Origin of the sequence: Phenylobacterium sp., from assembly GCF_041691455.1 — a bacterium.
Classification (GTDB): Bacteria; Pseudomonadota; Alphaproteobacteria; order Caulobacterales; family Caulobacteraceae; genus Phenylobacterium.
On the sequence record NZ_JBEPUO010000004.1, the window covers coordinates 1 to 55234 of the forward strand.

General features: G+C 68.8%; 50 protein-coding genes (1 of these 50 cut by a window edge). 24 read left to right on the plus strand and 26 right to left on the minus strand.

Going from position 1 to position 55234, the window contains the following annotated elements; translation table 11 throughout:
* Window positions 1-120: 120 nt before the first annotated feature.
* Window positions 121-1302: a DUF3089 domain-containing protein gene (locus tag ACESMY_RS08135; protein WP_372784065.1), complete on the minus strand. Its 1182-nt coding sequence runs from the start codon at window positions 1300-1302 to the stop codon at window positions 121-123.
* A 203-nt stretch (window positions 1303-1505) separates the two neighbouring features.
* On the minus strand, window positions 1506-2507 hold the full coding sequence (cobS, locus tag ACESMY_RS08140; protein ID WP_372784066.1) for a cobaltochelatase subunit CobS: 1002 nt from the start codon (window positions 2505-2507) through the stop codon (window positions 1506-1508).
* 88 nt (window positions 2508-2595) lie between these two features.
* On the opposite strand from cobS, the gene ACESMY_RS08145 reads away from it, so the two are divergent.
* On the plus strand, window positions 2596-3468 hold the full coding sequence (locus ACESMY_RS08145) for a TauD/TfdA dioxygenase family protein (RefSeq protein ID WP_372784067.1): 873 nt from the start codon (window positions 2596-2598) through the stop codon (window positions 3466-3468).
* Here the strand turns inward: ACESMY_RS08145 and ACESMY_RS08150 are convergent.
* Window positions 3465-4721 carry an amidohydrolase family protein gene (locus ACESMY_RS08150; RefSeq protein ID WP_372784068.1) on the minus strand — a complete coding sequence of 419 codons (1257 nt, stop codon included), beginning with the start codon at window positions 4719-4721 and terminating at the stop codon, window positions 3465-3467. The genes ACESMY_RS08145 and ACESMY_RS08150 overlap by 4 nt on opposite strands.
* Window positions 4722-4811: 90 nt before the next feature.
* Between ACESMY_RS08150 and ACESMY_RS08155 the strand changes: the two genes are divergently transcribed.
* Complete coding sequence (locus tag ACESMY_RS08155) at window positions 4812-5222, plus strand: helix-turn-helix domain-containing protein (protein ID WP_372784069.1); 411 nt, start codon at window positions 4812-4814, stop codon at window positions 5220-5222.
* 2 nt (window positions 5223-5224) lie between these two features.
* Window positions 5225-5584 (plus strand): DUF4180 domain-containing protein, encoded by a 360-nt coding sequence (locus ACESMY_RS08160; RefSeq protein ID WP_372784070.1) that lies wholly within the window; start codon window positions 5225-5227, stop codon window positions 5582-5584.
* On the opposite strand, the gene ACESMY_RS08165 is transcribed toward ACESMY_RS08160, so the two are convergent.
* Window positions 5581-7494, minus strand: coding sequence for a pyrroloquinoline quinone-dependent dehydrogenase (locus tag ACESMY_RS08165; protein WP_372784071.1), 1914 nt, complete (start codon window positions 7492-7494; stop codon window positions 5581-5583). The two genes, ACESMY_RS08160 and ACESMY_RS08165, sit on opposite strands and share 4 nt — an antisense overlap.
* Window positions 7495-7707: 213 nt before the next feature.
* Between ACESMY_RS08165 and ACESMY_RS08170 the strand changes: the two genes are divergently transcribed.
* The gene (locus tag ACESMY_RS08170; RefSeq protein ID WP_372784072.1) at window positions 7708-8709 is read left to right on the plus strand and encodes an aldo/keto reductase; all 1002 of its coding nucleotides are present in this window, start codon (window positions 7708-7710) and stop codon (window positions 8707-8709) included.
* Between the two features lie 13 nt (window positions 8710-8722).
* The gene (locus ACESMY_RS08175; RefSeq protein WP_372784073.1) at window positions 8723-9166 is read left to right on the plus strand and encodes a DUF805 domain-containing protein; all 444 of its coding nucleotides are present in this window, start codon (window positions 8723-8725) and stop codon (window positions 9164-9166) included.
* A 90-nt stretch (window positions 9167-9256) separates the two neighbouring features.
* On the opposite strand, the gene ACESMY_RS08180 is transcribed toward ACESMY_RS08175, so the two are convergent.
* Both ACESMY_RS08180 and ACESMY_RS08185 read right to left on the minus strand, forming a co-directional pair.
* Window positions 9257-9616 (minus strand): YciI family protein, encoded by a 360-nt coding sequence (locus ACESMY_RS08180; RefSeq protein WP_372784074.1) that lies wholly within the window; start codon window positions 9614-9616, stop codon window positions 9257-9259.
* 168 nt (window positions 9617-9784) lie between these two features.
* Complete coding sequence (locus ACESMY_RS08185; protein ID WP_372784075.1) at window positions 9785-10435, minus strand: J domain-containing protein; 651 nt, start codon at window positions 10433-10435, stop codon at window positions 9785-9787.
* 52 nt (window positions 10436-10487) lie between these two features.
* Between ACESMY_RS08185 and ACESMY_RS08190 the strand changes: the two genes are divergently transcribed.
* The 4 genes from ACESMY_RS08190 to ACESMY_RS08205 all read left to right on the plus strand — a co-directional run bounded on the left by ACESMY_RS08190 (window position 10488) and on the right by ACESMY_RS08205 (window position 14554).
* Window positions 10488-10760: a BolA family protein gene (locus ACESMY_RS08190; protein WP_372784076.1), complete on the plus strand. Its 273-nt coding sequence runs from the start codon at window positions 10488-10490 to the stop codon at window positions 10758-10760.
* 73 nt (window positions 10761-10833) lie between these two features.
* A complete protein-coding gene (locus ACESMY_RS08195) occupies window positions 10834-11340 on the plus strand; it encodes a 2Fe-2S iron-sulfur cluster-binding protein (RefSeq protein WP_372784077.1) in 507 nt (168 codons plus the stop codon).
* Complete coding sequence (locus tag ACESMY_RS08200) at window positions 11337-12293, plus strand: xanthine dehydrogenase family protein subunit M (protein ID WP_372784078.1); 957 nt, start codon at window positions 11337-11339, stop codon at window positions 12291-12293. The genes ACESMY_RS08195 and ACESMY_RS08200 overlap by 4 nt, the downstream gene beginning before the upstream one ends.
* Entirely contained in the window at window positions 12290-14554 is a 2265-nt protein-coding gene (locus tag ACESMY_RS08205; RefSeq protein ID WP_372784079.1) for a molybdopterin cofactor-binding domain-containing protein, read from the plus strand. Before ACESMY_RS08200 ends, ACESMY_RS08205 begins: the two co-directional genes overlap by 4 nt.
* A gap of 238 nt (window positions 14555-14792) precedes the next feature.
* Here ACESMY_RS08205 and ACESMY_RS08210 read toward each other — a convergent pair whose 3' ends face one another.
* The 4 genes from ACESMY_RS08210 to ACESMY_RS08225 form a co-directional block, all read right to left on the minus strand.
* Window positions 14793-15170: a response regulator gene (locus ACESMY_RS08210; RefSeq protein ID WP_372784080.1), complete on the minus strand. Its 378-nt coding sequence runs from the start codon at window positions 15168-15170 to the stop codon at window positions 14793-14795.
* 207 nt (window positions 15171-15377) lie between these two features.
* Entirely contained in the window at window positions 15378-16658 is a 1281-nt protein-coding gene (locus ACESMY_RS08215) for an HlyC/CorC family transporter (protein WP_372784081.1), read from the minus strand.
* Window positions 16658-17767: a 3-dehydroquinate synthase gene (gene aroB, locus ACESMY_RS08220; RefSeq protein ID WP_372784082.1), complete on the minus strand. Its 1110-nt coding sequence runs from the start codon at window positions 17765-17767 to the stop codon at window positions 16658-16660. Before aroB ends, ACESMY_RS08215 begins: the two co-directional genes overlap by 1 nt.
* On the minus strand, window positions 17764-18312 hold the full coding sequence (locus ACESMY_RS08225) for a shikimate kinase (protein WP_372784083.1): 549 nt from the start codon (window positions 18310-18312) through the stop codon (window positions 17764-17766). Before ACESMY_RS08225 ends, aroB begins: the two co-directional genes overlap by 4 nt.
* A gap of 66 nt (window positions 18313-18378) precedes the next feature.
* Here ACESMY_RS08225 and ACESMY_RS08230 point away from each other — a divergent pair, with 66 nt between their 5' ends.
* Together ACESMY_RS08230 and ACESMY_RS08235 are read left to right on the plus strand one after the other, a co-directional pair.
* Window positions 18379-19599 carry a hypothetical protein gene (locus ACESMY_RS08230; RefSeq protein ID WP_372784084.1) on the plus strand — a complete coding sequence of 407 codons (1221 nt, stop codon included), beginning with the start codon at window positions 18379-18381 and terminating at the stop codon, window positions 19597-19599.
* Complete coding sequence (locus ACESMY_RS08235) at window positions 19596-20513, plus strand: site-specific tyrosine recombinase XerD (RefSeq protein ID WP_372784085.1); 918 nt, start codon at window positions 19596-19598, stop codon at window positions 20511-20513. Before ACESMY_RS08230 ends, ACESMY_RS08235 begins: the two co-directional genes overlap by 4 nt.
* Before the next feature lie 65 nt (window positions 20514-20578).
* Here ACESMY_RS08235 and ACESMY_RS08240 read toward each other — a convergent pair whose 3' ends face one another.
* Complete coding sequence (locus tag ACESMY_RS08240) at window positions 20579-21424, minus strand: glycine zipper domain-containing protein (protein WP_372784086.1); 846 nt, start codon at window positions 21422-21424, stop codon at window positions 20579-20581.
* A 190-nt stretch (window positions 21425-21614) separates the two neighbouring features.
* On the opposite strand from ACESMY_RS08240, the gene ACESMY_RS08245 reads away from it, so the two are divergent.
* A complete protein-coding gene (locus tag ACESMY_RS08245) occupies window positions 21615-22577 on the plus strand; it encodes an acetyl-CoA carboxylase carboxyltransferase subunit alpha (protein ID WP_372784087.1) in 963 nt (320 codons plus the stop codon).
* Window positions 22578-22646: 69 nt separating this feature from the next.
* Window positions 22647-23642, plus strand: a complete 996-nt coding sequence (locus ACESMY_RS08250; RefSeq protein ID WP_372784088.1) for an NAD(P)H-dependent flavin oxidoreductase — start codon at window positions 22647-22649, stop codon at window positions 23640-23642.
* Window positions 23643-23735: 93 nt separating this feature from the next.
* Here ACESMY_RS08250 and ACESMY_RS08255 read toward each other — a convergent pair whose 3' ends face one another.
* From ACESMY_RS08255 to ACESMY_RS08275, 5 genes are all read right to left on the minus strand, one after another.
* Entirely contained in the window at window positions 23736-26837 is a 3102-nt protein-coding gene (locus ACESMY_RS08255; RefSeq protein ID WP_372784089.1) for a TonB-dependent receptor domain-containing protein, read from the minus strand.
* A gap of 407 nt (window positions 26838-27244) precedes the next feature.
* Window positions 27245-28252, minus strand: a complete 1008-nt coding sequence (locus tag ACESMY_RS08260) for a low specificity L-threonine aldolase (protein WP_372784090.1) — start codon at window positions 28250-28252, stop codon at window positions 27245-27247.
* 7 nt (window positions 28253-28259) lie between these two features.
* Window positions 28260-29237, minus strand: a complete 978-nt coding sequence (locus ACESMY_RS08265) for a threonine/serine dehydratase (RefSeq protein ID WP_372784091.1) — start codon at window positions 29235-29237, stop codon at window positions 28260-28262.
* 102 nt (window positions 29238-29339) lie between these two features.
* On the minus strand, window positions 29340-30488 hold the full coding sequence (locus tag ACESMY_RS08270; protein ID WP_372784092.1) for an epoxide hydrolase family protein: 1149 nt from the start codon (window positions 30486-30488) through the stop codon (window positions 29340-29342).
* Window positions 30489-30547: 59 nt separating this feature from the next.
* Complete coding sequence (locus ACESMY_RS08275) at window positions 30548-31147, minus strand: TetR/AcrR family transcriptional regulator (protein ID WP_372784093.1); 600 nt, start codon at window positions 31145-31147, stop codon at window positions 30548-30550.
* 86 nt (window positions 31148-31233) lie between these two features.
* Here ACESMY_RS08275 and ACESMY_RS08280 point away from each other — a divergent pair, with 86 nt between their 5' ends.
* The 3 genes from ACESMY_RS08280 to ACESMY_RS08290 are packed head-to-tail and all read left to right on the plus strand — an operon-like array spanning window position 31234 to window position 35621.
* Window positions 31234-32619: a carotenoid oxygenase family protein gene (locus tag ACESMY_RS08280; RefSeq protein WP_372784094.1), complete on the plus strand. Its 1386-nt coding sequence runs from the start codon at window positions 31234-31236 to the stop codon at window positions 32617-32619.
* A gap of 54 nt (window positions 32620-32673) precedes the next feature.
* Window positions 32674-34074, plus strand: coding sequence for a DUF4139 domain-containing protein (locus ACESMY_RS08285; RefSeq protein ID WP_372784095.1), 1401 nt, complete (start codon window positions 32674-32676; stop codon window positions 34072-34074).
* Window positions 34068-35621: a DUF4139 domain-containing protein gene (locus ACESMY_RS08290; RefSeq protein WP_372784096.1), complete on the plus strand. Its 1554-nt coding sequence runs from the start codon at window positions 34068-34070 to the stop codon at window positions 35619-35621. Before ACESMY_RS08285 ends, ACESMY_RS08290 begins: the two co-directional genes overlap by 7 nt.
* Here the strand turns inward: ACESMY_RS08290 and ACESMY_RS08295 are convergent.
* Together ACESMY_RS08295 and secA are read right to left on the minus strand one after the other, a co-directional pair.
* Window positions 35618-35803: a hypothetical protein gene (locus ACESMY_RS08295; protein WP_372784097.1), complete on the minus strand. Its 186-nt coding sequence runs from the start codon at window positions 35801-35803 to the stop codon at window positions 35618-35620. The genes ACESMY_RS08290 and ACESMY_RS08295 overlap by 4 nt on opposite strands.
* A gap of 170 nt (window positions 35804-35973) precedes the next feature.
* Entirely contained in the window at window positions 35974-38676 is a 2703-nt protein-coding gene (gene secA, locus ACESMY_RS08300) for a preprotein translocase subunit SecA (RefSeq protein WP_372784345.1), read from the minus strand.
* Window positions 38677-39108: 432 nt separating this feature from the next.
* On the opposite strand from secA, the gene ACESMY_RS08305 reads away from it, so the two are divergent.
* Window positions 39109-39822 (plus strand): hypothetical protein, encoded by a 714-nt coding sequence (locus ACESMY_RS08305; protein WP_372784098.1) that lies wholly within the window; start codon window positions 39109-39111, stop codon window positions 39820-39822.
* Window positions 39823-39857: 35 nt separating this feature from the next.
* Here the strand turns inward: ACESMY_RS08305 and ACESMY_RS08310 are convergent, their stop codons facing one another.
* Window positions 39858-40466, minus strand: coding sequence for a hypothetical protein (locus ACESMY_RS08310; RefSeq protein WP_372784099.1), 609 nt, complete (start codon window positions 40464-40466; stop codon window positions 39858-39860).
* 645 nt (window positions 40467-41111) lie between these two features.
* On the opposite strand from ACESMY_RS08310, the gene ACESMY_RS08315 reads away from it, so the two are divergent.
* Window positions 41112-41669, plus strand: a complete 558-nt coding sequence (locus ACESMY_RS08315; RefSeq protein WP_372784100.1) for a hypothetical protein — start codon at window positions 41112-41114, stop codon at window positions 41667-41669.
* A gap of 29 nt (window positions 41670-41698) precedes the next feature.
* On the opposite strand, the gene ACESMY_RS08320 is transcribed toward ACESMY_RS08315, so the two are convergent.
* Both ACESMY_RS08320 and ACESMY_RS08325 read right to left on the minus strand, forming a co-directional pair.
* A complete protein-coding gene (locus ACESMY_RS08320; protein ID WP_372784101.1) occupies window positions 41699-42271 on the minus strand; it encodes a hypothetical protein in 573 nt (190 codons plus the stop codon).
* Between the two features lie 183 nt (window positions 42272-42454).
* Window positions 42455-43624: an acetyl-CoA C-acyltransferase gene (locus tag ACESMY_RS08325; protein ID WP_372784102.1), complete on the minus strand. Its 1170-nt coding sequence runs from the start codon at window positions 43622-43624 to the stop codon at window positions 42455-42457.
* 156 nt (window positions 43625-43780) lie between these two features.
* Here ACESMY_RS08325 and ACESMY_RS08330 point away from each other — a divergent pair, with 156 nt between their 5' ends.
* Window positions 43781-44731 carry a peptidylprolyl isomerase gene (locus ACESMY_RS08330; RefSeq protein ID WP_372784103.1) on the plus strand — a complete coding sequence of 317 codons (951 nt, stop codon included), beginning with the start codon at window positions 43781-43783 and terminating at the stop codon, window positions 44729-44731.
* 245 nt (window positions 44732-44976) lie between these two features.
* Window positions 44977-46188, plus strand: a complete 1212-nt coding sequence (argJ, locus tag ACESMY_RS08335; protein WP_372784346.1) for a bifunctional glutamate N-acetyltransferase/amino-acid acetyltransferase ArgJ — start codon at window positions 44977-44979, stop codon at window positions 46186-46188.
* A gap of 16 nt (window positions 46189-46204) precedes the next feature.
* Here the strand turns inward: argJ and ACESMY_RS08340 are convergent, their stop codons facing one another.
* Complete coding sequence (locus tag ACESMY_RS08340; protein ID WP_372784104.1) at window positions 46205-47281, minus strand: hypothetical protein; 1077 nt, start codon at window positions 47279-47281, stop codon at window positions 46205-46207.
* A gap of 401 nt (window positions 47282-47682) precedes the next feature.
* Between ACESMY_RS08340 and ACESMY_RS08345 the strand changes: the two genes are divergently transcribed.
* A complete protein-coding gene (locus ACESMY_RS08345) occupies window positions 47683-49566 on the plus strand; it encodes a hypothetical protein (protein WP_372784105.1) in 1884 nt (627 codons plus the stop codon).
* Between the two features lie 11 nt (window positions 49567-49577).
* Here ACESMY_RS08345 and ACESMY_RS08350 read toward each other — a convergent pair whose 3' ends face one another.
* Entirely contained in the window at window positions 49578-50993 is a 1416-nt protein-coding gene (locus ACESMY_RS08350; RefSeq protein WP_372784106.1) for a DEAD/DEAH box helicase, read from the minus strand.
* 276 nt (window positions 50994-51269) lie between these two features.
* Here ACESMY_RS08350 and ACESMY_RS08355 point away from each other — a divergent pair, with 276 nt between their 5' ends.
* The 3 genes from ACESMY_RS08355 (at window position 51270) to mutT (ending at window position 53660) form a co-directional block, all read left to right on the plus strand.
* A complete protein-coding gene (locus tag ACESMY_RS08355) occupies window positions 51270-51965 on the plus strand; it encodes an ankyrin repeat domain-containing protein (RefSeq protein WP_372784107.1) in 696 nt (231 codons plus the stop codon).
* A gap of 64 nt (window positions 51966-52029) precedes the next feature.
* Complete coding sequence (locus tag ACESMY_RS08360; RefSeq protein WP_372784108.1) at window positions 52030-53259, plus strand: serine hydrolase domain-containing protein; 1230 nt, start codon at window positions 52030-52032, stop codon at window positions 53257-53259.
* The gene (gene mutT, locus ACESMY_RS08365) at window positions 53256-53660 is read left to right on the plus strand and encodes an 8-oxo-dGTP diphosphatase MutT (RefSeq protein WP_372784109.1); all 405 of its coding nucleotides are present in this window, start codon (window positions 53256-53258) and stop codon (window positions 53658-53660) included. Before ACESMY_RS08360 ends, mutT begins: the two co-directional genes overlap by 4 nt.
* Window positions 53661-53670: 10 nt before the next feature.
* Here mutT and ACESMY_RS08370 read toward each other — a convergent pair whose 3' ends face one another.
* The 3 genes from ACESMY_RS08370 to ACESMY_RS08380 all read right to left on the minus strand — a co-directional run.
* Window positions 53671-53838 (minus strand): hypothetical protein, encoded by a 168-nt coding sequence (locus ACESMY_RS08370; protein ID WP_372784110.1) that lies wholly within the window; start codon window positions 53836-53838, stop codon window positions 53671-53673.
* Between the two features lie 55 nt (window positions 53839-53893).
* Complete coding sequence (locus ACESMY_RS08375; RefSeq protein WP_372784111.1) at window positions 53894-54859, minus strand: hypothetical protein; 966 nt, start codon at window positions 54857-54859, stop codon at window positions 53894-53896.
* Between the two features lie 126 nt (window positions 54860-54985).
* Window positions 54986-55234 carry the end of a methyltransferase domain-containing protein gene (locus tag ACESMY_RS08380; RefSeq protein ID WP_372784112.1) on the minus strand. The gene runs 660 nt beyond the window's last position, so 249 of the gene's 909 nt are visible here — the last part of the coding sequence; its start codon lies off the right edge, out of view; its stop codon occupies window positions 54986-54988.

Here is a 55234-nt window from a genome sequence, read left to right on the forward strand (position 1 = left end):
GTGTTTTCTGTCGGGGGGGGGGGGGTTGGGGGGGGGGCGCACCTTCCCCTAAAAGGCGGGGCGGGGGCCGGGGGGGGGGCGGGGGGCGGGGCGGGCCCCCGCCCCACGTCAGTTCGCGGGCTATTTCTTCTTCGCCAGATAGGCCTTGGACTCGGCGCCGACGATGTCGACCAGGTTCCCCATGGCGAGGTTGGCGTCGATCAGGTGCAGGCCCCAGGAGGCGTTGACCTGGCCGCCGGCCACCACGTCGCCGTTGATGTCGTCGGTGCGCGGGTCCGCCGGATTGCCGGCCACATGGACCTCCAGATAGCTGAAGCCGTTCTTCTCGACGCACTGGCCGCTCAGCAGGCCGGGCACGCTGACGAAGGGCGTCTTCGGATTGGGCTTGCCCTTCACCCAGGTCACGGTCGGCGCGCTGGAACTGGCGATCTGGGCGCCGTTCGAGAGGTAGGCGTGGAACTCGCCCTTGCCGCCGGGGGCGAGGTTGGCCGGATTGGCGCAGGCCGCGATCTGGTTCTCGCCCGCCTTGCCGAACAGGCTGTTGGCCGGCGGCGGGATGGTGTCGCGGAAGCTCGCATAGGCGATCACGCAACCGGTCTGGCTGGCCGACTTGCACAGCGGGATCGACTTGAAGAGGCCGGTGTCCTTGCCCTTGTCGAGCGGCAGGCGGGTGCCCATCAGGATCGCCGAGACCACCTTGGCCTGCACCGGCTTGCCGTCGATCTCCTTGGCGATCAACTGGGTCAGCAGGCCCGAGCCCTGGGAGTGGCCGATCAGCACCACGCCGCGGCCCTTGTTCTCGTGGGCCAGGTAGTAGTTCCAGGCGTCGAGCACGTCGTCATAGGTGGTCTCGGCGCGCACCCCGGTCATGTCCATCGGCTTGCCGGTCATCCGGGCCCGAAGCGCCGTCAGGGTGAACTGGCGATAGAGCGGGGCGTAGATCCGGCACTTCGAGCCGAACCGCGCGAGCTGGGCCTTCACCACCCCCAGCTCCTCGGCGTCGGCGTGCATGTCGGAGAGCACGCCCGGATCGTTCGAGACCGTCGGATAGACGTAGAAACAGTCGATCGGCGCCTTGGGGTCGGCCTTGAACGCCTCGACGCTCTCCGAGCCGTCGGCCTTGACCACGGTGGTCGTCATGTCGATGGCGCAGGCGTCCCCCGGCTTGCCGGTCCAGCACAGCCAGGTCTCGGGCTTCGAATAGTCGTTCTTCGCCGACGCCGGGCCTTGCGCCTGCGCCCCGCCCGCCGCCATCGCCAACGCCGCGCTCACGGCGAGCGCCCTCAGCATCGTCCTGGACATGGATTCCCCCATCTTATTGTTGGTCAGCCTTGCTCGCAGGATGGAGCGCCAACCTCCTCCTGTCATCCCGGTTTCGCGAAGCGAAGACCGGGACCCATACGCGCCGATAGTCCGGCGGGGGTCGGAGAACGTCGTGTTCATGGGTCCCGGACAAGCGCCGCGCGCTTTCCGGGATGACAACGGCGGCAGGGGCGTCCTTGTGGCTAGGCCACCCGCACCCGAGCCGTGCTCTCCGGCAGGTCCTGGCCGAAGGCGCGCTGGAAGAACTCGGCCACCGTGCCGCGCTCCAGCTCGTCGCACTTGTTCAGGAAGGTCATCCGGAACGCCAGCGCGATGTCGCCGTCGAAGATCTCGGCGTTCTGGGCCCAGGTGATCACCGTCCGCGGGCTCATCACCGTGGAGATATCGCCGTTCATGAAGGCGTTGCGGGTCATGTCGGCGACCCGGACCATGGCGTTGATCGTCCGCTTGCCGTCCGTGGTCGCGTAGCTCGGCGCCTTGGCCAGCACGATCTCGGCCTCCACGTCGTGGGCCAGGTAGTTGAGCGTGGTGACGATCGACCAGCGGTCCATCTGGCCTTGGTTGATCTGCTGGGTGCCGTGATAGAGGCCCGTCGTGTCGCCGAGCCCGATGGTGTTGGTGGTGGCGAAGAGCCGGAACCAGGGGTTCGGCCGGATCACTCGGTTCTGGTCGAGCAGGGTGAGCTTGCCGGCGGCTTCCAGCACCCGCTGGATCACGAACATCACGTCCGGGCGGCCGGCGTCGTATTCGTCGAACACCAGGGCGATCGGCCGCTGGATCGCCCAGGGCAGCATGCCTTCGCGGAATTCGGTGACCTGCTTGCCGTCCTTCAGGACGATGGCGTCCTTGCCGACCAAGTCGATGCGGGAGACGTGGCTGTCGAGGTTCACCCGGATCAGCGGCCAGTGCAGCCGCGCAGCCACCTGCTCGATGTGCGTCGACTTGCCGGTGCCGTGGTAGCCCTGGACCATCACGCGGCGGTTGTGGGCGAAGCCGGCGACCAGCGCCCGCGTCGTCTCCGGGTCGAACTTATAGGCCTCGTCCAGGTCCGGCACGTGCGGGTCGCGCGTGGTGAAGGCCGGCGCCTTGGCGTCGAAATCCACGTCGAACAGCTCGCGCGTGTTGACCTCGTGGTCGGGGACCAGGGTGAGCAGCTTGTCTTCTTGGGTGTCGAAAGCAGTCATGGCGCGGATCGATTACAGGCTTGCCGGGACGGAAGCAAACAGGTGTTTCATAGGTAGTGCGCCGTCAGCGGCGCCGGGAGGCACGACCATGCTCAAGGAAGCCGACAGCGCCTATGGCGTCATCCGGGTGGCGCCGCAGCCCTCCGGCTTCGGCGCGGAGATCACCGGCGTCGATCTTTCCCGTCCGCTGCCGGCGCCGGTCCTCGACGAGGTGAAGGCCGCCTGGGCCCGCCACGGGGTGGTGGCCTTCCCCGACCAGCCGCTCAGCCTCGACGCGCTGGAGGCCTTCACCCTGGAGATGGGCGGCTTCGGCCACGACCCCTTCATCAAGCCGATGCCCGGCCGCCCCAATGTGCTGGAGCTGCGCCGCGAGCCCGACGAGAAGGCCACCAACTTCGGGGCCGGCTGGCACTCCGACTGGAGCTTCCAGGACCAGCCGCCGGCCGCCACCCTGCTGCGCTCCGAGGTGACGCCCCCGGTCGGCGGCGACACCCTCTTCTGCGACTGCGCGCGGGCCTATGCGGCGCTCTCGCCGACCATGCAGACCATGCTGGCGCCCCTGAAGGCGATCCACTCGGCGGCCCGGCCCTATGGGACGCAAGGCTCCTTCGCCAAGGAGACCGCCCAGCGCACTATGCAGATCATCACCTCCACAGAGGCCGAGAAGACCCGCACCCACCCGCTGGTCCGCACCCATCCGGTGACGGGCAGGAAGGCGCTCTTCATCAGCCCGGTCTACACGGTCGGCGTCGAGGGCCTGACCGAGCCTGAGTCCGAAGCCCTGCTCGGTTTCCTCTTCAAGCACATGGTCCAGGATCAGTTCATCTACCGCCACCAGTGGAAGGCGGGGATGCTGCTGATGTGGGACAACCGCTGCACCATGCACCTGGCCGAGGGCGGCTACGACGGCCACCTGCGCCTGATGCATCGCACAACGGTGGCGGGCGACGCGCCGGTCTAGGGCCGCCGATAGACCACGCCGCCCTTCATCACGAAGCGCACGTCCTTGAGCACGGCGATGTCCTTGGTCGGATCGCCCGCCACCGACGCCAGGTCGGCGAGGTAACCGGCCTTTATCTGCCCGAGGCTCGCCTCGCGGCCGAGGATCTTCGCGTTGGTCGCGGTGGCGGCGGTCAGCGCCTGGGCGGGCGTCATGCCGTCCTTCACCATCCAGGCGAGCTCGCGCCAGCTTTCGCCGTGCGGGAAGACGCCCACGTCGGAGCCCGCCCCGATGGTGACCCCGAGGCTCAGCGCCAGCCGGAAGGCCCGCTCGGCGGCCACCATCGCCGGGGTCGGCGGCGTCGTTCCCGGGACATAGTGCTGGAAGTAGATCGAGGTCGCCTCCGGCGCGGTCAGGGTGGGGATGTAGGCGACGCCCTTGGCCTTCATCAGCTTGAAGGTGGCTTCCGAGGCGCCGTAGCCGTGCTCGATGGTGTCGACGCCGGCGGTCACCGCGTTGTGGATGCCCTCGTCGCTCGCCGCGTGGACCGCCACCGGCCGCCCGGAGGCGTGGGCGACCTGCACGGCGGCCTCCATTTCCTTCTCGGTAAGCGTCGGCCGCGTCGAGCCGTCGGGACCGGTGCGGTAGTCGGCGTAGAGCTTGATCCAGTCGGCGCCCATGGCCGCCTGTTCGCGCACGGCGGCCACCATCTGCGCCTCGCCGCTCACCTCCTGCGCGCCTTGCGGCAGGTCGAGGTCGGCGCGGAAACCCTTCTTCGGCCCGTAGGAGCCGGTGGCCACGATCGCCCGGGTCGCCACGAAGAGGCGGGGGCCCGCCACGATCCCCTCGTCGATCGCCCGCTTCAACTGCACGTCGGCGTCGCCGGCCCCCTCGGTCCCCAGGTCCCGCTCGGTGGTGAAGCCGCTCATCAGGGTGCGGGTGGCGTCGCGCCCGGCGCGCAGCACGCGATAGGTCGGCGCCTCCTTCAGCACCTGGTCGTCCCAGAGCACCTCGTTGTAGGCGTGTAGCAGCAGGTGCGAGTGGAGCTCGATCAGTCCAGGGATCAGGGTCTGGCCGGGGAGCGCGATGACCTGGGCTCCCGCGCCGGCCCGCACCGCGTCCTTCGGGCCGACGCCGACGATCCGGTCCCCCTCGACCGCCACCACCCAGCCGGCGTGCGGCGCGCCGTCGCCCGCGCTCCACACCGCGGCCGGCTCCAGCAGATAGCGCGCCGGCTCCGCGGTCCGCGCCGCGCCCGCTAGGGCCAGCGCCACGATCGTTCCCAATAAGGCCGTTTTCAACGCAATTGACTCCTGAACAGGGAGTGATAGGTAACAATAAGGAACCCGGAGTCCCGACTCCCCATGTCGGAAGAAGTCTACACCGTCGAGCAGTTCGCCGAACGGCTGAAGCTGCACCCCAAGACCGTGCTGCGGTTCATCCGCGACGGCCGCCTTCGCGCGGTCAAGGTCGGCAAGTCCTATCGGATCCTGCGCACCGAAATGGAGGCCATGACCGGGGCCAGGCCCCGCGAACGGCCGAGCGCGGCGCGGGTCACCAGCATCGTCGACCTGCCCGACGTCGACCCGGAGCTGGCGCAGCGCTTCGCCAAGACCCTGCCCAGCGCGCGGATGGGCCAGGAGGCGCATCCCGACCCGATGTCGATCGACGTCGCCTACGACACCGCGCGCCGCCACCTGAAGGTGGTCATCGTCGGCTCGCCCGCTGACACCGCGGCCATGCTGAAGATGGTCCAGGTGCTGTCGGAGGCCTGACCATGGCGCTCCGCGAACTCGCCGGCCAGCCGGTGCATGTCTGTCCGGAGGCCGGGCCGTCGCTGGCCGAGGACCGCAACCTCTCCGACCTGATCGGCGAGCTCTTCGGCTCCGGCGCCCGGATTGTCGCGATCCCGCTCGGGCGGCTCGGCCCCGACTTCCTGCGGCTCGGCTCCGGCGTGGCGGGCCAGGTGCTGCAGAAGCTGGTCAACTACCGCTTCCAGGTGGCGATCCTCGGCGACGTCTCCGCCGCCGAAGCCGCCAGCGCCCCGCTCCGCGACTTCATCCGCGAGTCGAACCGCGGCGCGACGGTGTGGTTCGTCGCCGACCTCGCCGCGCTGGAGGCGAAGCTCGGCGCCTAGGGCAGGGCGTAGGCCACCACCGCGTCGCCCTGGCGCTCCTCGTCGACCTTGGCCGAGCCGCCGGCGGCGATGACCACATACTGCTTGCCGCCGACCTCGTAGGTCATCGGCGTGGCATGGGCGCTGGCCGGCAGTTCGGCGCTCCAGAGCTCCTTGCCGGTCTCGGCGGAGAAGGCGCGCAGGGTGCGGTCCATGGTGCCGCCCTGGAAGATCAGCCCGCCCGCCGTGACGATCGGCCCACCCAGCACGATCGAGCCCTTGGCGATGTGGCCGACGCCCGGCGCCAGCTCCTCCAGCGAACCCAGCGGCGTGCGCCAGACCACCTTGCCCGCGTCCAGGTCCACCGCCACCAGCTCGCCGAACGGCGGCTTGATGCAGGGCAGGCCGGACGGCGCGCGCAGGAACTCGCGGCTCATGGCGTAGGGCGTGCCCATCTGCATGGTCGTCTCGGCGCGCAGGTCGCCCTTGTCGCCCTTCACGAACTTGATCGCCGGGATCATCCGCACCTTGGCCGGCAGGTTGCTGACCGAGACGATCAGCCGCCCGTGGCCGGCGTCCCAGGCGAAGCCGCTCCAGTTGATGCCGCCGACATTGCCGGGGATCGCCAGGATGCCGGCCTCGCTGGGCGGCGAGAACATCGCCGCGCCGCTGAACCCGTTGATCTGGTCGGCGCACCACTTGCGGTCGGCGTCGGTGATCGCCCAGACGTCGGCGGCGCTGAGCGACTGCGGGACCAGGGGCGGCGTGGCCGTCGGAATCGGCTGGGTGGGCGAGCTCTTCTCGCCGTAGAGCGTGCTCTGCGGGACGGGGCGCTCCTCGACTGGCAGCACCGGCTTGCCGGTCGCCGGGTCGAGCACGAAGATCATGCCCGTCTTGTTCCCGGCGATCACCGCCGGCGTCATCTTGCCCTTCAGCTTCACATTGGTCGCGAGCGGGGCCGCGGCGGTGTCGTAGTCCCACAGGTCGTGGTGCACGAGCTGGAAGCCCCAGGAGAGCCTGCCGGTCCGCGCGTCCAGGGCGACGACCGAATTGGCCCAGCGGTTGTCGCCGGGGCGAAGGCCACCCCAGTAGTCGGGGCTGGCGCTGCCGGTCGGCACGTAGACCAGATGCCGCTTGGGATCGGCGCTCAGCACCGACCAGGCGTTGCCGGCGCCGGTGTTCCAGGCCTTGTCAGCCACGTCCTTGGGTTTGCTGAGCGGCGCCCAGCTCCAGATCAGCTTGCCGCTTCGGGCGTCGAAGCCGCGCACGCTGCCATCCGGCATGTCGGCCCGCGCATTGTCGTCGATCGCCGAGCCCACCACGACGACGCCGTCCACCACGATCGGCGGCGAGGTCATGTGGTACTGGCCGGGCGTGTAGCGGGCGACGTCGCGCAGGCTGACCTCGCCGCCTTCGCCGAAGCCGGCGCAGGGCTGGCCGCTCGCGGCGTCCACCGAGACCAGCCGCGCATCCAGCGTCGCCTCATAGAGCCTGAGTGCGCAGGGGCCTTTCCCGGCCTTCGGATCGCGCCAGGCGGCGAGACCGCGATTGATCAGGCCGTCGCCATAGGGCTGGGCCCGGTCGAGCTTGGGATCGTAGGCCCAGAGTTCCTTCCCCGTGGCCGGATCGAGGGCGATCATCCGGTTGAACGGCGTGGTCAGGTAGAGCCGGCCGTCGAGCATCAGGGGCGTCGTCTCGAAGCCGCTGCGCGGCCCGCCGCCCTTGACCTTGCCGGTGGAGATGTCGCCGGTGTGGAAGGTCCAGGCGGGCTTGAGGCTCGCCACATTGGCCGGCGTCACCTGGGTGAGCGGCGAGAACCGCGTCCCCTGCAGGTCGCGGCCATAGGCGCCCCACTCGTCGGCGCGGGCCGCTCCAGCCACCAGCGCCGTGGCCGCCGCCGCGCACATCATCGCTCGCATCGAAACTTGCATCGCCTGCTCCTCAACCCGTCCCATCGGGTTGGCCGGACCATCACCTTGCGTCGGCGGTTCGCCAGCCGCCAGTGACGAACGGCGTCGCCGCCGGTGCGTCCGGGGCCGGGTCCGGGACAAGCGGCGGGCGGCCAGGGACGAGCGGAAGCGCCGGGGTTGACGCGAGCGCGCCCAGACCGTTTCTCGCAGGCCGGCAGGTTCCGGAGGGTCCCCATGGAAAAACGCAGCGTCGGTCCGTTCGAGGTCGCGGCCATCGGCCTGGGATGCATGGGGCTCTCCCACGGCTACGGCCCGGCGACCCCGCGCGACCAGGCGGAACGGGTGCTGCTGGGCGCGCTCGACGCCGGCTACACCTTCTTCGACACCGCCGCGGTCTATGGCCTGGGCCACAACGAGACCCTGGTCGGCGAGGTGCTGGGGCCGCATCGCGACAAGATCACGCTGGCGTCGAAGTGCGGCATCACCGTCGGTGACGAACGCCGGATCGACGGCAGCCCGGCCAATATCAAGGACACCTGCGAGCGCAGCCTCAAGCGCCTGAAGACCGAGGTCATCGACCTCTACTACCTGCACCGCTGGGACAAGCGAGTGCCCATCGAGGACAGCGTCGGGGCGCTCGCCGACCTGAAGGCGCAGGGCAAGATCCGCGAGATCGGCCTGTCGGAGGTCTCCGCGCCGACCCTTCGCCGCGCCCACGCCACCCACCCGATCGCCGCCCTGCAGACCGAGTATTCGCCCTGGACCCGCAACCCGGAGATCGCCGTCCTCGACGCCTGCCGCGAGCTCGGCGTGACCTTCGTGGCCTTCTCGCCGGTCGGCCGCGGCTTCCTGGCCGGCGGCGCCCGCGACCCGGCCAAGTTCCAGGCCGGCGACATGCGGATCGGCATGCCCCGCTTCCAGGGCGAGGCCTTCGAGGCCAACCTGCGCCTGCTGGCCGAATTCGAGGCCCTGGCGCGCGAGGCCGGCTGCACGCCCGCCCAGCTCTGCCTCGCCTGGCTGCTGAAGAAGGACCCGGCCATCGTCCCGATCCCCGGCACCACGCGGCCCAAGCACATGCGCGAAAACGCCGGCGCGGCCCTGGTCACCCTCTCCGACGAGGCCGTCCGCAAGGTCGACGACCTGGTCAACGAGCGCACCGTCACCGGCTCGCGCTATTCGCCGCCCATGCAGTCGGTGGTCGACACCGAGCGGACTCCGGCGGAGGCTGAGGCCTAGGAAGGGCGCCCCGATGGATTGGAACTATCTGCTGCTGTCGCCGCAGGGCCGGATCGGCCGCCAGTCGTTCTGGATCGGCTTCGCGGTGGTGATGGGCCTCAGCATCCTGTGCAATCTCGTGCCGATCGTCGGCCAGATCGCCGGCCTGCTGCTGTTCTGGCCGCAGGCCTGCATCCACAGCAAACGGCTGCACGACATGGGCCACTCGGCCTGGCTGATGCTCGTTCCGTTCGGGGTGGCGCTGGCGATCGGCGCCATCGCGGCGGTGACCGGCAGCATCTCGATCCTGGGCGCGATGACCGGCCACGTCGGCACGGCGGCGGCCGGCGGGGCGATGACCATCCTGGCCATGGGCTGCGCCTTCCTGGTCGGGCTGGCGTTCCTGCTCTGGGTCGGCCTGACCCCCGGCCAGCCCGGCCCCAACCGCTTCGGTGAAGACCGGCTCAGCCCCGCCTAGGGCGCGGGCTCCCGTTTCCGGCTAGGCCCGCTACCCCTTGTCCGACATAGGCGGCGCCGAGCGTCTCGCGCGTGAACGTCCGATCGCAAATCAGCCATCGATCGGCCGGATCTCGATCTCGCTGGGGCCGGGCATGGGATTGGGGCAGCGCTTCACCCAGGCGACCGCCTCGTCCATGTCCTTGACGGTCCAGAACCAGAAGCCGGCCACCAGCGCCCCGGTATCGCCGAAAGGCCCGTCGATCACCGTGCGGCTGGAGCCATCGAACCCCACGCGCTTGCCCTTCGAGGAGGGCGTGAGGCCGTCGCAGTCGCCCTGCTTCATGATGCCGGCCTTGACCAGCTCGTCGTTGAACTCACCCATTTCCTTCAGCATCTGGTCCATCTGGGCCTTGGGGATAGAGTTCTTCTCGCTGTCCTCGGTAGCCTTCACCAGCACCATCACGCGCATCGTCTGTCTCCTTGCAGTGGCCGCCCCATCGGCCTGGGTTGGAACGACGAAGGGCGCCGCCCAGTGCCGACAGGGTCCCGCAATTTTTTATCGGAGGTGAGATTGGGGTCGCGCCGTGCAGGCCACCGAGGTCCGCCTTCCATTCACGGTAGACCGGCGGCGGGCGGCCTAGACCATCCCGGCCTTGCGCAGCGACTGGTAGGCCTTGATCACCCGCTGCAGGCGGTGCTCGCCGGCCCGGTCGCCGCCGTTGGCGTCGGGGTGCAGGCGGCGGACGAGTTCGGTGTAGCGGGCGCGGATCCTGGGGCCGTCGGCGTGGCTGTCGAGATCGAGGTCGGCCAGCGCATTGCGCTCGATCTTGCCCATGGCGCGTTCTTCGGGCTCGGCGGTGGGCCGTCCGCCGTTCTTGCCGAACAGGTTGAAGGGGTCGCGGTAGCCCTCGCCCTTGCGGAACTTGTTGGAGAAGGCCGCGGCCTCGCGCGACATGCGGCCGGCCTTCATCTCCCAGGTGGGACGCCCGCCGGTGAACAGCTCGTCTTGCTGGCGGCGGCGGATCTCGCCCTCGCTCATGCCGGCGAAGAAGTTCCAGTTGCGATTGTACTCGGCCGCGTGCGGCTGACAGAACCAGTAGTGCTCGTTCAGCATGTCGCGGGATTTCGGGGCCCGGGCGGTCGCGGCCTTGGCGCAGCCGGGGTGGTCGCAGGCCCGCTCGCCGGGCTTCAGCGCATTGACGTCCTCGGCGCGCGCGTCGTCCTCCGGCGTCGGCGGGCGCACGCGGATGTCGACGAACCGGGGCTTGTATTGAAACGCGGCGGGCATGAGCCAAGTATGGGGCCGAGATAATCCCTTTCAAGAATTGAAGATGCCGACGATGGGCGCCATATTTGATGCCATCCAACAGAAACTCACTTCCGCCTTCCAGCCGCTGCGCCTGGAGATCGAGGACGACTCGGCCCGCCACCATGGGCACGCCGGCGCGCGGCCCGGCGGGGAGAGCCACTTCAACGTCCTGATCGAGTCTGCGGCCTTCGCGGGCGCGCCGAAGGTGGCGCGGCAGCGGATGGTCTACCGGGCGCTCGCCGAGGAACTGGCCGGTCCGCTGCACGCGCTTTCGCTCAAGGCGCTGGCGCCCGGCGAAAGCTAGCGCCTAGACTAAACATACGTTTGAAGAACCGTTTCCCCAGCTGGGCGTACGGCCAACGACGGGAGTCCTCCGCTTGAAGACCACGATCACCGTCAATGGGGAGAAACGGGCGCTCGACGTCGACCCGCGCACCACCCTGCTCGATGCGCTGCGCGAGACCCTGCATCTCACCGGAACCAAGAAGGGCTGCGACCACGGCCAGTGCGGGGCCTGCACGGTGCTGGTGAACGGGACGCGGATCAATTCGTGCCTGTCGCTGGCGGTGATGCACGACGGCGACGCGGTGACCACCATCGAGGGCGTCGGCACGGTCGAGAAGCTGGCGCCCATCCAGCAGGCCTTCCTGACCGAAGACGCCTTCCAGTGCGGCTACTGCACCCCCGGCCAGATCTGCTCGGCGCTCGGCATGCTGGCCGAGGTGGCGGAGAACTGGCCGAGCCAGGAGACCGCCGACCTGACCGGGCCGATCCGGCTCACCGACGACGAACTGCGCGAGCGGATGAGCGGCAACATCTGCCGCTGTTCGGCCTATCCGCAGATCGTGGCGGCGATCCGTTCCATCGCCGGGCAGCCGGCATGAGGCCCTTCACCTATGAGCGCGCCGCCGACGCGGCCTCCGCCGTGAAGTCCGCCGCTGAAACCCCGGGGTCCAAGTTCATCGCCGGCGGCACCAATCTGCTCGACCTGATGAAGCTGGAGATCGAGCACCCGGCCCACCTGATCGACGTCGGCCGCCTGCCGTTGGCGGCCATCGAGGACACGCCGGAAGGCGGCCTGCGCATCGGGGCCATGGCCACCAACAGCCATGTCGCCGCCGACGGCCGCGTCCGCGCGCGCTATCCGGTGCTGACCCAGGCCATCGTCGCGGGCGGCTCGGGCCAGCTGCGCAACAAGGCCACGACGGGGGGCAACCTCCTGCAGCGCACCCGCTGCGCCTATTTCTACGACACCACCAAGCCCTGCAACAAGCGCGCGCCCGGCTCCGGCTGCGGGGCGCTGGAGGGCTTGAACCGCAACTCCGCGATCTTCGGCGCCAGCCACGCCTGCATCGCCACCCATCCGTCGGACATGGCCGTGGCCCTGGCCGCCTTGGGGGCCACGGTGGAAACGCTGTCGCCGTCCGGCCAGGCGCGGGCCTTCCCGGTGATCGAGCTGCACCGGCTGCCCGGCGAGACGCCGGACCTCGAGACCCACCTGATCCCCGGCGAGCTGATCACCGCCGTCGTCCTGCCGCCGCCGCCGAAGGGCGGGCAGGTTTACCGCAAGGCCCGCGACCGGGCCTCCTACGCCGCGGGCCTGGCCAGCGTCGCGGTGGCCGGCGGGAACCTCGCCTTCGGCGCCGTGGCTCACAAGCCGTGGCGGGCCGCCGAGGCCGAGGCGGCGCTGGCCTCCGGCGCCTCACCTGCCGAGGCCGCCGAGGCGGAACTGGCCCAGGCCAGCAACAACGGCCGCAACGGCTTCAAGATCGACCTCATGCGGCGCCTGGTCCCGGTGGCCATCGCCGAGGCGCGCGAGCAGGGGAGAGGCGCATGAGTTCCGTCATCGACTGGGAAGCCACCAGCAATCCGGTCAAGGAGAACCGCGCCGGCAACATCGGCAAGGCGGTGGACCGCTACGAGGGGCCGCTGAAGGTCACCGGCACGGCGCCCTACGCCTATGAGATCGAGCCGCCCTCGCCGCCGGCCTACGGCGTCATGCTCTCCGCGCCGATCGCCAAGGGCCGGATCACCGCCATCGACACCGCCGCCGCCGAGGCCTCGCCCGGCGTTCAACTGGTCTGGACCTACAGGAACGCCCCGGCCCAGGGCCCGCGCCCCGAGCGGTACGACTTCTTCACCCCCTCGCCGCGGCCGGCGCTGGAGTCGGATCTCGTCCACTTCTTCGGCCAGCAGGTGGCCATCGTCGTCGCCGACACCCTGGAGAACGCCACCGCCGCCGCGGCCCTGGTCAACCTCAGCTTCGAGGACGACGCCAAGTCGGTGATCTTCCACGACCATTATGACGAGGGCGTGCAGCCGCCGGGCGAGTCCGACACCGAGATCGGCGACTTCGCGGCCGCCTTCGCCGCCGCGCCGGTGAAGATCGACGAGGTCTGGCGCACCCCGCTGCAGAACCACTGCCAGATGGAGCCCTGCGCCACCACCGCCTGGTGGGACGGCGACCACCTGACGGTCCACACCTCGGTCCAGATGGTGCGGTTCGCCCAGAACTCGCTCGCCGAAACCCTGATGCTGCCGCACAAGAACGTGCGCCTCCTGACCCGCTACGTCGGCGGCGGCTTCGGCGGCAAGGGCTCGTTCTACGAGGACCTGGTGCTGGCCTCGCTCGCCTCGCGCGAGCTCGGTCGGCCGGTGAAGGTCGCCTTCTCCCGCCAGCAGATGATGCACGGCACGGTGCATAGGCCGGCGACCGAACTGCACGTGCGCCTGGGCGCGACGCCCGACGGCCACCTCACCGCCATGTCGCTGATGACCACCACCCACTGCGACCGGCGCGGCAACTTCACCGAGCACGCCTCGAACTTCGCCCGCAACCTCTACGCCGCGCCCAACCGGCTGACCGGCCACCGGCTGGTGCGCCTCGACCTGCCCGTGGCCAGCGCCATGCGCGCGCCGGGCGAGGCCTCCGGCACGCTCAGCCTCGAAGTCGCCATGGACGAGCTCGCCGAGAAGCTCGGCATGGATCCCGTCGAGCTGCGCATCCTCAACGAGCCGGAGACGGACCCGGAGACCGGCAAGCCGTTCTCCATCCGCCAGCTGGTCCGCTGCATGCGCGAGGGCGCCCAGATGTTCGGCTGGACGAACCGCAATCCGACCCCCGGCCAGGTGCGCGACGGCCGCTGGCGGGTCGGCCTGGGCATGGCCGCGGCCATCCGCGGCAACTTCCTCCTGCCCGCCAAGGCCAGCTTCACGGTCGACGCCGAGGGCGTGATCACCGTCAAGCAGGGGATGACCGACATCGGCACCGGCACCTATACGGTGCTGGCCCAGATCGCCGCCGAGACCCTCGGCGTGCCGCTGGGCGACGTACGCGTCGAGATCGGCGATTCGGAGCTGCCGCCGGCCCCCGGCTCCGGCGGCCAGTTCGGCGCGGCCACCGCGGGCTCCGCGGCCCTCGACGCCGGCATGAACCTCAGGACGGCGATCGCCGAGATCGCCGTGGCCGACCCGGCCTCGCCGCTGTTCGGCGGGCCCTCGCAGGATATCACCTTCCAGGACGGGGTCATCGCCATCGCCAACCGCTCCGAGCGGCTCTGCGACCTCATCCGCCGCAACCGGCCCGAGGGGCTGACCGCCGAGGGCGAGGTCCGCCCCGCCGCCGACGCCGCCAAGTGGAGCTCACATACCTACGGGGCCCATTTCGTGGAGGTCGCGGTCGACACGGTGACCGGCGAGGCGCGCACGCGCCGTATGCTGGGGGTCTTCGCCGCCGGCCGGATCCTCAACCGGAAGACCGCGCGCAGCCAGCTGACCGGCGGGATGATCTGGGGCGTCGGCTCGGCGCTCACCGAAGGCAATTCGGTCGATCCGCGCTATGGCTCACTGATCAACCAGGACCTCGCGGGCTACCTGGTGCCGGTGCAGGCCGACATCGGCGAGGTCGAGGCGATCATGCTGGATGAGGTCGACGACAAGGCCAATCCGATGGGCATCAAGGGGGTCGGCGAGCTCGGAATCTCCGGCGCCGGGGCGGCGGTGGCCAACGCCATCTACAATGCCTGCGGCGTGCGCGTCCGAGACTATCCGATCACACCGGACAAGCTTCTGGCGGCCATGGCCGCCAAGGGTCTCTAGGGTTCGGCGAGGCGCTGCGCATGCCGCGTCCGGTCAGGCTCGTGCAGAATTGCAGAACGGCTATGTGACTTTGGTCACTGGCGGCGTGTCGGATCGGCCCTATCTCCCGCGTCTTGAATGCAGAGCATCGAGACTTCGAGAGAGACGGGACAATGAAACTGATATTGCCGCTGATGACCTTGGCCGGGGCCTTGACCCTGCTGTTCAACAGCGCGGCCATCGCCACGCTCAGCTACCTCTAACCCACCTTGGCGCGCAGCTCGCCCAGCACGCGCGCAAGGTCGCCTTCCCGGAAAGGCTTCTGCAGGACGGGCGTGCCGCGATCGACATCGCGCAGCCCCGCATCCCCATAGCCGGTGGCGAAGGCGAACGGGCAGCCCCGTTCGCGCAGCAGATCGGCCAGCGGGAAGATCGGCTGGCCGCCGAGGTTCACATCCAGCACAGCGCAATCGATCTCCGAGGCCTTGGTGAGCTCGATGGCCTCGTCCAGCCGCGAAGCCGGGCCCATGACGACGCAGCCCATGTCGCTCAGCATGTCCTCGATCAGCATCGAGACCATCATCTCGTCCTCGACCACCAGGACCCGCAGGCCCTTGAGTGCGGCAGTGTCGATCATGCGAGAGACTCCAGAACCAGAAACGCCGTCCGCCCACGGCAGAGCAACAGAGGTCGCGGCGCACAATCAAGCGCCATCTTGCGTTGCGTCGGAAAGGCGACTGAACCCACGCGGGCGGGGGCTTGGGCGAGAGTCATGCGAAAAGCGATCCCCCGACCGGCGCGAGCCTGAATAAACGTCTTACAGCCCAGGTTGGTTCCCGGAAGATCAGCTTTCGTCCCGCGGCGTGGCGGGCCAGATCTGCAGCTTGGTGATCCGGTTGACCTTGCGTTCCAGCACCGTGAAGCGGTGGCGGTGGAAGCTGAAGGTCTGGGCGGCCTCCGGGATGCGCCGCGCCTCGTGGATCAACAGGCCCGCCACCGTGACCGCCTCGTCGTCGGGCAGGTCCCAGTTCATGGCCCGGTTGAGGTCGCGGATGGTCACCGAGCCGTCCACCGACACCGAACCGTCCTCCGCCGCGCGCACCCCGGCCACCGCCACGTCGTGCTCGTCCTCGATCTCGCCGACGATCTCCTCGAGGATGTCCTCCAGCGTCACCAGCCCCTGCAGGGCGCCGTATTCGTCGACCACCAGGGCGAAATGGGTGCGGCGCTTCAGGAAGGCGGCGAGCTGGTCTTTCAGGCTGGTGGTCTCGGGGATGAACCAGGGCTCGCGGACGATGGCGTTCATGTCGACGGCTTCGATCCGGCCATCGGCGTCGGCGATCGCCTGCAGCAGGTCCTTGGCGTGCAGCACGCCGACGATGTTCTCCGGTTCCCCGCGATAGAGCGGCAGGCGGCTGTGGGTGCTCTCCAGGGCCTCGCCGAGGATTTCGCGCGGGGTCTGGTCGGCGTCGATCAGCACGATCTCCTTGCGGTGGACCATCACCTCGCTGACGTCCATTTCCGCCAGGTCCAGCACCCCGCCCAGCATCCAGCGGTCGTCGGTCTCCACCAGCCCGCCGGAGTGGTGGTATTCGACCGCGCCACGAATCTCCTCGTGGGCCGCCAGCACGTCCATCTCCATCCCCAGCTTCACCCCGAACAGGCCGAGGGTGCGGCGGACCACATACTGGATCGTGTAGATGATCGGCCCGAACACCCGCACCACGATCAGGGTGGGCCCTGAGAGGAACCGCGCCACGTCGTCGGAGCGCAGGATGGCGAGCGTCTTCGGCAGCACCTCGGCGAACACCAGGACCAGCACGGTCATCAGCCCGGTCGCCGCCGCAACGCCCCAGGCGCCGGGGATCGCCCGGGTCAGCACCTGGGTGGCGAGCGCCGAGGCCAGGATGTTGATCATGTTGTTGCCGAGCAGCACGGCGCCGATCATGGTTTCGCGGTCGGCGAGCAGCTCGTTGACCCGCTTGGCGCCGCGGTCGCCCTCGCGCTCGAGCTGGTGCATGCGCGCGCGGCTGGCGCCGGTCAGCGCGGTCTCGGCGGCTGAGAACAGGGCCGAAAGCCCGAGCAGCAGGAATACGATCGGCGCGAGCGCCATGATGGCGGCCATCAGGTCGCCCCTTCTTGTCTGAGGAATGTCGTGATCGCTCCGGCGTCGACGTCGTTCGCCACGAAGGCGTCGCCGAGGCCGCGAGCGAGGATGAAGGTGAGCTTGCCGTCCTGCGCCTTCTTGTCCTGCGCCATGTGGCGGACCAGGCGCTCGGCGCCGAAGGGATGGCCGGGAACCTCGTCCAGGCGGACCGGCAGGCCGGCGCCGGCGATGGCCGCGGCGGCGCGCTGGGCGTCCTGGGTCGTGCAGAAGCCTTGGGCGGCCGAGAAACGGAAGGCCAGCGCCTGGCCGGCGGCCACCGCCTCGCCGTGCAGCAGGGAGCCGCCGTAGCCGGTCTCGGCTTCCAGCGCATGGCCGAAGGTATGGCCGAGGTTGAGCAGCGCGCGGCGGCCCTGTTCGGTCTCGTCCTCCGCCACGATCTCGGCCTTCATGGCAATGGACCGCGCCACGGCCTCGGCGAGCGCCTGCGGATCGCGCGACAGCACCGCGGCCGCGTGCGCCTCCAGCCACGCGAAGAAGCCGAAATCGCCCAGCAGGCCGTATTTGACAACCTCGGCGTAGCCGGCGCGCATCTCGCGGTCGGGGAGGGTGGCGAGCACGTCGAGGTCGGCCAGCACCAGCCGGGGCTGATGGAAGGCGCCGACCAGGTTCTTGCCGCGCGGGGTGTCGATGGCGGTCTTGCCGCCGACCGAGGAGTCCACCTGGGCCAGCAGCGTCGTCGGGATCTGCACGAAGCCTATGCCGCGCTTGTAGATCGCCGCGGCGAAGCCCGCGAGGTCGCCCACCACGCCGCCGCCGAAGGCGGTGATCAGGTCGCCGCGGTCGAGCTCCAGGGCCAGCAGGCGGTCGGTGACCTCGGCCAGGCCCGCGAAGCTCTTGGTCTCTTCGCCCGGCGCGACGATGACCGGCGACACCGCGATCCCGGCGCGTTCCAGGGCCGCGGTCAGGCGCGCGCCGTGCAGCGCCCAGACGGTCTCGTCGCTGACCACGGCGGTGCGCCGGCGCTTCAGCAGCGGCGCCATCGCCTCGCCGGCGCGGTCGATCAGGCCGTGGCCGACCCGAACCTCATAGGCCCGCTCGCCGAGGCCCACCGATATCGTCCGGGTCACGCCGTCTGCTCCGCGAAGAAGGCCGCCAGGGCATTGATCACCTGCTCGACGGTGACGTGATGCGCGGCGTCGCCGGTCTCGACCACGATGTCGGCCTGCGAATAGACCGGATAGCGGTCGTCGGCCTGGGCCTGCAGCACCGCGATCGGGTCCTTGCCGGAGAGCAGCGGCCGGGTGTCCTTGCGCGACACCCGGCGCGCCAGGACCTCGAGGTCGGCCTTCAGCCAGACCGAGACCGCCTTCGACTTGATCAGCGTCCGGGTCTGTTCGTTCATGAAGGCGCCCCCGCCGGTGGCCAGCACGTGCGGCGTCTGGTCCAGTAGGCGCGCGATGACCCGGCGCTCGCCCTCGCGGAAGGCGTCCTCGCCCAGGTCGACGAAGATGTCGGAGATCGAGCGGCCGGCCGCGGCCTCCACCTCGGCGTCGGTGTCGCGGAACGGCAGGTTGAGCGCGCTGGCGAGCCTTCGGCCCACGCTCGACTTGCCGACGCCCATCAGGCCCACGAGGGCGATGGTGCGGTGGCGCAGCGGTGCATAGCGGTCCATGAACGGCCAAGGCTTACACGAGCGCGCGCCCTCGCGCCAACTTCGCGCGCCCGCTATGATCGCGCCATGTCGCGTCTCCCCTGTCTCATCGCCCTCATCCTCTTGGCCGGATCGTCGGGGACGGCGGCCGCGCAGGCCCAGGCCCAGGGCGTCGAGGTCACCCAGCTCGCCGCGCCCGACGCCTTCTCCACCCCTGGACGGGACACCGGCCTGCCGCCCACGCTCTGGGCCGGGGCCTCGGCGCGCACCGCCAAGACCGTGCTGCCGCTGCTCGCCGCCAAGCCGCTGTCGCCGGCCGCCGCGGCGCTGGCGCGGCGGATCCTGGCGACCGGCGCGCCGGGTCCCCGCGACATGGGCCGCGATCCGGAGCTCGCCGCGGCGCGGGCCAACGCCTTGATGTTCCAGGGCGATCCCAAGGCCGCGGCCCGGGTGCTGGCCCACGCGCCGGGGCTCGATCGGAGCTCCGACCTGGCCCGGGCGGCGGCCGAGAGCGTGCTCCTGTCCGGCGACGACCAGCGCGCCTGCCAGCTCGCCGAGGGCCTGACCGCCGGGCGCGACGAGGTCTATTGGCTGAAGCTGCGCACCTACTGCCAGGCGATCGCCGGCCAGACGGCGCAGGCCCAGCTCACCTTCGACCTCGTGCAGGCCCAGGTGAAGGATCCCACCTTCACCCGGCTGATGAGCGCCAAGCTGGCCGGCGGCGGCAATCCCGGCGCGGCCTCGCTGCGCAACGGCCTGGACTATGCCCTGTCGAAGAGCCTCGGCCTCGACCTCGCAGCCGCCAGGCCGTCGCCGGCCGTCGCCGCGGCGCTCTCGGCCGGCGATCCCGCGCCGCCGGTCTTCGACGCCGCCGGCGCGGCGCCGGAGGTCGCGCCGCTCGCCGAGGCGCTGGTCAGGGGGGAGCCGGTCCGCGAGGCGCTGCTGGGCGCCCTGACCGAGACCGCCGGCTCCGCCACCGATCCCAAGGGCCGCGCCCGCGGCCAGGCCGCGCTGTTGCTGGCCGCTGCGGTCTCCGGGGCCATGACGCCGGAAGTCCGGGGGCAGATCGCCGCGCTCGGCGTGCCGGAAGGCAAGGCGCCGGTCGGCCGCGACATCGCGCTCGAGGCGGCGGCGCAGCAGAAGTTGATGGGCGAGGCGGCCCTCCTGTCGCTGTGGACCTGCGCCGAGGCGGGCCCGGCGGGCCTGGCGATGGGCGACCGGGTGCGGATCGTGCGCGCCCTGCATGCCGTGGGTCTCGACGCCGACGCTCGCGCGCTGGCGCTCGAAGGGCTGCTGGCCTTGAAATGAGCGGGCAGGGCTCAGCCTGGGCCGAGGCCTTCCTGGAAATGATGTCCGTGGAGCGCGCCGCGGCGAAGAACACCCTGACCGCCTACACGCGCGACCTGACCGACGCCGCCGGTTTCCTCGCGAGCCGTGGACGCGATCTTGCCGACGCCTCGGCCGAGGACGTGGAGGCCTATTTCGCGGCGATCGGCGCGCGCGGGCTCGCGCCGGCCACGGCGTCGCGGCGGCGCGCGGCCGTGCGCCAGTTCTACCGCTTCGTGCTGGGCGAGGGCTGGCGGGCCGACGATCCCTCCCGGCGCGTCGAGGCGCCGCGCAAGGGCCGCTCGCTGCCCAAGGTGCTGAGCCGCGGCGAGGTCGACCGGCTGATCGCCGCGGCCACGGCGCGGGACGGCGCCCAGGGCCTGCGGCTCGGCTGCATGGTCGAGCTCGCCTACGCCTCGGGTCTCCGGATCTCGGAGCTCACCGGCCTGACCCTGGCCGCCCTGGCGCGCGATCCGGCCTATCTGATCGTCAAGGGCAAGGGCGGCAAGGAACGGCTGGCGCCCCTCAACGACGCCGCGCGCACGGCGGTGAAGGCCTATCTCAAGGTGCGGCCGGGCTTCCTGCCCAAGGGGGACAAGGCCAATCCCTGGCTCTTCGCCTCGCGTGGCAAGGAGGGCCGCCTGACGCCGCGCCGGTTCGGCCAGCTCCTGGACGAAGCCGCGACCGCCGCCGGGATCGATCCGGCCCGCGTCAGCCCGCACGTCCTGCGCCACGCCTTCGCCACCCACCTGCTGGAAGGCGGCGCCGACCTGCGCGTCGTCCAGACCCTGCTCGGTCACGCCGACATCGGCACCACCCAGATCTACACCCATGTGGCCGGGGACCGCCTGGCCGAGGTGGTGGCGACCAAGCATCCGCTGGCGCGCAAACGCTGATCCCATAGCCGAAAGGCCGCCCCTTCCGGAGCGGCCTTCCAACGAGTTCGTCAGATCGGTGGCGTTTAGCCGGTGATCCGATAGCGGCCGTCGCGGTCCGGGCAGACCCGGACGTAGCGGTAGTCGCGGCCGTAGCTGTCGATCGGCGCGGGGGCCAGCCGGCAGCGCATCCGCGAATAGTAGCGAGAGTCATATTGGCCGCTGCGGAAGTCGCGGGATTCCCGATAGGCGATCGTGTCGTTGTAGCTGTAGTAGGGCCCGCGGCTGTCGCAGCGGTAGCGGTCGTTGGCGTTGCCCACCGCGCCGCCGATGCCGGCGCCGACGACGCCGCCCAGGACCGCGCCTTCGGTGCGCACCCCGCGGCCCGCCACGTTCGAACCGAGCGCCGCGCCGGCCAGGGCGCCGATAATGGCGCCGGCCGTGGCCGAGCTGTGGTCGTTGCGGCAGACCACCTGACCGTTGTTGTCGCGGCCGTAGTCGCGGCGGCTGTAGTCGCGGTCGCCCTCATAGCGCGACCAGCGCGCGCCATCCCAGGTCGGTTCCGGGCCGTAGGCGCGGATATAGGCGCCGTAGCCGTAGCGGCGGTCGTAGTCGGCGCGGGCGCGTTCCCACTCCGCCCGGCGGGCGTCGTAGTCGGCGCGGGCGGCCTGATAGCCCTCGCGGCTGTCCTCGTAGCGGGCCCGGCGCGCGTCATAGGCGTCCTTGCTGGCTTCATATTGGGCCCGGTCGCGCTGATACTGCGCCTGGTCCTGTTGGGACTGCTGGGTCGGTTGATATTGCGGCGGGCTCTGCTGGTACTGCGGGTCCCGCTGGTATTGCGGCGGGGCGGGCTGATAGGGCTGAGCGAAGGCGGGCAACGCGGTGGCGAGGGCCAGCACCGAGGCCAGCCCGATTTTCAGAGGGGTGTTCATAGTCTCTCCATTCTCCTCCGACGCGCGGCAAGCATCTCCCTCGCTCGCGCGCATCGTCGGGCCCAACAACCCCTCAGCCGGGGGCGAGGTTGCATGCGGAACCTCGGGCGGCGGGCTAGCGCTCTTGTGAGGTGGCGGCATCCCGCCTAGTTTCCGCCCGCTCTTTGACGGCAAGGACCGAGACCCGCGGATGGCTGTGCATTACCTCGAATTCGAGCGGCCGATCGCCGACATCGAAGCCAAGATCGAGGAACTCTCCAAGCTGTCCGAGGCGGCCGACCCCGGCGCCTTCGACGTCGAGATCGAGGCCCTGCGCGCCCGCGCCCAGGAGATGCGCCGCGAGGCCTATTCCAACCTCGACGCCTGGCAGAAGACCCAGGTCTCCCGTCACCCTGACCGGCCGCATTTCGTCGACTACGCCCAAGGCCTGATCGACGAGTTCGTCGAGCTGCGCGGCGACCGCAAGTTCGCCGACGACCAGGCGATCATGGGCGGGCTCGGCCGGTTCCGCGGCCGCCCGGTGGTGGTCATGGGCAATGAAAAGGGCCGCGACACCGTCACCCGCGTGAAGCACAACTTTGGCTATGCCCGGCCCGAGGGCTACCGCAAGGCGATCCGGCTGATGGAGATGGCCGAGCGGTTCAACCTGCCGGTGATCAGCTTCGTGGACACCACGGCGGCCTATCCGGGCGTGGCCTCCGAGGAGCGCGGCGTCGCCGAGGCCATTGCGCGGTCCACCGAGAAGAGCCTGATGCTGGGCGTGCCGATGGTGGCCGTGGTCACCGGCGAGGGCGGATCGGGCGGGGCGCTGGGCATCGCCTGCGGCAGCCGGGTGCTGATCCTGGAGCACGCGGTCTATTCGGTGATCCCGCCGGAGGGCGCCAATTCGATCCTCTGGCGCGGCGCGCGCACGCCGGGCGAGGCCGCCAAGGCGCTGAAGATCACCGCCCAGGACCTGCTGGGCATGAAGATCGTCGACCGGATCATCCCCGAGCCCCCGGGCGGCGCCCATTCCGACCCGGACGCCGCGCTGAAGGCGGTGGGCGACGCCGTCGAGGAAGAGCTGAAGGCCCTGGAAAACCTGACGCCCGACGAGATCCGCAAGCAGCGGGCCGAGCGGTTCTACGCCATCGGCCGCGCGGGGCTGCAATAGGCTCAGGCTCTTGCCTGACGCGGCGTCTGCGGGTTCAGTGTCATCCAAACAATCGTTTGGAGGGACGTCATGGCGCTGAAGACCCGGTTCACCGAGATGTTCGGGATCGAGCATCCCGTCGTGCAGGGCGGCATGCAGTGGGTGGGGCGCGCCGAGCTGGTGGCGGCCGTCGCCAATGCCGGCGGCCTGGGCTTCATCACCGCGCTCACCCAGCCGACCCCTGAGAAGCTCACCGAGGAAATCGCGCGGGCCCGGTCGCTGACCGACAAGCCGTTCGGCGTGAACCTGACCATCCTGCCGGCCATCAAGCCGCCGCCCTACGCGGAATACCGCCAGGCGATCATCGAGGCGGGGATCAAGATCGTCGAGACGGCGGGCAACAAGCCCATCGAGCACGTCGAGGAATTCAAGAAGCACGGGATCAAGGTGATCCATAAGTGCACCTCGGTGCGCCATGGCCTCTCGGCCGAGCGGATGGGTGTCGACGCCATCTCCATCGACGGCTTCGAATGCGCCGGCCACCCGGGCGAGGACGACGTGCCCGGCCTGATCCTGATCCCGGCGGCGGCCGACAAGATCAAGATCCCGATGATCGCCTCCGGCGGCTTCGGCGACGCCCGCGGCCTGGTGGCGGCGCTGGCCCTCGGCGCCGAGGGCATCAACATGGGCACGCGGTTCATGGCGACCGTGGAATCGCCCATCCACGAGAACATCAAGCAGCAGATCGTCGACAACGACGAGCGCGCGACCGAGCTGATCTTCCGCACCATGCACAACACCAGCCGGGTGGCGAAGAACGTCATCTCGACCCAGGTGGTGGCCATGGAGCGCGAGGGCGCCAAGTTCGAGGACGTGCGCGAGCTGGTGGCCGGAACCCGGGGCCGCAGCGTCTATGAGGTCGGCGACAACGACGCCGGCATCTGGTCGGCCGGCCAGATCCAGGGCCTGATCCACGACATCCCGACCTGCGCCGAGCTGATCCACCGGATCGTGCGCGAGGCCGAGCAAATCATCCAGGAGCGCCTCGACCGGATGGCCGGCCAGCGGCAGATGGCCAGCGCCTGACCCCCAACGAAGAAGCCGCCGTCCTCGCGGGCGGCGGCTTCGACCTGGTCTCCTCGATCGGCCGCCGGCGAACCCCGCCGGCGGCCGTTGTTCTTAGAACTTCGCGGTCAGGCCCACTTGATAGTAGCGGCCGATCACGTCGTAGACGCCGATCCCGGTGGTGCCGAACGGCGGCTCTACGTCGCCCACGTTGTGGACGATGAGCCGCGCCTGGGCGCCGGTGAAGGGCAGGCCGGTCATCTCGGTCCAATGGCCCAGGTCGTAGGTCAGGGCCAGGTCGTTCAGCCAGTAGGGCGCGACCGTCAGCGGGAAGCGCGTCTCCGGCGTGAAGTCGTTGTTGAACTTCGACCGCGCGATGAAGTTGAGCGTCCAGGTCAGTGAGAACGGCTTGCGCACGTACTCGGTCTCGAGCTTGCCCTGGTACTTGGCGACGCCGATTTCGCCCTGGTCGCGGTTCAGGTCGAAACCGAGGCCGGTGACCGAGGTCTCGAAGCGCTTCAGGTGGTAGATATCCAGCTTGAAGTTCAACGCGCCGGGATCGCCGTTGAAGAAGTTGGCGCCCCAGTCGGCCAGGTTGGCCCGGTAGCTCGCGCCGCCGGTGGCGCCTTCGAAGTGGATGTAGCCGGCGTTGATGAAGCCGGTGGACGGCCCGGCGGAGACCGCGCCCCCCGCGCCCACGTCTCCGGCGCTGAGGATCTGGCCGGCGTTGGCGCCCGACGCAAGCAGGCCGCGCTGGAAGCGGCCGCAGGCGTCGGCCGGACGGCTCGGCGAGTCGTAGCAGACCTGCAGGATCGAGGTCAGGTTGAAGTTGGCGATCGCCTTGGTCAGGTCGATGTGCACCCAGTCGGCGTGGATTTCGAAGCCCGGCAGCCAGTGCGGCTGATAGACCGCGCCGATCGTATATTGGTCGGCGACTTCGTTCTTCAGGTTCGGGTTGCCGGCCGTCGTGCCCTGCACCGTCCGGCTCTGCACCAGCGAGGTCAGCTGGAAGTTGGCCGGCAGGCCGGCCGCGGCGAAGTCCGCCGCGCAGTTGGCCGCCCGCGTCGCCGGGCTGGGGCCGCCGTTGATGTTGGCCTTGTCGCAGGGGTCGGTGGCGGTGAAGAAGCTGGTCGCCACCGGCAGCGAGGTTTCGGTGATCGCCGGGGCGCGGAACGAACGGCTCTTCTGGGCCCGGAAGGTCAGGTCCTCGAAGGGCGCCCACCGGCCGCCGTACTGCCAGGCCTTGTCCTGGCCCGCCACGGAGTTGTTGATCCGGCGGTAGGAGGCGTCGAACTCCAGGCGCCGCATGAACGGATAGCTGAAGTCCTTGCCGAACACCGGCACCGAGGTCTCGGCGTACCATTCGTCGGTGTGGAACTCGCCGGTGATCGCGGTGATCGCCGCGGACCGGCCGATGCCCAGGCGCTGGGGATCGTTCGGCTCGAAGTCCGACTGTTCCTTGCGGTATTCGTAGCCCACCGCGCCGCTCCAGGCGCCGGCCGGCAGTTGCCAGATGTCGCCGCCGAAGTTCGCCTGGTAGTCGGTCTCCTTGATCGCGAAGTCGCTGACGAACTGGACCTGCACATAGTTCAGGGCCGCGGTGCTGGGCGCGCCCAGGCCGAACAGGTTCAGCGGCTGGCAGCCGGCGGCGCGGGCGGTCAGGTCGCGGCAGACCGCGTTGCCGGCCGCGTCACGGGTGACGTCGACCGCGAGCGCGAACTTCGACTGGTCGATGTTGGGCGACTGGAAGCTGCCCTTGTTCTCGCCGAAGTTGGCCGAGGCGTTCCAGAAGTACTTGTGGCCGCTGAAGTCGCCGTCGCCGTCGATGGCGAAGACGCCGCGCCAGGTCTCGGACTCCGACGAGGTCTTGTTGCTGCCGATGTCGGTCGAGGCGCGGTCTAGGAAGAACAGCACGTCGCCGGGCGAGCGCGGGTCGGCCGGCAGCGCCGTCGGCTGGCCCAGGATCTGGGCGCGGGTGGCCGCGCTCAGGAACGGGTTGGCCGTGGAGAACTGCAGGGGCCCCGAGGTGCCGCCGAACAGCGAGGCGTTGAAGATCGGCTGGTTGAAGGGCTCGACCGAGGTCGCCTTCGAATAGAGCAGTTCGGTGGAGAGCCGGATGTTGTCGGTCAGCTCGAACTTGCCGAAGCCGTTCAGCACGTGGCGCTTCACCGGCGATTGCAGGGAGCTCAGCGGGGCGAGGTTCAGGCCGTCGCCGCCCGATTCCACCGAGGACGAGAAGAACTGGCCCTGGTTGAAGGGCACCAGCGTGCCGTTCGGCGCGAACTGGGCCGGCACGCGCGCCAGCGGGTTGTTCGGGTCGACGATGGTCAGCTGGTTCGCGAGCGTCGCGCCGTTGTTGCGCCAGGGCAGGCCGCCCTGGGTCAGCTCGGAGATCCGCCGGTTGAAGATGATGATCTGGCCGGGGATGTTGTCGGTGCCGCTGGTGTTCAGCGGGTTGTTCGCGAAGGCGATCTGGCGCGCGGTGACGTCGCGATCGGTGAAGGCCAGCGCCTGGGTCTGGTTATATTCGTAGCTGCCCATCAGGCTCAGGCGGCCGTCCATGAACTTGTGGCCCCCGATGATCCGGCCGCGCCAGCTCTCGGCGTCGCCCTTGTCGGAGACGCCATAGAGGCCATCGACCTCGACGCCCTCATATTCGGTCTTGGTGATGATGTTGATGACGCCGGCGATGGCGTCGGAGCCATAGACCGCAGAGCCGCCCGCCTGGACGGTTTCGATGCGGTCCACCAGGCCCGTGGGGATCGAGTTCAGGTCGACCTGGGCGCCGCCGTTGGCGCCGGTGAAGATCGACGCCGGGTTGCCGCCGACGAACCGGCGGCCGTTCACCAGCACCAGGGTGCGGTTCGAACCCAGGTTGAAGATGTTGACGAAGTTGCGGCCCGTGCCGAACGAGCCCTGGTCGCCGATCGGGCTGATCGGGATGCCGGCCGACGGCATTTCGTTGAGCGCGTCGGCGACGTTGGTGAAGCCCTTGCGATCCATGGTCTCGCTGGTGATCACCTGGATCGGCTGGACGGAGGTCAGGTCGTTGCGCGGGATCCGCGACCCGGTGACGACGATCTCGCCGACTTCGACGCCCTTGGCCGCCGTCGTGGCGGCCGCGGTGATCGCCGGCTTGCTTTGAGCGAGCGCGAGGCCCGGAACGGTGAGGCAGGCGGCCGTGGCCACCGATGCAAGCAACGTGGTTCGAAACATGGTTGTTCTATCGGCTTTCATCTGTGGCCCCCCGGCCGGGTTTTGCGGTCACGCGCGGAGGGGCGCTCCGTCGCAAAGAAGAACCGTGATCGTGCGAAACTGGGGGTTTCCGGGAAGAAACCTGCGCCAACCGCCCAGCCCGCGCACGAAAACGGCGTGACGCGAAGCTGTCACGCACGCGTCACGTCAGCAACGGAAAGCGGCGTACTGATACAGTCCTTACATCGTATTGCAGTGGTTTTCGACGCCGACTGCGGTTTTCGAGCCACACACCCCTACGCGTTGCAGTCATGGCCGCATGGAAGGTGGCCGAAAAGCGCCCTTACTGTGTCACAGCGGCCCGCTCGCGAGTCGCTGTCGCAGGTGGAATTTTCTTTCGCCGCCGGGGATGGCCGCGGCGCGGTCCGTCAGCGGATGGCGGCCAGGGTCTCGCAGACGCTGTCCACGGCCTCGGCGGTGGTGGCCCAGGAGCACATGAACCGCACCGAGCCGTCGAGGAACCGGTAGACGAACCAGCCGGCGGCGTGCAGCCGCTGGAGCGTCGGCTCGTCCATCTCCACGAAGACCCCGTTGGTCTCGACGGCATGGCGCACGGGAAACGGCGAGCGCTCAGCCAGGCGCCGGGCCATGGCGTTGGCGTGGGCGGCGTGGCGCAGGACGGCGCCGTCCTCCAGCATGCCGATGAACGGCGCGGCCATGAAGCGCGCCTTGGAGGGCAGCTGTCCGGCCTGTTTCAGCCGCACGTCGAGCCGGCGCGCCAGCCCCCGGTCGAAGACCACGACCGCTTCGGTGGGCGGCATGCCGGACTTGGTCCCGCCGACCACCAGGACGTCGACGCCCAGGGCCTTGATGGCCTTCAGGTCGAACCCGGCCGCCGCGGCGTTGGCCAGCCGCGCGCCGTCGAGATGGACACCCAATCCCTTGGCCTTGGCGGCGCCGGCGAGCCCGCCCAGCGCCTCGCCCGAATAGACCGCGCCATACTCCGTGGCGTTGGTCAGCGAGAGCGCGGCGGGCGGCTGGCGGTAGGAGACCTCGGCCTGGGCCAGCGCCAGGTCGAGCGCCGCCGGCTCGATCCGGCCCGAGGCGCCGGGCAGCGGGATCAGTCCCAGCCCCTGGCCGAAGAAACCCGGCGCCCCGGCCTCGTCGGTCAGGATGTGGGCGTGCTCATGCGCCAGCACGGCTTCGAACGGCCGGCAAAGCGCCGTCAGCGAGAGCGCATTGGCCGCCGTGCCCGAGCCCACGAACCGCACCTCGGCGTCGGCGTCCAGCAAGGCGCGGATCAGGTCCGCCGCCCGGGCCGTCGTCGCGTCCGTCCCATAGCCCGAGGCATAGCCGCTGTTGGCCGCAGCCAGGGACGCCATGGCTTCCGGCGTGGCCGGCGCGGCGTTGTCGGAGGCGAAGTCGTAGCGGGCCATGGGTGGCTCAGCTCGCGGTCGCTTGCAGGATCTCGCAGAAGGTCGCGAGGTCGACGTTGCCGCCGGAGACGATCGCCACGATCGGCCCTTGCCCCGCCTCGCCGGTCAGGGCCGCGGCCAGGGGCAGGGCGCCGGCGCCCTCGGCGATCACCCGGGCCTTCTCGGCCATCAGCCGCATGGCGCGCCGCGTCTGGTCGAGGGTCACCACGATGTTGCCGTCGACCAGCGGCTTCATCCGCTCCCACATGCGCGGAAAGACGCTCTGGCCCCCGGCGCCGTCGACGAACGAGGCCTGCCACTCGGGAAAGGTCTGCGGCGAGCCGGCGGCGAAGGAGCGCGCGGCGGGCGCCGCGGTGTCGGGCTCGGCTGTCCAGAGCTTGATGTCGGGGCGAAGCGCCTTGATCGCGCTGCCGACCCCGGTGATCAGCCCGCCGCCGCCGACCCCGCCGATCACCGCCACCGCGTCCGGCGCATCCTCGAGGATCTCCAGGCCCATGGTGGCGTGGCCGGCGATGAAATTATGGTCGTCGAACGGGTGGATGAAGGTCCCCTCGACGCCGGGATAGGCCCGGTCGTCCAGCGCCTTCCAGGCCACCTCATAGGGGACGGTCACCAGCCGCGCGCCGAGCGTCCGCATCCGCTCCAGCTTGGAGGCCGGCGCGGTCTCGATGGCCACGACGGTGCAGGGGACGCCGGCCTTGCGCGCCGCATAGGCCACCCCCTGGCCCGCGTTGCCGGCGCTGATCGTCCAGACGCCCAGCGCGCGCTCGGCGTCGGTGAGCATCGCCACCGCGTTGGCCGCGCCCCGCAGCTTGTAGGCGTTGATCGGCTGCAGGTTCTCCAGCTTCAGCCGGATGTCGGGAAACCCGGCGCCCAGCTCCAGCTTCACCAGCGGCGTGCGGACCGCCGTCCCATAGACGCGCGTCGCAGCGCCCCGGATGTCGTCCAGCGTGATCGGCCGCACCGCCTCCAGCGTCGTAGACATGGGTCCTCCTCCGGCTCCGCGCTTGTTAGCGGATTTCCGCGCTGCGGCTAGGGCTCGTTAGACCTGCTCTTCTCCCAGAGGCTTCGCGCCTGGGAGAGGCGTTCACGCCCCCCGCGCCCAGGCGCGCACCTCATCCACGAAGAGCTCCGGCTCCTCCATCGCCGCGAAGTGGCCGCCGCTGGGCATGTCGGTCCAGCGGACGATGTTGTAGGCGCGTTCGGCGAAGGACCGCGGCGGGGCCTGGTAGAGCGGCTCGCCCGGGAAGTTGGCGAAGGCGGTCGGGGTTTCGCAGCGCTCGCCGGGCTGGAAGGCGAGCCCGCCTTCCTCGACGAGGCCCCGGTAATACCAGGCGCCGGTCGCGAAGCTGTCGGTCATCGCATAGAGCATGATGTTGGTCAGCAGCCGGTCCTTCCCATAGGCCTCGTCCAGTGACTTCTTCGACAGGTCCGACCAGTCGTGGAACCGCTCGGTGATCCAGGCCGCCTGGCCCACCGGATTGCCGGCCCCCATCCAGGCGATCGACTGCGGCTTGGAGACCTGCAGGCGGAAATAGGCGCCCATGACCTCCATGGCGCCGGCCTGCCGCTGCGCCCAGGCGACCTCGGCTTCGCCCTCCGGGCCGCCCGGCGGGCGGAAGCCCAGCATGTTGAGGTGGATGGCCCGCGCATGGGCGCCGTGGTCGCGGCCGAGCCAGGAGGTGACCATCGCCCCCCAGTCGCCGCCCTGGGCCAGGTAGCTCTCGTAGCCCAGCACCTCGGTCATCAGGGTGTTGAACAGCCGGGCCGTCGTGCGCTGGCCCACCGGCCGCCTGGGCTTCGAGGAAAAGCCGAAGCCGGGCAGGGAAGGGATCACCAGGTCGAAGGCGTCCGACGCCTGGCCGCCGAAGCGGCTCGGGAAGGCGAGTTTTTCGATCGCCTGCCAGAACTCGTAGTGCGAGCCCGGCCAGCCGTGGGTGACGATCAGCGGCCGCTTGCCGCCCGCCTCGCCGACCACATGCAGGAAATGGAGGTCGAAGTCCTCCACCCGCGCGGTGAACTGCGCGAAGCGGTTGAGGTCGGCCACGGCGGCGCGCCAGTCGTAGGCGCCCGTCCAGTGGTCGCAGAGCGCGCGCAGATAGCCCGCGTCGCAGCCATAGGCCCAGCCGTCCGGGACTTCGGGGATCGGCGGCCAGGGATAGTCGCGCACCTGGCCGAGCACGGCCTCGACCTGCGCCTCGCTCCAGTTCACCTCGAACGGCTTGATCTTCGACATGGCGGCCTCCCAGGACAGGAGACTTCAGACTTGCCGCAAGGGCGGTCAAGCGGGGGGCGTCACGCCTCGGGCCGAAGACCGCGCATCAGGGTCGCGTCCAGCTGGCCCTGCAGCGCGCGCGCGCCGCCGGGCGGGAGCATGCCGGCCAGTTCCAGGATCACCGCCCCGTGGACGGCGGCCCAGAACATCATGCCGATCTGGCCGGGATCGCCGGTCATCAGTCCCTCGGCCAGGGCGTCTTCCACATAGCCGGTCATGGTCTTCTGGGCGCGCTGCCCGGCCACCACGAGCTCCGGATATTTCTCCACGTGCGGCTGATTGAAGTCGAACATCAGCTTGTAGGAGTGCGGGTTCTCCAGCGCGAAGGTCACATAGGCCTCGCCCGCGGCCTTGCCGCGGTTGCGGGCGCCCACGGCGCTGTCCCGCGCCGTCTCCAGCGCCTCGGCGAAGCGGTTGAAGCCGTTGGCGCGCACGGCGGCCAGGATGTCGTCCTTGTCCTCGAAGTAGCGGTAGGGGGTCATCGGCGAGACCCCCAGCTCGGCGGCGAGCTGGCGCATGGTCACCGCGTCCGGTCCGCGCTCGGCGAACAGGCGTTCGGCGGCCTCGCAGAGGCGCTCACGGAAATCGGCGACGTCGGTCTCGGAAAGTACGCGGGGCATGTGATCCGGAGAGTTGCACGAAAAGACTTGCGGAATGCTACTTTTTACGAAATAAATTTACATCGTAAGTTTCAAGGGAGGACGCCATGGACGGAAATGCGCGCATCAACCCCTATCTGGCGGGCAATTTCGCCCCCGTACGGAGTGAGGATGACTTCGATCTGACGGTCACGGGTGAGCTGCCGAAGGCGCTCCGCGGGGCTCTGTTCCGAATCGGTCCCAATCCGCAGTTCGAGCCGCGCGATCCCAACCACCACTGGTTCTTCGGCGACGGCATGGTCCACGGCTTCTATGTCGAGGACGGCAAGGTCCGCTACCGCAACCGCTACGTCCGCACCCCGAAATGGGAGCTGGAGCACGAGCACGGCCGCGCGCTCTTCGGGACCAACCCGATGACCCACGACCCGCTCGCGGTCGGCAACGAGGGCGGCGCGGCCAACACCAACATCCTTTGGCACGCCGGCAAGCTGATGGCGCTGGAGGAGGGTCACCACCCCTTCGAGATGGACGTAAAGACGCTCGAGTCCCGCGGCTATGTGCGGCCGTACAAGGGCCGCGTCACCGCGCACCCGAAGATCGACCCCAAGACCGGCGAAATGGTCTGGTTCGGCTATGGGGTGGGCGACATGCCGCTCTCGGCCGGCATGAGCTACGGCGTCACCGCCGCCGACGGGACCGTCGTGCGCCGCGACGACTTCCAGGCGCCCTACGCCGCCATGGTCCACGACTTCATGGTCACCGAGAACCATGTCCTGTTCCCGGTCCTGCCGCTGACCGCCAGCCTGCAGCGCGCCATGACCGGCGGGCCGGCGTTCGCCTGGGAGCCGGAGAAGGGCAGCCACGTGGGCGTCATGCGCCGCGACGGCGACGTCGCCTCGATCCGCTGGTTCAACGCCGAGGCCTGCTACGTCTTCCACCCGCTGAACGCCTGGGAAGAGGGCGACAAGCTCTACGCCGACGTGATGCGCTACGACGTGGCGCCGCTGTTCCCCAACGCCGACGGCTCGCCCGGCCAGAAGACCGCCGCGCGCCTGGTGCGCTGGACCTTCGACCTGGCCGGCGCCTCGGACGCCATTAAGGAACAGGTGCTCGACGACATCGACGGGGAGTTCCCCCGCGTCGACCCCCGCTTCGAGATGCACAAGCACCGCCATGGCTGGTACGCCGCCGATCCCGCGGGCTCCAAGACCGTTCGCCTGAACGCCATCGCCCACCTCGACCTCGTGACCGGCCAGCGGCAGGTCTTCCAGCTCGACGGCGGCGACGCGACCTCCGAGCCGGTGTTCGTGCCGCGCTCGGCGGACGCCGCGGAGGGCGATGGCTGGGTGACCGCGGTGGTCTACCGCGCCGGCGAGGACCGCAGCGACCTGCTGGTGTTCGAGGCGCAGGACATTGCGAAGGGCCCGATCGCCACGGCCCAGATGCCGCGCCGCGTGCCCTTCGGCTTCCACGGCAACTGGGTGAATCTCTAGCGGCCCGCGCAGGCCCGTGAGAGGCTGGCTCCCAACAGTTTCGGGAGCAGCCCCTTGCGTACCTACATCCTTGGCCTTGCCGCGGCCGCGGCGCTTCTTTCCGGGAGCGGCCTCGCGGCCGAGCCCGGGAAGCTGTCGCTCACCGTCTACAACTCCGACCTCGCCCTGGTGCAGGACATCCGCGACCTGACCATCGGGGCCGGGCGCCAGAAGATCGAGTTCAAGGACGTCTCCGGCCGCATCCGGCCCGAGACCGTCTCGCTGATCGCGCCGGACGTCGAGATCGTCGAGCAGAACTTCGACTACGACCTGCTGACGCCGGCCAAGCTGATGGAGAAGGCGGTCGGCAAGCAGGTGCAGATCGTCCGCACCAATCCCGGCAACGGCGCCCAGGTGACCGAGACCGCCACCGTCCTGTCGGTGAACGGCGGCGTGGTGCTGAAGATCGGCGAGCGCATCGAGGTGCTGCGCCAGGACGACATCCCGACCCGGGTGATCTTCGACGGCATCCCGCAGAACCTGCGCGCCAAGCCGACCCTGTCGGTGACGGTGGATTCGGGCCACGCCGGCCCGCGGGCGGCGACGCTGAGCTACCTGACCAACGGCCTCTCGTGGAAGGCCGACTATGTGGCGCTGTTCGACGAGGGGCCGGGCAAGCTCGACCTGCAGGGCTGGGTGACGCTGACCAACAACTCCGGCGTCGACTATCCGGACGCCGCCGTCCAGCTGGTGGCCGGCGACGTGAACCTGACGCATAGCGAGCAGGAATATTTCCAGCGCCGCCAGAACCAGCGGGTGAACGGCGTGCGGCGGGCTGGCGTCGGCGATGTCCCTGCCGAGGGCGGACCGCAGTCGCTGGCCGACTACTACCTCTATCCGCTCGCCGCCCGCACCACGGTCGCCCAGAACCAGACCAAGCAGGTGAGCTTCCTCGACGCCAAGGGGGCCGTGGCCCGCAAGGCCTACGAGTACCGCGCCTACGGCTTCGAGACCCTGCAGAGCCCGGCCAACGCCGACGTGGCCGTGCAGTTCTCCAACGGCGCGCGGGCGGGCCTCGGCCATCAGCTCCCAGCCGGCATCGTGCGGGTCTACATGCGCGACGTGGCCGGCCAGCCCAAGTTCGTCGGCGAGAACCGCATCGACCACACGCCCGAGGGCTCCGACGTCTCGGTGAAGATCGGCGAGGCCTTCGACGTCACCGTCCAGCCGACCGTGGTCGCCCACGACAGCGCCGGCGTCTACCGCTCGCGCTACAAGATGTCCTACCTGGTCCGCAACGCCCGCGCCCAGCCGGCCACGGTGGTGATCCGCCAGGGCGGCCTGTGGCGCAACGGCAAGGTCGTCGACGAGAGCCTGAAGAGCCGCCGCCTCGACGCCTACAACCTGGCCTGGGACGTGGCCGTGCCGGCCAACGGCGAGACGACGCTCACCTTTACGGTCGACACCGGATGGTAGGCCGGGCCTGGCGGGCGTTGGCGCTCGCCGCCCCCCTGGCGGCGGGATGGGCGGGCGGAGCAGGGGCCCAGGCGGTCTCCGAGGCTCCCTCGGCGGCCAGCGTCACCGTCTACCGCGACCAGAGCCTCTCCGCGGCCGACCTCGGCGCGCTCGATCCCTCGCAGGGACTGGCCCTGATCACCGAGACCCGCACCGTGACCCTGCCGGCCGGGCTCAGCCGCATCGCCTTCCGCGGCGTGGCCGACACCATGGTCCCCGAGACCGCCGCGGTCGAAGGCCTGCCCGGCCGCATGGTCGAGCGCAACGAGGACATGGCCATCCTCAGCCCCGGGGCGCTGGTCGCCCGCTCCCTGGGCCAGACCGTGCGCGTGGTGCAGACCGACCGCGGCGACGGCGCGGTCAGCGAGCGGGCCGCGGTGATCCGCTCCGGGCCGGACGGCGTGCTGCTCGACTTCGACGGCCGGATCGAGGCCCTCGGCTGCGGCGGCGCCCCGACCCGGCTGGTGTTCGACCGCACGCCTGAGGGGCTGGGCGACAAGCCGACCTTCTCGGTGCTGGCGAGCCTGCCCGCCGCCGGCCGCTACACCGTCAGGCTCAGCTACCTGGCCACCGGCTTCAGCTGGGCGGCGGACTATGTGGCGCGGATCCGCCCCGATGGCCGCACCCTCGACCTCGCCGGCTGGCTGACGCTCTCCAACAAGAGCTCGGCGGGCTTTGCCCGGGCCCCGACCCAGGTGGTGGCCGGCGACCTGATGCGGGACCCCTCGACCCGCCCGCCGCCGGTGGAGGCCCAGGCCATCGTCCCCGACTGCTGGGGCCAGACCACGCGCTACCAGAATGTCCCGACGCTGGCGGCTCCGGCGGTGCAGCACCGGATCGAGGAGCCCAAGCCGATGATCAGTGAGCTGATGGTCACCGCCCGCGCCCGCAAGGCCGTGCTCTCCGACCTCGGCGATTACAAGCTCTACACCCTGCCCGAGCCCACCACCGTGGCGGCGCGCCAGACCAAGCAGGTGGCCTTCCTGGACGAGAAGGCCGTGCCCTTCGACCGCGTCTACGTCTACCGCCGCGATCCCTACGCCCCGCGGGACGACCCCGACGCCGGCGACGCCCCGGACGTGGTGCTGCGCCTGCAGAACAAGCGCGAGTTCGGCCTCGGCAAGCCCCTGCCGGCGGGCAGCGTTTCGGTGATGGAGCCGGGCGGCGGCGGGCTGGTCCTGGCCGGCGAGCAACAGGTGAAGGACACCGCCGTCGGCCTGCCGCTGGAGCTGACCCTCGGCCGCGCCATGGATGTCCGCGTCGGCGTGCGGGTCGAGACCGACACCCGCCGGCGCGAGGTGGTCACCCGCGCGCTCGCCGTCTCCATCGTCAACGAAAAGCCGCAGCCCGCGGTCGTGGAATACCATGAGCCGCGGATCGGCCAGGACTTCCGGATCGCCGGCGCCTCGGCCCCATCGGTCTTCAAGGCCGGCGACGAGGTCTGGACCTTCCGCCTGCAGCCGGGCGAGCGGACCGAACTGCGCTATTCGCTCAGCTACCGGGACTAGTCGTCCTCGCAGTCGATCTCCTCGACCAGGCGCGTCGACTGCCAGAGCTCGATGGTCGGCGAGCCTTCCTCGCAGAGCTCCTCGGCCTGCTCGACGGCGGCCTCGTCGTCAGGCGCCTCCAGCCACTGGCCGTTCTTGATCCTATGGTGGTGGTCGACGCGGTAAGCGCGATAGGTCGTCATGCCAGAACCCCCGAACTGAAGCTCTAGAAACGACCGAATCCGGAAACGGTTGCGCTTGTTTACCTTAAAGTCAGGCGGGCCTAGGCGGGGACCGGCGTTCGCTGCGGACGTCCAATTGTTCGCCACCCGCCTCGATGGGAGAGGGACGGGCGGCTGAGCGCCGGGCGGCGCTAGACCAGCGCCCCGTGGCAGTGCTTGAACTTCTTGCCGGAGCCGCAGGGGCACGACGCGTTGCGCCCGGTGTTCTCCCAGCCGTCGGGCAGCGAGGTCACCGGCAGGGCCTGGCGCTGTTCGGTGTTCAGCCCGTCCGGCAGCTGGCCCATCCGGGCGACGTTCTCGCCGGTCAGCGGATCGAGGTGGACCTCCTGGAACTGGCCCGGCGGCGGCTGCGGCGGCTCCTCGAACTGGAACTCCACCGTCATCAGCCAGCGGGTGACGTTCTGGCGCAGGTCGACCAGCAGGCCCTCGAACAGCGTGAAGGCCTCGGTCTTGTACTCGTTCAGCGGGTCGCGCTGGCCATAGCCGCGCAGGCCGATGACGTTCCTCAGGTGGTCGAGGTGCATCAGGTGCTCGCGCCACTGCAGGTCGATCATCTGCAGGAGGAAGCTCTTTTCCACCGTGCGCATGTGCTCGCCGACCTGGGCGTCGCGCTCGGCGACGCGGGCCTCGGAGGCCTTGATGATCCGCTCGGAGATCTCCTCGTTGGCGATGCCGTCCTCGGCCGCCCAGGCCTTGATCGGCAGGTCGAGGCCGAGGAATTCCCGGGTGTGGTGCTCCAGCCCCTCGACGTCCCACTGCTCGGCATAGGCCTTGGGCGGCAGGTGGCGGTTGACGAAGTCCTCGATGGTGTCGCGGCGCATCTCGCCGATCACGTCGGAGAGGTCGCTGGCGGCCATGAACTCGGCGCGCTGTTCGAACACCGCCTTGCGCTGGTCGTTCACGACGTCGTCGTACTTCAGGAGGTTCTTGCGGATCTCGTAGTTGCGCTGTTCGACCCGCTTCTGGGCCGTCGCGATGGCGCTGTTCAGCCACTTGTGGGTGATCGCCTCGCCTTCCTGGACGCCGAAGGTGCGCATGATCCCGTCGAGACGCTCGCCGGCGAAGATCCGCAGCAGGTCGTCCTCGCAGGACAGGAAGAACTTCGAGTGGCCCGGGTCGCCCTGGCGGCCGGTCCGGCCGCGCAGCTGGTTGTCGATCCGCCGGCTCTCGTGCCGCTCGGTGCCGAGCACGAAGAGGCCGCCGGCGGCCAGGGCCTGGGTCTTCAGGCCCGCGATCTCGGTCTCGACCTCTGCCTTGTGCTTCAGGGCCATCTCAGGCGTCACCACGACGCCGTTGCTCAGCTGCTCCTCGCGCCAGGCCATGACCTTCATGTCGACGTTGCCGCCGAGCTGGATGTCGGTGCCGCGGCCGGCCATGTTGGTGGCGATGGTCACCGCGCCCGGCACGCCGGCGTCGGCGACGATGGCGGCTTCCTGCTCGTGGTAGCGGGCGTTCAGCACATTGTGCGGGATGCCGTTCTGCTTCTTGCCCTCGATCTCGAACTTGTGGGCCTTCAGCATCTCGGAGAGCTGCTCGGACTTCTCGATGGAGACCGTGCCCACCAGGATCGGCTGGCCTCTACGGTAGCAGTCCTCGATCAGCCCCAGGATCGCCACGTGCTTCTCGGCGGCCGTGCGGTAGACCTCGTCGTCGTCGTCGATCCGGATCACCGGCCGGTTGGTCGGGATCTCGGCCACGTCCATCTTGTAGATATCGAGGAATTCCTGGGCCTCGGTGGCCGCCGTGCCGGTCATGCCCGAGAGCTTGGAATAGAGGCGGAAGTAGTTCTGGATGGTGACTGACGCGAGAGTTTGGTTCTCGGGTTGGATCACCGCGCCTTCCTTGGCCTCGATCGCCTGGTGCAGGCCTTCGGAGAGCCGGCGGCCGTGCATCATGCGGCCGGTGAACTCGTCGATCAGGATCACCTCGCCCGCGCGGACGATGTAGTCCTTGTCGAGCTGGTAGAGCACGTTGGCGCGCAGCGCCTGGTTCACGTGGTGCACCGCCGAGACGTTGGCCGCGTCATAGAGGCCGGCGGTGTCCGGCGCCAGATGGCCGCCGGCCAGCAGGGTCTCTTCGATCCGCTCCGAGCCCTCCTCGGTCAGGATCACCTGCCGCTGCTTCTCGTCGAAGTCGTAGTTGGTCGGGTCCTTGATCAGCTCTTTCACGAGCAGGTCGATGGTCTTGTAGAATTCGCTTCGGTCCTCGGTCGGGCCCGAGATGATCAAGGGCGTCCGCGCCTCGTCGATCAGGATCGAGTCCACCTCGTCAACGATCGCGAAGTTGTGGCCCCGCTGGACCATCTCGCCGGCTTCATAGACCAGGTTGTCGCGCAGGTAGTCGAAGCCGAACTCGTTGTTGGTGCCGTAGGTGATGTCGGAGTTGTAGGCCGCCTGGCGCTGGCCCTGGCTGAGGCCGTGGACGATGACCCCCACCTCCATGCCCAGGAAGCGGTAGACCTGCCCCATCCACTCGCTGTCGCGCTGCGCCAGGTAGTCGTTGACGGTGATCAGGTGCACGCCCTGGCCGGCGAGCGCGTTCAGATAGACCGGCGCCGTGGCGACCAGGGTCTTGCCTTCGCCGGTCCGCATCTCGGCGATCCCGCCCTGGTGCAGCACCATGCCGCCAACCAGCTGCACGTCGTAGTGGCGCTGGCCCAGCACCCGGCGCGCCGCCTCGCGGACCACGGCGAAGGCCTCTTCCAGCAGGTCGTCCAGGCTCGCGCCCTTGGCCAGCCGCTCGCGGAATTCGACGGTCTTGGCGCGCAGCGCCTCGTCGCTCAGCGCCTGCATCGCGGGCTCGAGCGCGTTGATCTTCAGGGCGCGCGCCTGCATCGACTTGACCTTGCGGTCATTGGAGGAGCCGAAGAACTGCTGGAAAATGCTCAAGAGGTGTATCCGTCCGGCGACGACAGGGCCCTTCGCCCGCCGGGAAAAACGCTGTCTCAAAGGGGCGGGCGAGACTTAAGCAGCAGGGGGGTGCAAGTCAACGGAAGGCCCCTGTGGGGGGTGGTCGCGGGCGGCTTTGCCCCAGGGGTGGACATTCGGTTGCCGGCGAGCAAGTGACGCTCGCGAAGGTGGTTGGCGGAGAGGATGGGGTATCTCTCACGGCGGGCAAAATCAGACACCTAGGAAGCATGGCCTGCTGCAGCGGTGAGCCCCTAAGTGTAACAAGCGCGGGCCATCTTGGAAGTATCCCGCCTTGCATGACGATTTGCCTCCAATCGAGTAGACTGCCTTTGGCATGACCGCCGGGGCAGGCGTTGAATGAAGTACGGCCTTATCGACCAGGCAGAGATTGACGCTCTGCCAGACGACAACGCTGCGGCGTTTGTGGAGTTCGAGCGCATCTGTCGGCAGCGGCTTGGCGAACTCCTTGAGTCGCTAACTGGCGAGCATGACGATTGGACTGGACCTCGCCTCCGGTACATGGCGAAGGTCGCGGCAGCCGCTGAGGAATACAACATCCCCGGTTCCGAAGGCCTGACTACAGCGAATCCGCACAACTTTCAGTACGACCATTTCGTCGCCTTCGAGCACGAGATAACACAGATCGTAACGCGCCTTCAGATCAAGAGGGCGAAGCAACGAAACGCTGACACCGTGAAGCTTCCTGCCTCCCGGGCAGCACAGATTACGAAATACGTGGAAGTGCTGCGTAGGCGAATCGAGGCCTCGGACTTTGACGACAAGAAGAAAGCCGCGCTCTACAAAAAACTTGAGGCCCTCAAGGCTGAGCTCACGGGCCGGCGCGCCGACTTGGCGAAGACGATGATCATTATAGCGAGCATCGTAACGACGATCAATCAAACGGAGGCGGCGGCCATCAAGCTGCCGGGTGCCATCCATGCCGTGATGCAAGTAATCGGGCTCGCTAGAGACGACGAGAATGCTGAGAGGACAGCAATCGCTGCCGCCGTCACACCTAAAGCCATAGAGGATCAGCGGCTCAAACCCATGCAGTCAAAGGCGCTGCGATAGGATTTTTCTGCGGACCTCGACGACGAAATACCGTTCTAGTCGGTCACCACGGACGCGATGTCGGCTGCCGAGGCCGCCCCCGCAGCGGCCGGTTGGGGAGTTTCAGGTGCATCTTCGGAAGGCGGAGGGGGCGGTTCCAAATCGGTGGCCTTTATCTCGATCATCTTCTCAATCAACGCATGCCAGGATGATGCATCGACCATCCCTTTGACTTGATGGTCCTTGATGACGAGATAGGGGTTGAGAATCAGGATGTAGCTAATTGGGCCGCTGGGGCCGGACTTTACTTCAATAAAGCCCAGGCCCTCCAAAATCCTAATCCTTGCCATCCAAGTCCGCTCCGCCCGTTCGCCGCTAAATCCTGAAGCGAAAGCCATTTCTCGGGGTTTGTTTGCAATCACGAAGCTATCGTTGAATGTTCGACACCATAGATCAAGGTAGGTGGCCGAAAGAGGTTTGCCTTTTGATAGTAAATCCATGATTCGTAAGATGATGGGAAAAGATCTTGGGATATTGAGCCACCCCCCCTTGTTGTTGAACTGCCACAAACGCCCATCGTCCAATCCAGTCCACAGCGTGTCTCGTAACGCTTGCTTTTGACTGGCGATCTTGGACGCTTGTTTCTTGTTCGGAATGATAGCCATGTTAGTCTCCGCAAGCGGCCCGGAGTTTGGACCTCCGGGCCTTGTGCGCCTGTAGCGGGATCGCGTCAGGCATTTGGCCCACCATCTGAGTTTGGACCCCAGAGATGGAGGCCCAGGTTTGAAAGCTGGACCTGTTAGCGGTTGGCCGGCCAGGGCCGTGGCGCTTACGTTCGGGGTGCTTGGACTACCCCGGCGTAGGCGTCGCCGTTAACGCTCCTACACTGCGACCAAGGGGCGGCTAATTCAACACCAGAAGTTGCATTAAAAGTTGCGAGAATAGGTCATTTGGACCGAACTCAATAGACCGAGTATGAAATATATGATGTCAACTCCGTGTTGAGTTGACATTTGGGTTTCGTAAAATCCGTCGTTTTTTCAGGTGATTGGTGACAAACGCCAGTGATCCAGTGTGGTCCTGTGTGATGCGTTATCCCCGAGTGATCGCGGGTCTCCTGGGGGTCCAGGGGGGCGGGGGTTCTTGTGGGCCCTAAAAATAGTTGGGACAGAAATTCGACCCTGAGAGGCACGCGACCAAATTTCGAAATAGCTATTCGGACCCGGGAGGCGGAGGTCGTGACGTTCGACTAAGGTCATATTCCTCCCCACGTCCGCATCTGACGCACCCCCGTGTTCCACTGCCCCCGCATGTTGGACGCGCTCACCATCACCGAGGCGGAGGCCGCGGGGCTTTCGGAGCTGGCGGCGCTGGACCTCGCCATGGCGCGCGACTTCGCCGCCCGCGCCCAGGCCGCCGAGAACCCGCAGGTGGCGAGCGACCTCGCCCGCAGCTACCAGCGCGTGGCGCGGTCCTACCGCCAGAGCCTGGCGCTGAAACTCAGACTGCAGCGCGAGATCGCGCGGGGTGAGCGGGAGGCGCGTGAGAATCCGGCGCCCATCGGCCCGATGGCCGTGCGCCGCCGCATGAACGAACTGCGCGACGCGGTCACCCGCGTGGCCTTCGCCGAATACGAGGCGGCCGACGACGAGGACGTTCGTGACTGGGCGCTCGAGGAGCTGGGCGTGATGCTGTTCGAGCAATCCGGCGATCCGGATTTCGCCCGCCAGCCGCTGGACGCCCACGTCGCGCAAGTCTGCGAGGAGCTGGGGCTTTCGGCGAGCCTGGCCGCACGCTGGCATGAGCTTCCCGAACCGCCCTGCGAGGCCGACGCCGATCTCGAGCCCGGTTGGCGCGGCTCAGGGTGAGCGCCCGAGCCTGGCCTCACGAGCCAGGCCTAGGCGCCCGGCTGCGCCAGGTCGGCGAACAGCACCGCGATATAGGCGCCCATCAGGATGAGCGCGATGAGCGCGATCAGCAGCTGGAACGCCGGGCGGCGGCTGACCAGGGCCAGCACGCTGCCCGCGAAAAAGACGCCGTGGAAGATCAGGTTGGGCGTGGCCGGCAGGTGGCCGCTCAGCGCCAGGTCCTTGCTGACGCTGACGACCAGCAGCGCCATCAGCAGCCCGAAGAACCAGGTGCGGTGCTGGATGAAGAAGGCCTCCAGGTCGCGCTCCTGCGACTGCGGGCCGGGCAGCACGAGGGCGGTCAGCAGGAACAGCAGCACCGGCTGGGCCAGCACCACGCAGAACTGCAGGAAGCTCCAGTCGGGGATGTTTCGCATGCCGAACATCGCCCACCAGGTCTGCACCAGCACGATCATCAGGAACGCCGCCCAGATCGCCGCCGGCAGATAGGGCTTCACCTCATGGCGCAGCTCCAGCCAGCGGGCGACCGCCGACAAGAGCTGGGTCATGCCGAGACCCAGTACGATGGAGAGCAGCACCGAGAGGTAGTCGAAGGCGTGCATGGCCCTTGTCTATCGCCCAAGCCGCCAATCCGCGAACAGCCAAATCCGCTGGTCCCCGCGAAGGCGGGCGCCCAGGCGGCATGCGACAAAAGCAAAGCGCCCCAGGATCATCCTGGAGCGCCTGCCTTGTTCGGATCCGGTCCGGGTCCCCGCCTGCGCGGGGATGAGCGCCGGATGCTGCGGCTAGAGGACCTCGAACAGGCCCGCAGCCCCCATCCCGCCGCCGATGCACATCGAGACCACGACGTTCTTCGCCCCGCGGCGCTTGCCTTCCTGCAGGACGTGGCCGGCCAGGCGCGCGCCGGTCATCCCGAACGGGTGGCCGATGGCGATGGAGCCGCCGTTGACGTTGTACTTCTCCGGGTCGATGCCGAGCTTGTCGCGGCTATAGAGGCACTGGCTGGCGAAGGCCTCGTTCAGCTCCCACAGGTCGATGTCGTCGACCTTCAGGCCGTGGCGTTCCAGGAGGCGCGGGATCGCGAACACCGGGCCGATGCCCATCTCGTCGGGCTCGCAGCCGGCGACCGCCCAGCCCTTGAACACGCCCAGGGGATTGAGGCCCCGGCGCTGGGCTTCCTTGGCCTCCATGATCACCACCGCGGCCGAGCCGTCGGAGAGCTGCGAGGCGTTGCCGGCGGTGATGTACTTGCCGGCGCCGCGTACTGGCTCCAGCCGCGCCAGGCCCTCGGCCGAGGTGTCCGGCCGATTGCACTCGTCCTTGTCGACCACGTAGTCGACGATGGTCTCTTCCTTCGTCTCCTTGTTGACCAGCTTCATCTTGGTCTTCATCGGGACGATCTCGTCGGCGAACTTGTTGGCCTGCTGGGCGGCGGCCATGCGGCGCTGGCTCTCCAGCGAATATTCGTCCTGGTACTCGCGGCTGAGCTTGTAGCGCTCGGCGACGATGTCGGCGGTGTCGATCATCGGCATGAAGATCGCCGGATACATCTCGGAGAGGCGCGGATCGTTGTTGTCCTTGCCGGTGCCCATGTTGGGCATGGAGATGGTCTCCACCCCGCCGGCCACCACCACGTCGGCGCCGTCGTTGCGCACGAAGTTGGCGGCCATGCCGATGGTCTGCAGGCCGGAGGAGCAAAAGCGGTTGATGGTCACCCCGGAGGTGGTGATCGGCAGGCCCGCGAGCAGCGAGGCCTGGCGCGCGACATTGCCGCCGCCGTGCGCCACATTGCCCATGAACACGTCCTCGACGTCGGCGCCCTCGATGCCGGCCTTGGCCACGGCGTGCTTCACCGAGTGGGCGGCGATCGAGACGGTCGGCGTGATGTTGAACCCGCCGCGCGCGGACTTCGCCAGACCGGTGCGGGCGTAGGAGACAATGACGGCTTCGCGCATTTTAAATGATCCTCCGAAATATTGGTCCGCGGCGCCTCGTGCTGCGGGCGCATTCGGGAGCAACCTTTGCATCCCGGAACTTAAATGGCTAGGGACGGGCGGCGTCCCGAGAAGGTTTCGACGGGCGCTTCTCCGTCCGTTTCGAGGGTGATCCGCATGGCCGCCGTCCGGTCGTCCCGCTCCGTGCTCCTGGTCGGCGTGATGCTGGCGGCGGCCCTGGCCCTGGCCGCCTGCGGACGCGGCGGCGGGGCCGAGCACGCGCCGGAACGCGGCGACCGCGCCGTGGCCAAGGTCGACGGCCAGACGGTGTGGTCCTCCGACGTCAAGCGCGAGGCCGTGGCCCAGGGCCTGATCGGCGAGGGCGAGCCGCTCGACGCCTCCTCCGACCTCTTCCGCCGCGTGCTGGACGAGGTGGTGGACCAGCGGCTGCTGGCCGGCGAGGCGGTCAAGCGCAAGCTCGACAAGGATCCGATCGCCCAGCGCCGGCTTTCCGCGGCCCGCGACCGGGTCTTGGGCGACATGCTCGTGGAGAGCGTGGTCTCCGACGCGGTCAACGACAACGCCGTGCGCGGCCTCTACCAGGAGCAGCTGAAGCTCGCGAAGCGCTCGGAAGAGATCCACGCCCGCCAGATCGTCGTGCCCAACGCCGCCGACGCCGAGGCGATCCGCAAGCTGCTGGCCTCCGGCGGCTCGTTCGAGGCCCTGGCCATGCAGCGCTCCACCGACGCGGCCACCCGGTTCAACGGCGGCGACCTCGGCTACTTCACCATCGACGTCATGCCCCAGACCTATGACGCGGCGCTGAAGACCGCCAAGCCCGGCCAGATCGTCGGGCCCTTCCCGGTCGAGGGCGGCTTCGCCCTGGTCAAGGTCGAGGACCGCCGGGTGGAGCAGCCGATCGCGCTCGAGGCCGCCCGCCCGCAGATCGTGCGCTTCCTCACCTACGACCAGATCCGCGACCTCCTGGAGAAGCTGCGCGGCCGCTCCAAGGTCCAGGTGCTGGTCAAGACCGACACGCCGGCCACCGCGATCCCGCCGGCCGACGCGCCCAAGGTTGCGCCCGCCGCGCCGCCCGCCCCGCCGCCCGCTACGGGGGCCAAGCCTTGACCCGCAAGCCTTCCGCCAAGCCGAAGCCCAGGGCCAAGACCCTGACGCCCGCCGCCAAGGCGCTGGAAGTCGCCGCGCGCCCCGTGGAGGTGGTCGGCCAGACGCTGGAGCGCGCCTTCGACCCGCTGGCGAGCGCGCTGAAGCGCGCGGCCCTGAAGCGCGCCGACAAGCAGGCCAGGCAGTTTGCGACCGCCGCGCCCGCGGCCCCGGCCGGCAAGGGCGCCATGCCGGTCTCGCCGCTGGCCGTGCCCTTTCCGAAGATGCCGCCGATCGCCGGCGTCCAGATGGCGACCGCGCGGGCCGGCTTCTACAAGCATGAGCGCGACGACCTGCTGGTCATGACCTTCCCGGAGGGCGCGAGCTGCGCCGGGGTCTTCACCCGCCACGGCGTCGGCTCCGCGCCCGTCGACTGGTGCAAGCGCCATCTGGAGATGACCAAGGGCGAGGGCGTCCGCGCCCTGGTGGTCAACGCCGGCTGCGCCAACTCCTTCACCGGCCGCCCGGGCGCCGATGCGGTGCGCCGGGTCTGTTCGGCGGCCGGCAAGCGCTTCGACTGCCGCCAGCGCGATGTGATGGTCGCCTCGACCGGGGTGATCGGCGTGCTGCTGGACGACGCCAAGATCGTTCACCGCCTGCCCGACGCCGAACACCGGCTGACCGGCGACGGCTGGGCGAACGCGGCCCGTGCGATCATGACCACCGACACCTTCCCGAAGGGCGCGCACGCGGTGGCCGACATCGACGGCGTGGCGGTGAAGATCAGCGGCATCTGCAAGGGCTCCGGCATGATCGCGCCGGACATGGCCACCATGCTGGCCTTCGTGGTCACCGACGCGGCGATCTCGCCGGCCGCGCTGCAGAACCTGGTCAGCCTCTACACCCGCAACACCTTCAACGCCGTGACGGTGGACGGCGACCGCTCGACCAACGACACGCTGCTGCTGTTCGCCACCGGCCAGTCGGGCGCGCCGAAGATCAGCCGGGCCGGCGACCGGCGCCTCGCCGACTTCCGCGACAAGCTGGAGCACGTGCTGATGGACCTCGCCCAACAGCTGGTCCGCGACGGCGAGGGGGCGAGCAAGTTCATCAAGGTCACGGTGACCGGCGCCGAGAGCCACGCCTCGGCCCGCAAGATCGCCCGCACCGTCTGCGAGAGCCCGCTGGTCAAGACAGCCTTCGCCGGCGAGGACGCCAACTGGGGCCGCATCGTCATGGCGGTCGGCCGCGCGGACGAGCCCGTCGACCGCGACAGCATGAGCGTCCGCTTCGGCGACCTCTGGGCCGCCCAGGACGGCCTGGTCTCGCCGACCTACAGCGAGGCCAAGATGAGCGCCTACATGAAGCAGCCCGAGCTGGAGGTCACCGTCGACGTCGGCATGGGCCGGGGCTCGGCCAGCATCTGGACCTGCGACCTGACCAAGCGCTACGTCGAGATCAACGGCGACTATCGGAGTTGAGGCGGCCACGGCGGTGCTACATGACGAAGCGGGCTTCCTGATTGGATTTCAGGAAATTGACCATTTCGTCCCAGGCCAGCTCTTCCAGCTCGATCATGATTTCCCGGCGGCGGGCCGGTGTCTTGGCCGGCTCAAGCCTCTGCCGGATGTTGGCGATCCCGGCCCTGTAGGCGCGGTAGCGCTCGATCTCGCGCCTCGGCTGGAGGCCCTCCTCCACCGTGCGCAGAGCCAGGGCCCCTATGGCCAGCCACATGGCCAGGAGGTCGGCGTAGGGCATCCAGAGGACGGCGGACTTGAAGAACACCCCGATCGCGGCGGCGATGTGCAGGACGACGAGCAGGGTGATCGCGCCGATCCCCAGCGCGGTCAGCGTGCGCGCCTGTTCCCGCGGAAAGGTCGAGATGAACGACCGCTCCCGCAGCTTCAGCCTGTGGGACGCGTATCGCCACTGCCCCATCACCCGTATGGCCACATAGGCGTCCAGCAGCTCGGTGACATGGTCCGTCGCCGGCAGCTTGGTCGTGGTCTTGCGTATGAACGCCGGATCCATAGCGTAGCCGGTCCGCGGGCTCTCATCGGGCGGCAGTTCGATCGCGTCGTCGAACAGCGTCGAAAGGCATCCCGCCACCTGCTGCTTGAACTGGCCGAGCGCGGCGGCCCGGGCGGCGATGAGGGCGGTCCAGTCCTTGCGCTCGGCGGCCTCGGCGATGTCCGCGATGTGCGCCAACAGCCATTGGAAGTGCATCTGGCGAAGACGCTCGGTGACGAAGCGATGCTGCAGCCATTCGTCTTTGGACGCGGCGAACATCACGCCGAAGACGCCCAGCCCGGCGCCCAGGATGCCCGCGACCGCCGACACGCCGGCGACCACGCGCTGCCAGGGCTGCCCGAGGAAGTGGGTCATCGATGCGCCGATAAGCGCCAGCGACACCAGCGCCACAGCCCGGAAACCCCAGCGCCGGCTATTGCGCTTCATGCCGTTGGCCCGGACGTCGTGGGCCGCGAAGAATTCTCTCAGTTCAGGATGGTCGAGCGCCGGAAAGATGTTCGGGTAAGAGTCCTTGGCGGCCTGCCTATCATCTTCGTCGAACAAAAGTTCGTCATTATATCTGTATGTATCAGGCATGCGGTGGCCAACATTCTAGGAATGACGGGCCTCATATCTTCTAAAAATCCATCCATCAGAGAATTTACCGGTCCAAATTCTCGATTGTAGCGTCATGTATTGCAATTGTCGAAATTGGACTTGTCTTCTAACTGGAAGTCTGAAGAAGATTTCGGCTGAAGATTTATAGTTTGGCATAGACGGGCGATCAAGCGCTTCGGTGATTTCCAATGGATGCAGCCTGATTGCGGGTGATGGCGCGAAAGCGCTGACGCCGCGGCGTATTAGCCTCTCGGACCGGGCCAAACCGCGCCCTCTGTGCAGTTCGATCGCCGAGAGGCCGTCGTCAGAGGCGTAAATCAATAAAAACCTAGAGGAAATACAAAGCCATGCTGGTGATTGGACATTTGGACAATACGGTTCGGGGCGCCTTGGGAAAGACCAGGGAAGGCCACTGGATCCGGGTGCCCGACTTCCACAAAGGTCACCTCGGTTTCCTTCCCGAGATCGCGGTCAGGATTGCCAGCCCCAGTCTATCGAATGAGGACGATGAGTCGATAGATAGAACCTGCGAGATGATGGTCACTCCATACATCATCACCAAAGATATATTCCGCCTGAAATGCCTATTCGTTGAAAAACGAGGCGTCGTGGAACGTCTGGTGAATCTGATGTCCTATCTCAGGGTCAACATCATCTCTTTGGAGAGTGCGTCGCTGTTTACCGAGCGACTACATACTGTCCACCTGGTTCTGGATTTGAGAAGATCGAAACTTAATAGAGGAAACATCGGACCTTCCGATGAGATGAAGTATGTCGACATATTAAGCTCTATGCAGACGATGGACCGGAGAGGGCTCGAATTATTCCTCTACATCGTGCGCCAGTGTCACGACATATTGTCGTGGGATGCGAAGGATGGAAGAGATATTCCAAACATACAGATATCCGACTTCGCGGAGCACGACAATACAAACGACAACGAGGCGGCGCTGACGATTGTCAAGCGCACGAATTTTGGCGGCGAGGGGCCCAAGCACACCTACCTCAAGATTGACCCTGAGCGTGCGGTCAGCATAGCGACGAAGATTGGTGTGAGCGAAGCTGAAGAATTCGACTATCTTTTGCTTTCGGATACGGAATCTAGAAACCTACGAGTAAAATTTCTAAGTAAAACAAAACGCCAGAAGCTATTCCACATTGGGTTTTATCATAAGAACGAGATCGGCGCCCTCAATATTATTACCAAGATCGTGGCCAGATCGAACTTCAATGTTATCACTAGCCTAATCCGGCGCGTGCAGGACTATCACAACGTCTGGGAAGTGATCCTGGAATACCAAGGCTCCGACGCCCGGATCCAAAGCCTGCCAAAGGATCCAAGGCGGGCGATCCAGCTCATGCTCAACCCCGCGCTCAAGCAACTGCGGGAGGCGGCGTCGGCCTACGGCATCGCGCTCTTCATCCCGACACACATCCCGGTGCATGCGTCCCAGACCGAGGACGGGCCGGTGCGGCGGGGCTGGAAACACAGCATTCCGCTCGACCCGGACGCGGTGGCGCAGACTCCAAGATTGCAGTTCCCGCGGCTGATCAGGGTAAACGGGGCGACGAGCAGCGGGCGGGAATGGATCGTCGATTACGCCAGCGCGGCGATCGAGAAGGGGCCGGCGGTGTTTATCTCCTGCCCGACCGTCGCGGCCGAATATCGGGACGCCCTCTGCCGAAGACTCGAGGCGAAGGGATGGACGCCCACGATCTATAGCGGCGCCAGCAAGTCGGAACTGACCTACGCCGAAGCGCGCCGGCTGATTGTCGCCGCCGACTATTTCGTGGGCATCTGGCATCCGGAACCGGAATCGGCGGCGGCGGACAAGGCCCGCCGCGGCGCCAAGGCAAAGGGGCGGTCCGCTGCGGTCGCGGAGCGGGCTGCGACAGCATCCTCTGTCTCTGGCGCCGAGGCCAGGTCGGGGGCGGATGCGCAAGCGACGCCCGCCGCTGGCGCCGATCACGAGACAAGACGGCAGCTCCCGCTGAGCCGGCTCTCGCCTTGGATGCATTTTGAACTGGGCGAGGCGCTGGCCCTGCACAAGCCCTTCAAGATCATCGCCCACAAGGATCTCAACTGGCCGGAGGTGGTCCGCCGCATCGCGGCGGACCGGACAACGCCGGGCTACAGTGACGAGGCCAGCTTCGACGAGCGGATCACCGAACTGCTGGTCTTCATGGAGAACAACTGGCGCCTGCCCATGGGGGGCCGCAAGACCGCGTGACGATCGTTGGCCTAGCGGTTCGACCAGACGCCGCTGCGGGGCGGGGAGGCGCTGCCGCCGCCGCCGCGCTGCGGGCCCTTGAAGGCCGGACGGCCGCCGGCGGGCTTGTGCTCGCCGCCGCCGCCGTTGCTGCGGGCCGGAGCGCCCTCGTGACGGTGGCCGCCATTGCCACCGCCGCCATGGTTGCGGTTGCGCTTGTGCGCGTGATTGCCGCGATGGCCGCCGGCGCCGCGGGTGTCGGCGCGCTCCGGCTTGCCTTGCGGCTCCGGCATGGCCGCGGTGGCCGCGCCCAGCTGCTTGTCGTTGCGGCGGTCGAAGGACGGGATGGTCTGGCGCGTCACCTTCTGGATGTCGCGCAGCAGGGTCCGTTCGTCGTCGGAGCAGAAGGCCACCGCGGAACCGTCGGCGCCGGCGCGGGCCGTGCGGCCGATCCGGTGGACGTAGCTTTCCGGCACGTTGGGCAGTTCGAACTGCACGACGTGGGTGACCGCGTCGATGTCGATGCCGCGGGCCGCGATGTCGGTGGCGACCAGGGCGCGGACCTTGCCGGCCTTGAAATCGGCGAGCGCGCGTTCGCGCTGGCCCTGGCTCTTGTCGCCGTGGATCGCCGCGGCGTCGACGCCCACCTGCTCGAGGCTGCGCGCGACCCGGTCGGCGCCGCGCTTGGTGCGGGTGAAGACGATGACGCGCTTGAAGCCCGGATCGTCGAACAGCTCGGAGAGCAGGGCGCGCTTGCGGGACTGCTCCACGAAGAGGACGCGCTGGTTCACCTTCTCGACGGTGGTCGCCTGCGGCGCGACCGAGACGCGCAGCGGATCGGTGAGCAGCTCAGAGGCCAGCTTGCCGATCTCGGTCGGCATGGTCGCGGAGAAGAACAGGTTCTGCCGGACCTTCGGGATGTGCGCCACGATCTTGCGGATCGGCAGCACGAAGCCGAGGTCGAGCATCTGGTCGGCCTCGTCGAGGACGAAGATCTCCACGCCGCGCAGCGTGATGGTCTTTTCCTGCAGGTGGTCGAGCAGGCGGCCCGGCGTGGCGACGAGCACGTCGACGCCGTTGGCCATGGCCTTGTGCTGGGCGCCGTATTTCACGCCGCCGAAGATCACGGCGACGGTGACGCCCATGTGCTTGCCGTAGGTGCGGAAGCTCTCGCCGATCTGGCTGGCGAGTTCGCGGGTGGGGGAGAGCACCAGGACGCGGGCGCCCTTGCGCTCCGGCTGGCGCTTCTCGGCGGCCAGGCGGTGGAGGATGGGCAGGGCGAAGGCGGCGGTCTTGCCGGTGCCGGTCTGGGCGATGCCCTGGAGGTCGCGGCCGGCCATGACGCCGGGAATGGCCTGCGCCTGGATCGGCGTGGGCGTGGTGTAGCCTTCTCCGGCCAGCGCCTTCAAAAGAGGAGCGGCGAGGCCGAAATCGGTGAATTGAGTCAAAACGTAAAAACTCTCAGATATGCGCCGAACGCGCCGGCTCGATCCTATCGAGGGCGCGGAGGTCGCGGGTCTTTGGGGAAGCGCCCCGCGTGATGGGCGATCTATGGGTCTTACGGCGCTCGACAGGCTGGGCCCTGAGAAGGACCCCACGCGGCTGGAGCACCGATAGCGCCGTAGTTTCGTGACGCGGGCTGCACATCGGGGTTTGGGGCGTTAATGTCAACCCACGCGCCGGGGATTGGCCCAGGGCTGTGACATATGGGACTCAGGCGCGCCGTGACCTCGAAGACCCGGATGGAGGCCCTGGTCCGCGCCTGGGACTGGGGTGCGGTGGAGGCGGCGTTGGCCGAGACGCCGAAGCTCGCCGATGTCCGCGACCGGCGGGGCCGCAACTGGCTGCACATCGCCTGCATGGTCGAGCTGACGCCGGCCCGCGACGCCGCCGACAGCGTGCGGATGGCCGATAGGCTGCTGGCCCGCGGCTTCGGCATCGAGGACGCGGCCTTCACCGAGCCTGACTTCCGTGCGACGCCGCTGTGGCACGCGGTTGCTCACGGCAAGAACCACGCCCTGATCGCCCACCTGCTCGGCCGGGGCGCAAGCCCGCTCTATTGCCTGTGGGCGGCGGCCTACAACGACGACGCGGTGACGATCGGCCTGCTGGCCGGGGCGGGTGCGCCGCTGGACGGGGTGGCCGAGGGCGAGACGCCGCTGCTGTTCGCGGTGACCTATAGCGCCTTCGCCGCCGTCGAGGCCCTGCTGAAGCAGGGCGCGGATCCCAACCGCCTCGACGCCAAGGGCCGCACAGCCCTGCACCGGATGCTGAACAAGGGCGGCGATATCGCTCACCTGGAGATGATGCTGGCGAACGGCGCGTCGCTGGACGTCGCCGACGCCGAGGGCCGCACGGTGCGCGAGATCCTCGGCCGCAAGCGCGATCCGGCGCTCAAGGCCCTGGTGGATCGGCGCTAGCGGGCCTGTGGTGTTTTCCGCGCAGGGCGCCAATCTGGCGGCGATCGACGCCAGGAGTCCCGGGATGAAATTCGCCGCCGCCCTTCTCGCCGCCCTTTTGGCCCTGACGGGCGCCGCCCGCGCGGCGGAGCCGTCACCGGCCGACCGCGCCGCCATCGCCGCCTTGGAGACGCGGATCTCCCCAATGGCGGTGAGCGCCGAGGGCGCGGCGCCCAGGACCCTCGCCGTCCGCATGGCCGAGCTCAAGGTCCCCGGCGTCAGCGTCGCCTTTATCGAGAACGGCAAGGTGAAGTGGACCCGGACCTATGGGGTCGCCGCGGCCGGCGGGACGCAGCCCGTCACGCCGGAGACGCTCTTCCAGGCGGCCTCGATGAGCAAGGCCTTCGCCGCCGCGGCCGCGCTGCGGCTCGTGGAGCAGGGCCGCCTGGACCTCGACGAGGACATCAACGACCGCCTGAAGACCTGGAAGGTCCCGCCCAGCCCCTACACGGCCGAGCAGAAGGTGACCCTGCGCCGCCTGCTCAGCCACACCGCCGGCCTGACGGTGAGCGGCTTCCCGGGCTACCAGGCCGGCACGCCGGTCCCCGCGATCCTCCAGATCCTCGACGGGACGCCGCCCTCCAACACCCCGGCCATTCGCTCGTTCGAGACGCCAGGCGGCGCCTACGCCTATTCCGGCGGCGGCTATGTGGTGGCGCAGCTGGCGATCATCGAGGCCGGCGGCAAGCCCTATCCCGAGCTCCTGGAAGAGCTGGTGCTGCGCCCGGCGGGCATGCGCCAGTCGACCTTCGTCCAGCCCTTGCCGGAAGGCCTCGTGAGGCGGTCCGCGAGCGGCCATGACGCCAAGGGCGCCGTCATTCCGGGCGGCCGCAACACCTATCCGGAGTACGCGGCCGCGAGCCTGTGGACCACGCCCTCCGACTACGGCCGGTTCCTGATCGGCCTGCAGGACTCCCACGACAGCCGCCCGCACGCCTTGTTGCGCCCGTCGAGCGCCAAGGCGATGATGACCCCGGTGGACGCCAACTACGGCCTGGGCCTCGCCCTCGGGCGGCAGGGCGGCCATCCCTACATCCAGCACGGCGGCGGCAACGCGGGCTTCCAGTGCGACGCCTTCGCCTTCCTGGACGGATCCCGCCAGGGTCTCGTGGTCATGACCAACAGCGACGTCGGCGGCATCCTGGCCTCCGAGATCCGCCGCGCGGTGGCCAAGGCCTATGGCTGGGGCGACCAGGATCCGGCCACCCGCGGATCGCCGCGCCGCGCGCCCTACTTCCCGCCGGCGGCCAAATGACCAAACCCATGCTGCTGGTCGCCGCCGCGGCCTTGGTGGACGCCGACGGGCGCGTGCTGATCTGCCAGCGGCCGGAGGGCAAGCAGCTCGCGGGCCTGTGGGAATTCCCGGGCGGCAAGGTCGAGGCGGGCGAGACCCCGGAAGCCTGCCTGATCCGCGAGCTGGACGAGGAACTGGGCATAGCGGTCACCCACGCGTGCCTCGCGCCCTTCGTCTTCGCCAGCCACGAATACGAGAGCTTCCACCTTTTGATGCCGCTCTACCTCTGCCGGCGTTGGGAGGGCCAGGTGACGGCGAAGGAGCACAAGGCGCTGGCCTGGGTGAAGCCGTCGAAGCTCACCGACTACCCGATGCCGCCGGCCGATGCGCCATTGGTCGCCTGGCTGCGCGACCTGCTTTGAGGCCCGCTCGCTACGGCTTGGGCGGGGTCGGGGCCTTTTCGCCGAAGGCGTCGTTCACCTCGGCTTCGGTGATCCGGGCGGAAGGATCGCCCGTCTGGTTCAGGTTCTGCTCTTCGGTGCCGTCGCCGAACATGCCGGGATGCTTGTCGGCGGTCTTGCCGTCTTGCGGGTCAGCCATGGGAAGTCTCCTGGTTCGAGGCTCCCCTAACGAGCGGCGCGGATCGCTGTTCCGGCTAGCGACCATAGCTCGTCTTGGTGACCGCCAGGCGGTGGGCGGGGGAGGGCGCGCGGGTCGCCTCGATCACGCATTGGCCGGGGTCGATCATGGCGTGCTGGCCCAGGCAGTAGATGTCCTCGTAGTGCGGGCCGGCGCTGGCCAGGCATTGGTAGAGGTTGAGCTTGGCCATCTTCAGGCACATGCCGGCGCGCGGCTCGCTCATCAGGCTGCGCGCCTGGGCGTCTTCGCCGAGCACGCTGAGCGCGGCAAGCGCCACCCCGCGCGCCACCACGGGGCTCGACGCCCCGCTCCGCCGGGCGCCCTCCGAGAGCGCCGATTGCAGCCGGGCCGGGTCCTCGCGGCTCGGCCGATAGCCCTCCGCCGAGATGTGCTTCACCCGGCTGAGGCGGCCGGCCGGGTCGCTGACCGGCGCCTTCGACCAGGCCTGGTGCTGAACCGAATAGGCGGCATGCTTGACCTTCTCGCCCTCGAGGTTGAGCGCGGAGCCTTGCGCATAGAGCGCCCCGCTGGCCCGCGCGCCGGCCGCCTCGCCGCCGGGCAGCGACAGCGCGGTCTGCGGATCGGCGGTCAGCCGGCGGGCGAGGTCGCCCCGGTCGCGGTCGGCGCGCACGGCGGCCACGAAGCGCGGCTCCTGCAGGGCGGCCAGCGCCGCATAGGCGATCATGCCGGCCTCCAACTCCCTGGGCTCGTGGGCGGCCCCGGTCTGCAGCGCCTGGGAGACCTCGGACGGGCCGGCGAAGTCGGCGTCGATGCCGCGGGCGTGGCGCATGAAGCTTTCGAAGGCGCTGGCCTGGGCGGCGAGCCCTCGGTCGGAGGATATGGCGAGCTGGGCCGAGGGCGCCGCCGCGGCGCCCGGCCTGGCGGCGGCGGTCCTCGACGGTTTCGGCGCGGTGGCGCACCCGGCGAGCGCGACGGCGCAGGCGGCGGCGAGCAGGCCGATGGTTCCAATAGTCTTCGTCATATCGACCCCCGACGTCAGGAGCCCCCCGAGACGTCACCGTAGTCAGGACCCCGGTGAGCGCCGCCGTGGTCAGTTGTCGAGAAACTTGGTTTCCCGGCCGTTACCAAGCTTTGCCGGACGCCGGCGTCACGCGTCGCGCGGCAGGCGGTGCTCGACGGTCCCCAGCGCATCGGCCAGCCGCATCTTCGCCGAGCCGGGCTGCAGCGGCTGCGGCTGGCTCGCGTGCGGCGCCCAGCCGGTCAGGGTGATGATCTCGAAGGTCGCCGGCACGCGCCCGTCGGGGCCGGCGAAGCGCTCGACGTAGATCTCGCAGGCGCGGGCCAGCAGGGTGCGCGTCAGGCCGCGCGGGTGGCGGTCGGCCAGCACATTGGTCTC

Bases quoted from the DNA above. Each gene is read 5' to 3' on its own strand.
- ACESMY_RS08135 (WP_372784065.1), bottom strand. From the start codon at position 1,302: ATGTCCAGGACGATGCTGAGGGCGCTCGCCGTGAGCGCGGCGTTGGCG.
- cobS (WP_372784066.1), bottom strand. From the start codon at position 2,507: ATGACTGCTTTCGACACCCAAGAAGACAAGCTGCTCACCCTGGTCCCC.
- ACESMY_RS08145 (WP_372784067.1), top strand. From the start codon at position 2,596: ATGCTCAAGGAAGCCGACAGCGCCTATGGCGTCATCCGGGTGGCGCCG.
- ACESMY_RS08155 (WP_372784069.1), top strand. From the start codon at position 4,812: ATGTCGGAAGAAGTCTACACCGTCGAGCAGTTCGCCGAACGGCTGAAG.
- ACESMY_RS08160 (WP_372784070.1), top strand. From the start codon at position 5,225: ATGGCGCTCCGCGAACTCGCCGGCCAGCCGGTGCATGTCTGTCCGGAG.
- ACESMY_RS08165 (WP_372784071.1), bottom strand. From the start codon at position 7,494: ATGCAAGTTTCGATGCGAGCGATGATGTGCGCGGCGGCGGCCACGGCG.
- ACESMY_RS08170 (WP_372784072.1), top strand. From the start codon at position 7,708: ATGGAAAAACGCAGCGTCGGTCCGTTCGAGGTCGCGGCCATCGGCCTG.
- ACESMY_RS08175 (WP_372784073.1), top strand. From the start codon at position 8,723: ATGGATTGGAACTATCTGCTGCTGTCGCCGCAGGGCCGGATCGGCCGC.
- ACESMY_RS08180 (WP_372784074.1), bottom strand. From the start codon at position 9,616: ATGCGCGTGATGGTGCTGGTGAAGGCTACCGAGGACAGCGAGAAGAAC.
- ACESMY_RS08185 (WP_372784075.1), bottom strand. From the start codon at position 10,435: ATGCCCGCCGCGTTTCAATACAAGCCCCGGTTCGTCGACATCCGCGTG.
- ACESMY_RS08190 (WP_372784076.1), top strand. From the start codon at position 10,488: ATGGGCGCCATATTTGATGCCATCCAACAGAAACTCACTTCCGCCTTC.
- ACESMY_RS08200 (WP_372784078.1), top strand. From the start codon at position 11,337: ATGAGGCCCTTCACCTATGAGCGCGCCGCCGACGCGGCCTCCGCCGTG.
- ACESMY_RS08205 (WP_372784079.1), top strand. From the start codon at position 12,290: ATGAGTTCCGTCATCGACTGGGAAGCCACCAGCAATCCGGTCAAGGAG.
- ACESMY_RS08210 (WP_372784080.1), bottom strand. From the start codon at position 15,170: ATGATCGACACTGCCGCACTCAAGGGCCTGCGGGTCCTGGTGGTCGAG.
- ACESMY_RS08215 (WP_372784081.1), bottom strand. From the start codon at position 16,658: ATGGCCGCCATCATGGCGCTCGCGCCGATCGTATTCCTGCTGCTCGGG.
- ACESMY_RS08225 (WP_372784083.1), bottom strand. From the start codon at position 18,312: ATGGACCGCTATGCACCGCTGCGCCACCGCACCATCGCCCTCGTGGGC.
- ACESMY_RS08230 (WP_372784084.1), top strand. From the start codon at position 18,379: ATGTCGCGTCTCCCCTGTCTCATCGCCCTCATCCTCTTGGCCGGATCG.
- ACESMY_RS08235 (WP_372784085.1), top strand. From the start codon at position 19,596: ATGAGCGGGCAGGGCTCAGCCTGGGCCGAGGCCTTCCTGGAAATGATG.
- ACESMY_RS08240 (WP_372784086.1), bottom strand. From the start codon at position 21,424: ATGAACACCCCTCTGAAAATCGGGCTGGCCTCGGTGCTGGCCCTCGCC.
- ACESMY_RS08245 (WP_372784087.1), top strand. From the start codon at position 21,615: ATGGCTGTGCATTACCTCGAATTCGAGCGGCCGATCGCCGACATCGAA.
- ACESMY_RS08250 (WP_372784088.1), top strand. From the start codon at position 22,647: ATGGCGCTGAAGACCCGGTTCACCGAGATGTTCGGGATCGAGCATCCC.
- ACESMY_RS08255 (WP_372784089.1), bottom strand. From the start codon at position 26,837: ATGTTTCGAACCACGTTGCTTGCATCGGTGGCCACGGCCGCCTGCCTC.
- ACESMY_RS08260 (WP_372784090.1), bottom strand. From the start codon at position 28,252: ATGGCCCGCTACGACTTCGCCTCCGACAACGCCGCGCCGGCCACGCCG.
- ACESMY_RS08265 (WP_372784091.1), bottom strand. From the start codon at position 29,237: ATGTCTACGACGCTGGAGGCGGTGCGGCCGATCACGCTGGACGACATC.
- ACESMY_RS08270 (WP_372784092.1), bottom strand. From the start codon at position 30,488: ATGTCGAAGATCAAGCCGTTCGAGGTGAACTGGAGCGAGGCGCAGGTC.
- ACESMY_RS08275 (WP_372784093.1), bottom strand. From the start codon at position 31,147: ATGCCCCGCGTACTTTCCGAGACCGACGTCGCCGATTTCCGTGAGCGC.
- ACESMY_RS08280 (WP_372784094.1), top strand. From the start codon at position 31,234: ATGGACGGAAATGCGCGCATCAACCCCTATCTGGCGGGCAATTTCGCC.
- ACESMY_RS08290 (WP_372784096.1), top strand. From the start codon at position 34,068: ATGGTAGGCCGGGCCTGGCGGGCGTTGGCGCTCGCCGCCCCCCTGGCG.
- ACESMY_RS08295 (WP_372784097.1), bottom strand. From the start codon at position 35,803: ATGACGACCTATCGCGCTTACCGCGTCGACCACCACCATAGGATCAAG.
- secA (WP_372784345.1), bottom strand. From the start codon at position 38,676: ATGCAGGCGCGCGCCCTGAAGATCAACGCGCTCGAGCCCGCGATGCAG.
- ACESMY_RS08305 (WP_372784098.1), top strand. From the start codon at position 39,109: ATGAAGTACGGCCTTATCGACCAGGCAGAGATTGACGCTCTGCCAGAC.
- ACESMY_RS08310 (WP_372784099.1), bottom strand. From the start codon at position 40,466: ATGGCTATCATTCCGAACAAGAAACAAGCGTCCAAGATCGCCAGTCAA.
- ACESMY_RS08315 (WP_372784100.1), top strand. From the start codon at position 41,112: ATGTTGGACGCGCTCACCATCACCGAGGCGGAGGCCGCGGGGCTTTCG.
- ACESMY_RS08320 (WP_372784101.1), bottom strand. From the start codon at position 42,271: ATGCACGCCTTCGACTACCTCTCGGTGCTGCTCTCCATCGTACTGGGT.
- ACESMY_RS08325 (WP_372784102.1), bottom strand. From the start codon at position 43,624: ATGCGCGAAGCCGTCATTGTCTCCTACGCCCGCACCGGTCTGGCGAAG.
- ACESMY_RS08330 (WP_372784103.1), top strand. From the start codon at position 43,781: ATGGCCGCCGTCCGGTCGTCCCGCTCCGTGCTCCTGGTCGGCGTGATG.
- ACESMY_RS08345 (WP_372784105.1), top strand. From the start codon at position 47,683: ATGCTGGTGATTGGACATTTGGACAATACGGTTCGGGGCGCCTTGGGA.
- ACESMY_RS08360 (WP_372784108.1), top strand. From the start codon at position 52,030: ATGAAATTCGCCGCCGCCCTTCTCGCCGCCCTTTTGGCCCTGACGGGC.
- mutT (WP_372784109.1), top strand. From the start codon at position 53,256: ATGACCAAACCCATGCTGCTGGTCGCCGCCGCGGCCTTGGTGGACGCC.
- ACESMY_RS08370 (WP_372784110.1), bottom strand. From the start codon at position 53,838: ATGGCTGACCCGCAAGACGGCAAGACCGCCGACAAGCATCCCGGCATG.
- ACESMY_RS08375 (WP_372784111.1), bottom strand. From the start codon at position 54,859: ATGACGAAGACTATTGGAACCATCGGCCTGCTCGCCGCCGCCTGCGCC.